This window comes from Pseudomonas sp. KCJK9016 (assembly GCF_046231795.1).
Classification (GTDB): Bacteria; Pseudomonadota; Gammaproteobacteria; order Pseudomonadales; family Pseudomonadaceae; genus Aquipseudomonas; species Aquipseudomonas bananamidigenes.
Genome location: NZ_JBJJMM010000033.1, coordinates 1 through 56768, shown reverse-complemented (window position 1 = coordinate 56768; position 56768 = coordinate 1). Strand labels below are relative to the sequence as shown.

At 57.9% G+C, this 56768-nt stretch carries 52 protein-coding genes and 1 pseudogene (1 of these 53 running past the window's edge); 31 read left to right on the top strand and 22 right to left on the bottom strand.

Translation table 11 applies throughout. The features are described 5' to 3' along the window. Positions 1 to 310, bottom strand: the 5' portion of a protein-coding gene (locus tag ACK6BI_RS24770; protein WP_065259630.1) for an aspartate-semialdehyde dehydrogenase. 32 nt of this gene lie to the left of the window's left edge; 310 of the gene's 342 nt are visible here — the first part of the coding sequence; the start codon lies at positions 308 to 310; its stop codon lies off the left edge, out of view. A gap of 240 nt (positions 311 to 550) precedes the next feature. Here ACK6BI_RS24770 and rapA point away from each other — a divergent pair, with 240 nt between their 5' ends. After that, on the top strand, positions 551 to 3397 hold the full coding sequence (gene rapA / locus ACK6BI_RS24765; protein ID WP_409319142.1) for an RNA polymerase-associated protein RapA: 2847 nt from the start codon (positions 551 to 553) through the stop codon (positions 3395 to 3397). Positions 3398 to 3583: 186 nt separating this feature from the next. On the opposite strand, the gene ACK6BI_RS24760 is transcribed toward rapA, so the two are convergent. Continuing rightward, on the bottom strand, positions 3584 to 4933 hold the full coding sequence (locus ACK6BI_RS24760; protein WP_409319141.1) for a spinster family MFS transporter: 1350 nt from the start codon (positions 4931 to 4933) through the stop codon (positions 3584 to 3586). A 301-nt stretch (positions 4934 to 5234) separates the two neighbouring features. Here ACK6BI_RS24760 and ACK6BI_RS24755 point away from each other — a divergent pair, with 301 nt between their 5' ends. Together ACK6BI_RS24755 and ACK6BI_RS24750 are read left to right on the top strand one after the other, a co-directional pair. Continuing rightward, the gene (locus ACK6BI_RS24755) at positions 5235 to 5588 is read left to right on the top strand and encodes a YkgJ family cysteine cluster protein (RefSeq protein WP_065261014.1); all 354 of its coding nucleotides are present in this window, start codon (positions 5235 to 5237) and stop codon (positions 5586 to 5588) included. Positions 5589 to 5736: 148 nt separating this feature from the next. Next, positions 5737 to 8019, top strand: coding sequence for a putative bifunctional diguanylate cyclase/phosphodiesterase (locus ACK6BI_RS24750; RefSeq protein ID WP_409319140.1), 2283 nt, complete (start codon positions 5737 to 5739; stop codon positions 8017 to 8019). Here the strand turns inward: ACK6BI_RS24750 and ACK6BI_RS24745 are convergent. Continuing rightward, a complete protein-coding gene (locus ACK6BI_RS24745) occupies positions 7910 to 8806 on the bottom strand; it encodes an NAD(P)-dependent oxidoreductase (RefSeq protein WP_409319139.1) in 897 nt (298 codons plus the stop codon). The two genes, ACK6BI_RS24750 and ACK6BI_RS24745, sit on opposite strands and share 110 nt — an antisense overlap. A gap of 197 nt (positions 8807 to 9003) precedes the next feature. Between ACK6BI_RS24745 and ACK6BI_RS24740 the strand changes: the two genes are divergently transcribed. Continuing rightward, positions 9004 to 11205: a hypothetical protein gene (locus ACK6BI_RS24740; protein ID WP_260522489.1), complete on the top strand. Its 2202-nt coding sequence runs from the start codon at positions 9004 to 9006 to the stop codon at positions 11203 to 11205. Positions 11206 to 11499: 294 nt separating this feature from the next. Here ACK6BI_RS24740 and ACK6BI_RS24735 read toward each other — a convergent pair whose 3' ends face one another. Then, on the bottom strand, positions 11500 to 11805 hold the full coding sequence (locus ACK6BI_RS24735; RefSeq protein ID WP_409319138.1) for a DUF2288 domain-containing protein: 306 nt from the start codon (positions 11803 to 11805) through the stop codon (positions 11500 to 11502). Positions 11806 to 12157: 352 nt separating this feature from the next. On the opposite strand from ACK6BI_RS24735, the gene ACK6BI_RS24730 reads away from it, so the two are divergent. The 5 genes from ACK6BI_RS24730 to ACK6BI_RS24710 all read left to right on the top strand — a co-directional run bounded on the left by ACK6BI_RS24730 (position 12158) and on the right by ACK6BI_RS24710 (position 17159). Then, the gene (locus ACK6BI_RS24730) at positions 12158 to 13285 is read left to right on the top strand and encodes a branched-chain amino acid ABC transporter substrate-binding protein (protein WP_409319137.1); all 1128 of its coding nucleotides are present in this window, start codon (positions 12158 to 12160) and stop codon (positions 13283 to 13285) included. Positions 13286 to 13516: 231 nt separating this feature from the next. After that, on the top strand, positions 13517 to 14440 hold the full coding sequence (gene livH, locus ACK6BI_RS24725; RefSeq protein ID WP_065261020.1) for a high-affinity branched-chain amino acid ABC transporter permease LivH: 924 nt from the start codon (positions 13517 to 13519) through the stop codon (positions 14438 to 14440). Continuing rightward, positions 14437 to 15693 (top strand): high-affinity branched-chain amino acid ABC transporter permease LivM, encoded by a 1257-nt coding sequence (locus ACK6BI_RS24720; RefSeq protein WP_065261021.1) that lies wholly within the window; start codon positions 14437 to 14439, stop codon positions 15691 to 15693. Before livH ends, ACK6BI_RS24720 begins: the two co-directional genes overlap by 4 nt. After that, on the top strand, positions 15690 to 16457 hold the full coding sequence (livG, locus tag ACK6BI_RS24715) for a high-affinity branched-chain amino acid ABC transporter ATP-binding protein LivG (protein WP_007969480.1): 768 nt from the start codon (positions 15690 to 15692) through the stop codon (positions 16455 to 16457). The genes ACK6BI_RS24720 and livG overlap by 4 nt, the downstream gene beginning before the upstream one ends. Next, the gene (locus tag ACK6BI_RS24710; RefSeq protein WP_065261022.1) at positions 16458 to 17159 is read left to right on the top strand and encodes an ABC transporter ATP-binding protein; all 702 of its coding nucleotides are present in this window, start codon (positions 16458 to 16460) and stop codon (positions 17157 to 17159) included. A 57-nt stretch (positions 17160 to 17216) separates the two neighbouring features. Here ACK6BI_RS24710 and acpP read toward each other — a convergent pair whose 3' ends face one another. Together acpP and ACK6BI_RS24700 are read right to left on the bottom strand one after the other, a co-directional pair. Continuing rightward, positions 17217 to 17456 (bottom strand): acyl carrier protein, encoded by a 240-nt coding sequence (gene acpP, locus ACK6BI_RS24705; RefSeq protein ID WP_409319136.1) that lies wholly within the window; start codon positions 17454 to 17456, stop codon positions 17217 to 17219. 52 nt (positions 17457 to 17508) lie between these two features. Continuing rightward, positions 17509 to 17760, bottom strand: coding sequence for a hypothetical protein (locus tag ACK6BI_RS24700; RefSeq protein WP_409319135.1), 252 nt, complete (start codon positions 17758 to 17760; stop codon positions 17509 to 17511). Positions 17761 to 17996: 236 nt separating this feature from the next. On the opposite strand from ACK6BI_RS24700, the gene ACK6BI_RS24695 reads away from it, so the two are divergent. The 4 genes from ACK6BI_RS24695 to ACK6BI_RS24680 are packed head-to-tail and all read left to right on the top strand — an operon-like array spanning position 17997 to position 20443. Next, positions 17997 to 18305, top strand: coding sequence for a DUF2282 domain-containing protein (locus ACK6BI_RS24695; RefSeq protein WP_409319134.1), 309 nt, complete (start codon positions 17997 to 17999; stop codon positions 18303 to 18305). A gap of 25 nt (positions 18306 to 18330) precedes the next feature. Continuing rightward, entirely contained in the window at positions 18331 to 19218 is an 888-nt protein-coding gene (locus ACK6BI_RS24690; protein WP_409319133.1) for a DUF692 domain-containing protein, read from the top strand. After that, on the top strand, positions 19215 to 19973 hold the full coding sequence (locus ACK6BI_RS24685) for a DUF2063 domain-containing protein (protein WP_409319132.1): 759 nt from the start codon (positions 19215 to 19217) through the stop codon (positions 19971 to 19973). The genes ACK6BI_RS24690 and ACK6BI_RS24685 overlap by 4 nt, the downstream gene beginning before the upstream one ends. Beyond that, positions 19970 to 20443: a DoxX family protein gene (locus tag ACK6BI_RS24680; RefSeq protein WP_409319131.1), complete on the top strand. Its 474-nt coding sequence runs from the start codon at positions 19970 to 19972 to the stop codon at positions 20441 to 20443. The genes ACK6BI_RS24685 and ACK6BI_RS24680 overlap by 4 nt, the downstream gene beginning before the upstream one ends. Here ACK6BI_RS24680 and ACK6BI_RS24675 read toward each other — a convergent pair. After that, positions 20434 to 21348, bottom strand: a complete 915-nt coding sequence (locus tag ACK6BI_RS24675; RefSeq protein WP_409319130.1) for a LysR family transcriptional regulator — start codon at positions 21346 to 21348, stop codon at positions 20434 to 20436. The two genes, ACK6BI_RS24680 and ACK6BI_RS24675, sit on opposite strands and share 10 nt — an antisense overlap. Before the next feature lie 103 nt (positions 21349 to 21451). On the opposite strand from ACK6BI_RS24675, the gene ACK6BI_RS24670 reads away from it, so the two are divergent. The 3 genes from ACK6BI_RS24670 to ACK6BI_RS24660 all read left to right on the top strand — a co-directional run bounded on the left by ACK6BI_RS24670 (position 21452) and on the right by ACK6BI_RS24660 (position 24473). Next, positions 21452 to 22051, top strand: a complete 600-nt coding sequence (locus ACK6BI_RS24670; RefSeq protein ID WP_409319129.1) for a short chain dehydrogenase — start codon at positions 21452 to 21454, stop codon at positions 22049 to 22051. Positions 22052 to 22110: 59 nt separating this feature from the next. After that, on the top strand, positions 22111 to 22764 hold the full coding sequence (locus ACK6BI_RS24665) for a COG3650 family protein (protein ID WP_409319128.1): 654 nt from the start codon (positions 22111 to 22113) through the stop codon (positions 22762 to 22764). Between the two features lie 95 nt (positions 22765 to 22859). After that, positions 22860 to 24473, top strand: coding sequence for an NAD(P)/FAD-dependent oxidoreductase (locus ACK6BI_RS24660; RefSeq protein ID WP_409319127.1), 1614 nt, complete (start codon positions 22860 to 22862; stop codon positions 24471 to 24473). Between the two features lie 72 nt (positions 24474 to 24545). On the opposite strand, the gene ACK6BI_RS24655 is transcribed toward ACK6BI_RS24660, so the two are convergent. After that, on the bottom strand, positions 24546 to 25640 hold the full coding sequence (locus tag ACK6BI_RS24655; RefSeq protein WP_409319126.1) for a PLP-dependent cysteine synthase family protein: 1095 nt from the start codon (positions 25638 to 25640) through the stop codon (positions 24546 to 24548). A 245-nt stretch (positions 25641 to 25885) separates the two neighbouring features. Between ACK6BI_RS24655 and nhaA the strand changes: the two genes are divergently transcribed. From nhaA to ACK6BI_RS24630, 5 genes are all read left to right on the top strand, one after another. Continuing rightward, positions 25886 to 27073, top strand: coding sequence for a Na+/H+ antiporter NhaA (gene nhaA / locus ACK6BI_RS24650; RefSeq protein ID WP_409319125.1), 1188 nt, complete (start codon positions 25886 to 25888; stop codon positions 27071 to 27073). A gap of 121 nt (positions 27074 to 27194) precedes the next feature. After that, a complete protein-coding gene (locus tag ACK6BI_RS24645; protein WP_409319124.1) occupies positions 27195 to 28382 on the top strand; it encodes a colicin E3/pyocin S6 family cytotoxin in 1188 nt (395 codons plus the stop codon). Then, on the top strand, positions 28379 to 28609 hold the full coding sequence (locus ACK6BI_RS24640; protein WP_409319123.1) for a hypothetical protein: 231 nt from the start codon (positions 28379 to 28381) through the stop codon (positions 28607 to 28609). Before ACK6BI_RS24645 ends, ACK6BI_RS24640 begins: the two co-directional genes overlap by 4 nt. Next, positions 28606 to 28860 carry a hypothetical protein gene (locus ACK6BI_RS24635; protein WP_409319122.1) on the top strand — a complete coding sequence of 85 codons (255 nt, stop codon included), beginning with the start codon at positions 28606 to 28608 and terminating at the stop codon, positions 28858 to 28860. The genes ACK6BI_RS24640 and ACK6BI_RS24635 overlap by 4 nt, the downstream gene beginning before the upstream one ends. A 129-nt stretch (positions 28861 to 28989) precedes the next feature. Beyond that, positions 28990 to 29244, top strand: coding sequence for a colicin E3-like toxin immunity protein (locus ACK6BI_RS24630; protein ID WP_409319121.1), 255 nt, complete (start codon positions 28990 to 28992; stop codon positions 29242 to 29244). A 372-nt stretch (positions 29245 to 29616) separates the two neighbouring features. Here ACK6BI_RS24630 and ACK6BI_RS24625 read toward each other — a convergent pair whose 3' ends face one another. Next, positions 29617 to 30081, bottom strand: coding sequence for a glycine zipper 2TM domain-containing protein (locus ACK6BI_RS24625; RefSeq protein ID WP_065261914.1), 465 nt, complete (start codon positions 30079 to 30081; stop codon positions 29617 to 29619). A gap of 168 nt (positions 30082 to 30249) precedes the next feature. On the opposite strand from ACK6BI_RS24625, the gene ACK6BI_RS24620 reads away from it, so the two are divergent. Continuing rightward, complete coding sequence (locus tag ACK6BI_RS24620; RefSeq protein WP_409319120.1) at positions 30250 to 30486, top strand: hypothetical protein; 237 nt, start codon at positions 30250 to 30252, stop codon at positions 30484 to 30486. 5 nt (positions 30487 to 30491) lie between these two features. Here the strand turns inward: ACK6BI_RS24620 and pdxH are convergent, their stop codons facing one another. The 5 genes from pdxH to dinG all read right to left on the bottom strand — a co-directional run bounded on the left by pdxH (position 30492) and on the right by dinG (position 38224). Beyond that, the gene (gene pdxH / locus ACK6BI_RS24615) at positions 30492 to 31139 is read right to left on the bottom strand and encodes a pyridoxamine 5'-phosphate oxidase (protein WP_409319119.1); all 648 of its coding nucleotides are present in this window, start codon (positions 31137 to 31139) and stop codon (positions 30492 to 30494) included. Between the two features lie 24 nt (positions 31140 to 31163). Further along, on the bottom strand, positions 31164 to 32273 hold the full coding sequence (locus tag ACK6BI_RS24610; protein WP_409319118.1) for an OmpA family protein: 1110 nt from the start codon (positions 32271 to 32273) through the stop codon (positions 31164 to 31166). A 113-nt stretch (positions 32274 to 32386) separates the two neighbouring features. Beyond that, entirely contained in the window at positions 32387 to 33532 is a 1146-nt protein-coding gene (locus ACK6BI_RS24605) for a serine hydrolase domain-containing protein (RefSeq protein ID WP_409319117.1), read from the bottom strand. A gap of 94 nt (positions 33533 to 33626) precedes the next feature. Beyond that, positions 33627 to 35984, bottom strand: a complete 2358-nt coding sequence (locus ACK6BI_RS24600; protein WP_409319116.1) for a beta-agarase — start codon at positions 35982 to 35984, stop codon at positions 33627 to 33629. A 95-nt stretch (positions 35985 to 36079) separates the two neighbouring features. Then, positions 36080 to 38224, bottom strand: a complete 2145-nt coding sequence (gene dinG / locus ACK6BI_RS24595) for an ATP-dependent DNA helicase DinG (RefSeq protein WP_065261920.1) — start codon at positions 38222 to 38224, stop codon at positions 36080 to 36082. A 367-nt stretch (positions 38225 to 38591) separates the two neighbouring features. Here dinG and ACK6BI_RS24590 point away from each other — a divergent pair, with 367 nt between their 5' ends. Further along, a complete protein-coding gene (locus tag ACK6BI_RS24590; protein ID WP_409319115.1) occupies positions 38592 to 39056 on the top strand; it encodes a CopD family protein in 465 nt (154 codons plus the stop codon). 49 nt (positions 39057 to 39105) lie between these two features. On the opposite strand, the gene ACK6BI_RS24585 is transcribed toward ACK6BI_RS24590, so the two are convergent. From ACK6BI_RS24585 to ACK6BI_RS24570, 4 genes are all read right to left on the bottom strand, one after another. Continuing rightward, positions 39106 to 39864, bottom strand: coding sequence for a collagen-like protein (locus ACK6BI_RS24585; protein WP_409319114.1), 759 nt, complete (start codon positions 39862 to 39864; stop codon positions 39106 to 39108). Continuing rightward, on the bottom strand, positions 39857 to 40135 hold the full coding sequence (locus ACK6BI_RS24580) for a DUF1145 domain-containing protein (RefSeq protein WP_065261923.1): 279 nt from the start codon (positions 40133 to 40135) through the stop codon (positions 39857 to 39859). The genes ACK6BI_RS24585 and ACK6BI_RS24580 overlap by 8 nt, the downstream gene beginning before the upstream one ends. 163 nt (positions 40136 to 40298) lie before the next feature. Continuing rightward, complete coding sequence (locus ACK6BI_RS24575) at positions 40299 to 41021, bottom strand: OmpA family protein (protein ID WP_409319113.1); 723 nt, start codon at positions 41019 to 41021, stop codon at positions 40299 to 40301. A gap of 89 nt (positions 41022 to 41110) precedes the next feature. Continuing rightward, positions 41111 to 41806, bottom strand: a complete 696-nt coding sequence (locus ACK6BI_RS24570) for an OmpA family protein (protein ID WP_260522466.1) — start codon at positions 41804 to 41806, stop codon at positions 41111 to 41113. A 199-nt stretch (positions 41807 to 42005) separates the two neighbouring features. Here ACK6BI_RS24570 and ACK6BI_RS24565 point away from each other — a divergent pair, with 199 nt between their 5' ends. The 8 genes and pseudogenes from ACK6BI_RS24565 to ACK6BI_RS24530 all read left to right on the top strand — a co-directional run bounded on the left by ACK6BI_RS24565 (position 42006) and on the right by ACK6BI_RS24530 (position 52676). Next, positions 42006 to 42503, top strand: coding sequence for a DUF6231 family protein (locus ACK6BI_RS24565; RefSeq protein WP_260522465.1), 498 nt, complete (start codon positions 42006 to 42008; stop codon positions 42501 to 42503). A 123-nt stretch (positions 42504 to 42626) separates the two neighbouring features. Beyond that, a complete protein-coding gene (locus ACK6BI_RS24560; protein ID WP_409319112.1) occupies positions 42627 to 43775 on the top strand; it encodes a tyrosine-type recombinase/integrase in 1149 nt (382 codons plus the stop codon). Beyond that, the gene (locus ACK6BI_RS24555) at positions 43775 to 45451 is read left to right on the top strand and encodes a hypothetical protein (protein ID WP_409319111.1); all 1677 of its coding nucleotides are present in this window, start codon (positions 43775 to 43777) and stop codon (positions 45449 to 45451) included. Before ACK6BI_RS24560 ends, ACK6BI_RS24555 begins: the two co-directional genes overlap by 1 nt. Next, positions 45448 to 47337 (top strand): integrase, encoded by a 1890-nt coding sequence (locus tag ACK6BI_RS24550; protein ID WP_409319110.1) that lies wholly within the window; start codon positions 45448 to 45450, stop codon positions 47335 to 47337. The genes ACK6BI_RS24555 and ACK6BI_RS24550 overlap by 4 nt, the downstream gene beginning before the upstream one ends. Beyond that, the gene (locus ACK6BI_RS24545; protein ID WP_409319109.1) at positions 47334 to 47762 is read left to right on the top strand and encodes a TetR family transcriptional regulator; all 429 of its coding nucleotides are present in this window, start codon (positions 47334 to 47336) and stop codon (positions 47760 to 47762) included. The genes ACK6BI_RS24550 and ACK6BI_RS24545 overlap by 4 nt, the downstream gene beginning before the upstream one ends. A gap of 219 nt (positions 47763 to 47981) precedes the next feature. Further along, positions 47982 to 49144 (top strand): annotated as a pseudogene (locus tag ACK6BI_RS24540) (IS3 family transposase). A 2003-nt stretch (positions 49145 to 51147) separates the two neighbouring features. After that, entirely contained in the window at positions 51148 to 52077 is a 930-nt protein-coding gene (locus tag ACK6BI_RS24535) for a fimbrial protein (protein WP_409319108.1), read from the top strand. Positions 52078 to 52229: 152 nt separating this feature from the next. Continuing rightward, positions 52230 to 52676, top strand: coding sequence for a hypothetical protein (locus ACK6BI_RS24530; protein WP_409319107.1), 447 nt, complete (start codon positions 52230 to 52232; stop codon positions 52674 to 52676). Between the two features lie 39 nt (positions 52677 to 52715). Here the strand turns inward: ACK6BI_RS24530 and ACK6BI_RS24525 are convergent, their stop codons facing one another. The 4 genes from ACK6BI_RS24525 to ACK6BI_RS24510 form a co-directional block, all read right to left on the bottom strand. After that, positions 52716 to 53738 (bottom strand): helix-turn-helix domain-containing protein, encoded by a 1023-nt coding sequence (locus tag ACK6BI_RS24525; protein ID WP_409319106.1) that lies wholly within the window; start codon positions 53736 to 53738, stop codon positions 52716 to 52718. Beyond that, positions 53738 to 54958, bottom strand: coding sequence for a serine hydrolase domain-containing protein (locus ACK6BI_RS24520; RefSeq protein ID WP_409319105.1), 1221 nt, complete (start codon positions 54956 to 54958; stop codon positions 53738 to 53740). Before ACK6BI_RS24520 ends, ACK6BI_RS24525 begins: the two co-directional genes overlap by 1 nt. Before the next feature lie 11 nt (positions 54959 to 54969). Then, positions 54970 to 56328 (bottom strand): DUF1329 domain-containing protein, encoded by a 1359-nt coding sequence (locus ACK6BI_RS24515; protein ID WP_409319104.1) that lies wholly within the window; start codon positions 56326 to 56328, stop codon positions 54970 to 54972. 12 nt (positions 56329 to 56340) lie between these two features. Next, positions 56341 to 56768 (bottom strand): DUF1302 family protein (locus tag ACK6BI_RS24510; RefSeq protein WP_409319103.1); only part of this gene is annotated, 428 nt, incomplete at its 5' end.

Sequence of the window (56768 nt, the reverse complement as noted above, 5' to 3'; positions counted from 1 at the left end):
GGGGTTGATCTTCCATCAGCGGCACCACCGGCACGGTGTTGTCGGCATTGAGTTCGGTGCCCGGCACCGCGAGGTGTTCCTGTGGATCTTCGTCGGCCTCGCGGCGACGACGGTCGCGCTCCTGCTGGCGGCGCTGTTCTTCGCGCAACAGCAGGCCGTCTTCTTCCGGGTCACGCTTTTGCAGGTCGATGGTGCTTTCATTGGAGCTTTCCTGCACCGGCACCACCGGAGGAATGTCCGGCCGCTGGCGGATCGGATCCTGCTGGGAGGTGATCGGCACGGCGCTCAGGGGGAGCATCGGTGGCAGCATATGAAGGGTCTCCTGTCAGCAGGCTATCGGCTGCGGCATCGGTGCCTTGAGCCATCGGTCGCAAACTTGTGACCGGGTTGGCACTCACAGGTGCCCTGGCTCTGCTTAAAACTGACAGATGACCGCATTTGCCCTCACTTGCAGCTTGCAAATGAAAGCTCGTCACTGCTCCTAATCCTTTGGCCTCAGGGCCTCATTCCGTTAAGATAGCCCGCTTTTTCAAGGTGGGAGTCAGGCAGCATGGCGCAGCAGTATCAACCGGGGCAACGCTGGATCAGTGACAGCGAAGCAGAGCTTGGTTTAGGCACCGTTCTGGCACAGGATGGCCGCTTGTTGACCGTGCTTTACCCGGCCACTGGCGAAACCCGCCAGTACGCGCTAAGGAATGCGCCCCTGACCCGCGTGCGATTCTCGCCGGGTGACTCCATTACCCACTTCGAAGGCTGGAAAATGACCGTGCGTGAAGTCGAGGATGCCAATGGCCTGCTTGTCTATCACGGCCTGAACGCCGGGAACGAAGCCGTTACCCTGCCGGAAACCCAGCTGTCGAACTTCATTCAGTTCCGTCTGGCCAGCGACCGCCTGTTCGCCGGCCAGATCGACCCGCTGTCGTGGTTTTCCCTGCGTTATCACACCCTGGAACACACCAGCCGCCAGCTGCAGTCCTCGCTGTGGGGTCTGGGTGGCGCGCGTGCACAACCGATCGCGCACCAGTTGCACATCGCCCGTGAAGTGGCCGACCGCATCGCGCCACGGGTATTGCTGGCGGACGAAGTGGGTCTGGGCAAGACCATCGAAGCGGGTCTGGTGATCCATCGTCAGCTCCTTTCGGGCCGCGCCAGCCGCGTACTGATCCTGGTGCCGGAAAACCTCCAGCACCAATGGCTGGTGGAAATGCGTCGCCGTTTCAACCTGCAGGTCGCACTGTTCGACGAAGAGCGCTTCATCGAAAGCGATGCGTCCAACCCGTTCGAAGACACCCAGCTGGCTCTGGTGGCGCTGGAGTGGCTGGTCGATGACGAGAAGGCCCAGGACGCGCTGTTCGCCGCCGGCTGGGACCTGATGGTCGTCGACGAAGCACACCACCTGGTCTGGCACGAAGATAAAGTCAGCCCGGAATATTCGCTGGTCGAGCAACTGGCCGAAACCATCCCCGGTGTACTGCTGCTCACCGCCACCCCGGAACAACTCGGTCAGGACAGCCACTTCGCCCGTTTGCGCCTGCTCGACCCGAACCGCTTCCATGACCTGGCCGCCTTCCGTGCCGAAAGCGAGAACTATCGCCCGGTGGCCGAAGCCGTTCAGGAATTGCTGGACAAGGGCCGCCTCTCGGCTGAAGCGCACAAGACCATCCACGGTTTCCTCGGCAACGAAGGTGAAGCCCTGCTCACCGCCGTCAACGATGGCGACACCGAAGCCAGCGCCCGCCTCGTGCGTGAGCTGCTCGACCGCCACGGCACCGGCCGCGTGCTGTTTCGCAACACCCGTGCCGCCGTACAGGGTTTCCCGGAGCGCAAGCTGCATCCATACCCGCTGCCGTGCCCGGACGAATACCTCGAACTGCCGCTGGGCGATCACGCCGAGCTGTACCCGGAGGTCAGCTTCCAGGCCCAGCCGGACGCCGGCGAAGAAGAACGCTGGTGGAAATTCGACCCGCGCGTCGAGTGGCTGATCGATCAGTTGAAAATGCTCAAGCGCACCAAAGTGCTGGTGATCTGCGCCCACGCCGAAACCGCGATGGATCTGGAAGACGCCCTGCGCGTACGCTCCGGCATCCCGGCGACGGTGTTCCATGAAGGCATGAGCATCCTCGAACGTGACCGCGCCGCCGCCTACTTCGCCGACGAGGAGTTCGGCGCGCAGGTACTGATCTGTTCGGAGATCGGCAGCGAAGGCCGCAACTTCCAGTTCGCACATCATCTGGTGCTGTTCGATCTGCCGTCGCACCCGGACCTGCTGGAACAGCGGATCGGCCGTCTGGACCGGATCGGCCAGAAGCACACCATCGAACTGCATGTGCCCTACCTGGAAACCAGCCCGCAAGAACGCCTGTTCCAGTGGTACCACGAAGCGCTGAACGCGTTCCTCAATACCTGCCCGACCGGCAACGCCTTGCAGCATCAGTTCGGCCCGCGCCTGCTGCCGCTGCTTGAAGCGGCGGATGACGGCGAGTGGCAAGCCCTGATCGATGAGGCACGCCGCGAGCGCGAGCGTCTGGAAGCCGAGCTGCACACAGGCCGTGACCGCCTGCTGGAACTCAACTCCGGCGGCGCCGGTGAAGGTGAAGCACTGGTCGAGGCGATTCTGGAACAGGACGACCAGTTCGCCCTGCCGATCTACATGGAAACCCTGTTCGACGCATTCGGCATCGACAGCGAAGACCATTCGGAAAACGCCCTGATCCTCAAGCCGAGCGAAAAAATGCTCGACGCCAGTTTCCCGCTGGGCGATGACGAAGGCGTGACCATCACCTACGACCGCAACCAGGCGCTGTCGCGCGAAGACATGCAATTCATCACCTGGGAACACCCGATGGTGCAGGGCGGCATGGACCTGGTGCTGTCCGGCTCGATGGGCAACACCGCTGTCGCACTGATCAAGAACAAGGCGCTCAAACCAGGCACCGTGCTGCTGGAACTGCTGTACGTCAGCGAAGTGGTGGCTCCCCGTTCGCTGCAACTGGGCCGTTACCTGCCACCGGCCGCCCTGCGCTGCCTGCTTGATGCCAACGGCAACGACCTGTCGGCCCGGGTGGCGTTCGAAACCCTGAACGATCAACTGGAAAGCGTGCCACGCGCCAGCGCCAACAAGTTCATCCAGGCTCAGCGCGATCAGTTGACACCACGGATCAACGCCGGTGAACAAAAGGTCACCCCGCGCCATGCCGAGCGCGTGGCCGAGGCCCGCCGCCGTCTGGCGGCGGACACCGACGAAGAACTGGCGCGCCTGACCGCCCTGCAGGCGGTCAACCCGACCGTACGCGACAGCGAACTGGTTGCCCTGCGCGAACAGCGCGAGCAAGGCCTGGCCATGCTCGACAAGGCTGCGCTGCGACTGGAAGCGATCCGGGTGCTGGTGGCGGGTTAAGCCGTCCTGCTCCACCGCCACACATGAAAAGGCCCGCAGCGATGCGGGCCTTTTTGTTTGCCTGAAATGCATTGATTGATGCAGATGGCCCTTCGCGAGCAGGCTCGCTCCCACAGTGATCCGAGTCGTTCACAAATTATGTGGTCGCCGTAAAGCCTGTGGGAGCGAGCCTGCTCGCGAAGGCGATTATGCAGTCACCGCTGCGCGATCCGGCTCCACCACTGCCGACATCCCCGCCTTCATCCGCTTGGCATCCCGCACAAAACACCGCGACGCCAGAAACAGAAATAGCATCGTGAACAACAGCGCCACCGGGATCAGGTACATCGCGTCATGCAGGCCGATCGCCTTGAAGGCCTCGGTCATCTGTTCGGCGCCCGCCGCCGCCATGGCCGATTTCGCGAAATGATCGGACAGGCCGCCCACCACAACAGGCCCCAGGCCACCGCCCAGCAGGTACAGCCCGGCAAAGAACAACGCCATCGCCGTAGCCCGCAGGCGCGGTTCGACCACGTCCTGAATCGCCGTGTAAACGCAGGTGTAGAAGTTGTAGGCAAACAGCCAGCCAACACTGAACAGCGCCACAAAGACACCGATCTCGATCCGGCCGGCATGCAGTGCCCAGGCGGTGCAGACGGTGGAAATGATCAGGCTGAACGCCGCAAACAACAGGCGCCCGTTAGCCACACGCTGGTGGATCTTGTCAGCGATCCAGCCGCCGAGCGTCAAACCGATCAGCCCGGTCACTCCGACGATCAGCCCGGTGGCCACCGCCGCTTCCTGCAACGGCATCAGGAAATAACGTTGCAGCATCGGCACCAGGAACGAGTTGCAGGCATAGGTTGCAAAGTTGAAGCACAACCCCGCCAGCACCAGCCACAGGAACGTCGGGACCGCCAGCACCCGGCGGATCGGCTTGTCGACCTTCTCTTGCGATACCGGCACGGTTTCCGCCGCGCCACGTCTGGGTTCCTTGATGAAGAACATAAACACCGCGAGCAGCAACCCCGGCACCGCGGCGATAAAGAAGGGCGCACGCCAGCTGTCGAACGCCTTGACCATCGCGCCAATGGTGAAGAACGCCAGCAGCAGCCCCAACGGCAGGCCCAGCATGAAGATGCCCATGGCCCGCGCGCGGCGGTGGGCCGGGAACAGATCACCGATCAATGAGTTGGCCGCAGGCGCGTAACTGGCCTCACCGATACCGATGCCCATGCGCACCAGCAGGAAACTCCAGAAACTGCCGACCAGGCCGTTGACTGCCGTCAGCGCGCTCCAGGTCGCCAGCCCCCAGCCCATCAGTTTGCTGCGCGAGCCGGTGTCGGCCAGACGCCCCAGCGGCAGGCCGGCAATGGCATAGACGATGGTGAACGCGGTACCGACGATGCCCAGCTGAAAGTCGCTGAGGTGCCATTCCATGCGGATCGGCTCGATGATGATCGCCGGGATGGTGCGATCGAAGAAATTGAACAGGTTGGCAAGGAACAACAGGAACAGAATGCGCCAGGCATTCGCCGCTTGGGTCGAGTTCTGCATGGGTCCGTCTCTTTTATTGTCATGGGGCTTCACTGCCGACGCATCCGAGCCCGGAACCTGCAATCTAGTCATCGCAATCGGGGCTGTCTGTGATCATTCGCCAGCCTGATATCCGCCCATGGCACTGTAACGAAACGTAAGCCCTTGATAAGCCTCGAATCCCCCGAAAACCGGGGCTTTTGCGAAAAATCCGGCAATGAAAAAATACTTTCTCGCCCCCCTTCCCAACGCCGTTGCAAAGCCTAGAATGGCCGCCGGATCCGTCCGGATCCTCCCGATCAATCCCTTTGATGCCCCTCACATGTCCGATGTCAGTCCGTGTCTGAATTGCGGTGCCTGCTGTTCTCATTTTCGTGTGTCATTTTTCTGGGGGGAATGCGCATCCTCCGGCGGGACCGTCCCCGATGAGCTGGTCACCCAGATCACGCCGAGCCGGGTTGCCATGATCGGTACCGACCGCAAGGCCCCGCGCTGCACTGCGCTGGAGGGCGAAGTCGGCAAGGCGGTGAGTTGCACGATCTACGACAAGCGTTCGAGCCCCTGCCGGGAATTCGAGGCGTCGTGGGAAAACGGCGTGCAGAACATCGACTGCGACAAGGCCCGCGCCCGCTTCGGCCTGCCCCCGCTGCAACCGCACTGGAACGAGGTCGCCTGAGCCTTAGCGCCAATCGCTATGGCGCTCATGCCAAAATCATTAGAACCAATGTGCCACCATCGCTTGCACCGCGAAATCGACCTCTATACTCCTCTCATTCGCCTGCGTTCATGACGCAGTCAGGAAGCACTCAGAGACGGGGCATGCTATGGAGTGGCTTGGTTTGCAGTTTGTTACCGAGCTGCCGCACAGCGGGCAGATCATTCTCAATTGCACACACAATCCCTTGCTGGTGCTGGTCGCCTATCTGGTGGCCTGCGCCGCAAGTTTCGCCACCCTCGACATGGCCGAACGCGTCGGCCACGCCGAAGACCCCGGATCGCGCAGAATCTGGCGCTGGATCGGCGCCACTTGCCTGGCCGGTGGCAGCTGGGCGATGCATTTCATCAGCATGCTGGCGTTCCAGACCCCCATCGACATCCAGTACGACCTGTCCATCACCCTGTTTTCCCTGCTGATCGCAGTGCTGGCCTCCTGGCTGGCGATGCACACCCTGAGTGAACCGCAACCCAGTCTGCTGCCATACCTGAAGACGGCCATCGTCATTGGCGCAGGCATTGCCGGCATGCACTATGTCGGCATGGCCGCCATGCAATCGCTGGCGACACCTTATTACGATCCGACCCTGTTCGGCCTCTCGATCCTGATTGCCATCGTCGCCAGTTTCGCCGCGCTGTGGGTCGCCGGGAATCTGCGCGAAGGCAGCGGCCTGCACAACCAGATGCTCAAATACGTGGCCACACTGATTCTCGGGGCCGGCATCATCAGCATGCACTTTACCGGCATGACCGCGTTGCAACTGGTCCTGCCGGAGGGGAGCATTCCTGCACTGAAAACCGATTCCAGCCATTTGCAACTGGGGCTCACCGTCGCCTTCATCACCCTGCTGATCCTCGGCAGCGCCATCAGCGCCGCACTGGCCGACAAGAAACTGCAGAACAAGGAGCAGGACCTGCGCCGGGTCAACATGCTGCTCAGCCAGCTCGATCAGGCGCGCATGTCGCTGCAACAGGCAGCCAATTACGACGCCCTGACCAACCTGATCAACCGTCGCGGGTTCAACCAGCTCTTCGCTGAGAAGCTCAGCCAGAAAGCCACCGAAGGCGGCATGCTCGCAGTGATGTTTCTCGACATCGATCATTTCAAACGCATCAACGACAGCCTCGGCCATGATGCCGGTGACGAACTGCTCAAAGTCATCGCCCGGCACATCAAAGGCTCGGTACGCGGGCACGAAGACGTAGTGGCACGTTTCGGCGGCGACGAATTCTGCATCCTGATCGGCCTGCGCGACCGCGAAGAGGCTCGCAACCTGGCCCAGCGCATCATGCTAAAGATGAAAGAGCCGATCGAACTGGCCGGGCGGCGCATGGTGATGACCACCAGCATCGGCATCAGCCTGTTTCCCGAGGACGGCACCACCTGCGAGGAGTTACTCAAGCACGCGGATCTGGCGCTGTATCAATCCAAGGGTGCCGGACGCAACGGTTTACATTTTTTCGATTCCAACCTGAAAAACCGCGCCAGCCAGGAACTGCAACTGGAGGAAGAACTGCGCCATGCCCTGCGCGAGGAGAACGGGCTGATGCTGTATTACCAGCCGATCTTCGAACTGAAGACCGGCAAGGTGACCAAGCTGGAGGCGCTGATTCGCTGGCAGCACCCGGTGCACGGCCTGCTGACGCCGGACCGCTTTATCACCATCGCGGAAAACAATGGGCTGATCGCCGAACTGGACAACTGGGTACTGCGCAAGGCCTGCGAGGACCTTGGTGAATTGTCGCGTCATGGCTGTGATGAGTTGAAGATCGCCTGGAACTGCTCTCCGCTGAACCTGGCGCGGGAGGAACTGGCCAATGAAATCGAACGGGCCTTGCACAGTGCCGGCGTCGCCCCCGAGCGACTGGAACTGGAAGTGACCGAAAACGCACTGATGGGCAACATCGCCAATACGCTGGTGCTGCTGCGGCAGATCCGTGCCTTGGGCGTATCCCTGTCGATCGATGATTTCGGCACCGGCTATTCCTCGCTCGCCTACCTCAAGCGTCTGCCGCTCAACACCCTGAAAGTCGACCGCTCGTTCATCCTCGATATTCCCAAGGCCACCGCCGACATGGAGATCGTCCAGGCGATCATCGTCATGGCGCACACCCTGCACCTGCAAGTGGTCACCGAAGGCGTCGAAAGCCTGGAGCAATACGAATTCCTCGAGCGTTCCGGCTGTGACTTCATACAGGGCTACCTGCTCAGCCGTCCGGTGCCGCTGGAGGAACTGCGGCCGGTCCTCGAGGAAATCAATCAGCGCAAACACGCCCACACGTTCAATCCGCTGAGTCTGGCCCGCGGTACATTTGCACCAGCGTCGATGGATCCTTCGCCAAAAAGCCCTGCGCCCCATGCAGGCGCATCAGTTGTGCGGCCAATCCGCTGACCGGCGTGGCCGAGCCTGCTTCGCGGGAAAACTTCACCGCCGTGTCGAGGTCCTTGAGCAACGTGCGTACATGCCATTTCACCGGCTCGAAACGGCTCTCGGCCATTTGCGGCGCGAGGATCTGCAACGGCTTCGAATCGGCAAAACCACCGGCCAGTGCTTCGGCGATCAGGCGGGCGTCGACCCCGGCCTGCTCGGCCAGCGCGACCACCTCGGCAATCACCAGCGCATTGCAGGCGACGATCATCTGGTTGCAAGCCTTGGTCACCTGACCTGCGCCGATGCCGCCCATATGCGTGACGCGCTGACCGAGGGTGAGCAATACCGGGCGCACCCGCTCCAGATCCGCCGCATCCCCACCAACCATGATTGCGAGACTGCCGGCCTCGGCACCGATCACACCACCGGAGACCGGTGAATCGAGCCAGGCCATGCCGGTCTTTTGCGCCAGTTCTGCTGCCATTTCGCGAGTCGCGGTCGGTTCCAGGCTGGAAAAATCCACCAGCAACTGACCATTTTCTGCGCCTTCGACCACACCCGCCGGGCCGAACACCACCTCGCGCACCACTGCCGTGTCAGCCAGGCACAGCATCACCACATCGGCGTGCCGGCAGAGCTCAGCGGGGCTCGCCACCTGCCGGGCGCCGGCCTCGACCAGCGGCGCGCATTTGTCCGGGTTGCGGTTCCACACGGTCAGCGGATAACCCGCCGCCAGCAGGCGGCGGCACATCGGCAGTCCCATCAGGCCGACTCCGGCAAACCCCAACGAAGGTAGCGTTGACATCATTTAGCCTCCTTTTGATTAAAGATCGCCGAATCATGGCCGATCCATCATCAATCAGGAAAGGATTCCCCCGTGCGGCACACAGGCCAAACCCCTGACGCACGGGCCAAATACGCGCAGTAAAAAGACGCGAGATCCCCATTCCGTGAGGCTCGACGACAGCGGTCGCCGAACCAACCAGTCCAGGTACATGGCGCACAATGACTTCCAAAAACAATCCGGCCACTGCGGTATCCGATCTGACCCTGAGCCCTGCAGCGAACAGCCCTGCCCCCATGAAGCCATTGCCGCCTTCCCGCCCTCTGGGCACCCAGCAATACCTGTATTTCACCGAAACCAACACCGACCGCATCCTCGACAACCTCGACGGCCTGCGTGACCTGGTGTTCCCGCGCCCGCCGCACCTGGAAGGCGACAACGAGCAACACAACGACCAGGAATTCCCGTCGGTGTGCCTGATCGGCCTCGGTCGCTGCGGCTCCAACATCGCCCTCGACGTGGCGGAGCTGGTGTACAACGCGCGCAAGTTCTACCTCAACGAATTCAACAACGAAGACCGCGCGGCTGACCGTCGCCTGGCCTCCGACAAAGGCTACAGCCCGGCTCAGTGGATCAAGCAGAACCTGCGGATCGGCCCGAACAAATCGACCAAACCGGTATTCCTGGTGGAACCGCTGGTGATGCTCGGCGACCTCGACAAGGACATCGCCGGGCGCATCCGTTTCTCGCGCAAGGGCGAGAAAAGCGGCTTCCTGCGCGACTACAGCAAAATGAAGATCATGGACTTGTCCGAAGTCCACGCCGGCGGCGCCGGTAACGCGCCGATCCTCGGCCAGTACCTGGCGAAGATCATCCTCAACAAGGACACCCAGCGTTTCTCCAGCCCTGACTGGAAAATGATCCACTCGTACCTGATCGACAGCTGCGGCATCAAGGCCAACCAGTCGCGTCTGTATTTCTCGATCTTCAGTGCCGGCGGCGGTACCGGTTCGGGCATGGCCTCGGAATTCGGCCTGGCCCAGCAGCACTCGTACATGAACAAGACGTTCGACACCAAGCCGATGGACGAGCATGACGGCAAGAGCGGTCATTCGTTCGTGTTCGAGCCGATCTTCACCAGCGGAATCTGCGTGCTGCCGAACATTTCCGACCACCGCAGCGAAATGTCCGAGGCGCTGCACATCAACGCCGGTCGGCTGTTGTGCAAATACTTGTCGGAAGAATGGGATTTCTCGTACAACTTCGCCAACGAAGACAGCAGCGAAGCCAGCGTCATGGGCCGTATCCGGCCATGGAACGCCATGATGCTGATCTCCAACGACATCATGCGTTACGCCGAAGAAAGCGATGACGGCAACATCCAGAACATTGACGTCAATGCGATGGAGAAGCACGCCAACCAGTACATCTCGCAGCAGATCTTCAACATTCTGACGGCGCAGGCGGTCACCACCGACTACGACCAGAACTACTTCCGGCGTGCCGGCATCGACATCGGCGAAACCATCCGCCTGGACGCCAACGACCTGTTCATGAGTCTGGCCGGCCCGGTCGCCATTGCCTACGCGGAATCGGTGGTGCCGGAAACACCGCCGCCGAGCAGCGACAAATTCAAGGTGTTCGACAAAGAGCCGCAGCGCCTGAACATCGACGACCTGTTCTTCCGCTCCATCGATCTGCCGCACTTCAACAAGGTGACCCAGGCCATCGAAGGCATCAGCCTGCTGCCGATCGAATCCAAGCGCTATCGTGCGTCGCTGGAGCAATACAAGAATTCCGGCTACGACGCCGCCGCGCTGCACGACCTGCACTTCTTCAAGAACTGCTCGTCGGTGGTCTCGATCGTCTCGCTGCCGAAAGACTACAAGCTGTCGTACATGGACCTGAACCGGCTGAAGACCCACCTCAACAGCCTGTTCCCCAACACCACACTCAAGCGTTACGCACTGGTCATCGGCGCCTCGGCCAACCTGTCGCTGACTACCCTGATCGCCAAGAGCCCGTGCCTGTCGGACGACTTCCTGACCCTGATCGTGGCCTTCATCAAGCGTTGCTTCGCGAAGAACCCGTACCGTTTCGACGAAACCCTCGACAACTCGATCCTCGACTTCATCATCAATGAAGAATTCGACGAGGAGCGCATCGACGACCTGCTCAACGAATTCGAAAATCCGGCGAAGATCCTCGATACCAACTGGTACGCGATCAAGCCGATGTACGAGAAGAAATACCGCGAGCTGATCAACGACAAGGAGAAGTTCGTCTCGATCAACGACATTCGCCTGTCGCGCGATTGCGTGAAGAAGTCGATCAAGTACCTGCGCGAGATCTACCGTCACCGGATCGGCAAGACCAAGGTCATTTCGCTCAACAACCACACCGGCAAGACTTACTCGGTCTGACACCGGACCGAGGCGACCCCGTCGCGAGCAGGCTCGCTCCCACATTGGAATTCATTTCCCTGTGGGAGCGAGCCTGCTCGCGAAGGGGGCCGCGAATTCCCTGAAGATTTCAGCCTTTCCAACATCCCGAAACAATTAAGCAGCCGTTAGGCTGCTTACTAAACTGTGCCCGTTACGTTTACGTCACCGTTATGCCACCCCTGCCTGTGGCATTTCTCTACGGCAACGTGCCATCACGCTACTCGGCTACACACTTTTCCTCGACCATCATGCGCACCAACAAGGTGCAACCCCTCAGGTCAACGCTCTTTCCTGGACCAGAATCCACGGACGGACCACCACCGCCCACATCTCGGGATCGCGCTCGAATATATCCAGCGCCCGCGTTTCAGACAGCTTGGCGACCTTGTCTTCGGCCAGCCAGGCAGCGACTTTCTCGCCCTGGTCCGATGCCACGGCCTCGGCCACGGCGATCAAATCCAGGTCGCCGTCGACCCACAATAGGGCACCCTGGGCGTAGAAGCGCTCCAGCTCTTTCCAGGTAATGGATGCGGTTTCACCAAGCAGCTTGGCATAGAGGGTGCTAGGTTCTTGATTCATGGGACTGTCCGGAAAAGAAATCGGCGCGAATGATAACGTCGGTGGTCCGGCAGAAAAACCCGGTAGCAAAAGGCTGTACCGAACGAAAAGCGCAGGAAAGCCAGGGAATGCTGACAAATGGGACATAAGCCCTCTGAAAGCCCCGCCGCAATTCTGTCTTTTTCTTTCATTAAAGCGACACCCTCAGGATTTGCCCCTTGGCGCCAGCTTCCCAGGCCAACAACCGGCGCTCTACACTGTACCGGTACAGTTGCCGGGGGCATTTCCGGAAGGTATCGCGAAGATACCCAGCCCGGTTCTGCTGCTACGGCGTCAGGACTCTAAAAAAATACAACAGCAAGAGTGGAGCACTATGACAAAGGCTACTAAGCAGATTTCCAAACTGTTTGCCGCAATGGTACTGGCCGGGGTGGCCAGCCATTCGTTCGCAGCCGACACCATCAAGATCGGCATCGCCGGCCCTAAAACCGGCCCGGTAGCCCAGTACGGCGACATGCAGTTCAGCGGCGCCAAAATGGCCATCGAGCAGATCAACGCCAAGGGCGGCGTCGACGGCAAGAAACTCGAAGCCGTTGAATACGATGACGCCTGCGATCCGAAACAAGCGGTAGCCGTAGCGAACAAGGTCGTCAACGACGGCGTCAAGTTCGTGGTCGGTCACCTGTGCTCCAGCTCCACTCAGCCTGCTTCCGACATTTACGAAGACGAAGGCGTGATCATGATCACCCCGGCTGCCACCAGCCCGGACATCACCAACCGTGGTTACAAAATGGTGTTCCGCACCATCGGTCTGGACAGCGCCCAGGGCCCTGCCGCCGGTAACTACATTGCCGATCACGTGAAGCCGAAAATCGTTGCCGTGCTGCACGACAAACAGCAATACGGCGAAGGCATCGCCACCGCCGTCAAGGCGACCCTGGAGAAGAAAGGCGTGAAAGTCGCCGTGTTCGAAGGCGTCAACGCCGGCGACAAGGACTTCTCCTCGATGATCTCCAAGCTCAAGCAAGCCAACGTCGACTTCGTCTACTACGGCGGCTACCACCCGGAGCTGGGTCTGATCCTGCGTCAAGCCCAGGAAAAAGGCCTGAAAGCCAAGTTCATGGGCCCGGAAGGCGTGGGCAACGACTCCATCTCGCAGATCGCCAAGGACGCTTCCGAAGGCCTGCTGGTGACCCTGCCGAAGTCCTTCGACCAGGATCCGGCCAACCAGAAACTGGCTGAAGACTTCAAGGCGAAGAAAGAAGACCCGAGCGGCCCGTTCGTGTTCCCGTCCTACTCGGCGGTCGAAGTGATTGCCGGCGGTATCACCGCTGCCAAATCCGAAGACCCTGCCAAAGTGGCCGCCGCCATTCACGCCGGTACCTTCAAGACCCCGACCGGCGACCTGAGCTTCGACGCCAAGGGCGACCTGAAGGACTTCAAGTTCGTGGTTTACGAGTGGCACTTCGGCAAACCTAAAACCGAAGTTTCGCCTCAGTAAGGCGCTGCCTGACTGACTGCCAATAAAGCCCACGGCGTGCCGTGGGCTTTGTTTTACGAATGTATTGGGCCGCGCTGGCGTGATCCGCCAGTCTCCCCACCTGAAAATCTCAAAACCGTCATCAGCGGTTCGCTGGCAAAACCCGGATTCGAAGTGGATGAAGATCCACGGGACCGGGTGGGAAAATGACTCCACCAGTGAAATGCGTATCAGGTTTTTAGGAGCGCTGTAATGCCTGACATCTATCACTTCTTCCAGCAGCTGGTTAATGGTCTGACCATTGGCAGCACGTATGCCCTGATCGCCATCGGCTATACGATGGTTTACGGCATCATTGGAATGATCAACTTCGCCCACGGCGAGGTGTACATGATCGGCTCCTACGTGGCGTTCATCGCCATTGCCGGGCTGGCCATGATGGGACTCGACAACGTCCCGCTGTTGATGACCGCGGCGTTCATCGCCAGCATCGTCGTCACCAGTTCCTACGGTTACAGCATCGAACGGATCGCCTACCGCCCCCTGCGCGGCAGCAACCGTCTGATCCCGCTGATTTCCGCCATCGGCATGTCGATCTTCCTGCAGAACACCGTTCTGCTGGCGCAAGACTCCAAGGACAAATCCATCCCCAACCTGATTCCCGGAAACTTTTCCATCGGGCCAGGTGGCGCACATGAAGTGCTGATTTCCTACATGCAGATCGTGGTGTTCGTGGTGACCCTGGTCGCCATGCTCGGCCTGACCCTGTTCATCTCCCGCTCTCGCCTCGGTCGCGCCTGCCGCGCCTGTGCCGAAGACATCAAGATGGCCAACCTGCTGGGCATCAACACCAACAACATCATCGCCCTGACCTTCGTCATCGGCGCCGCGCTGGCGGCTGTCGCTGCCGTATTGCTGAGCATGCAGTACGGCGTGATCAACCCGAACGCCGGTTTCCTCGTCGGCCTCAAGGCCTTCACCGCCGCGGTACTGGGCGGGATCGGCAGCATCCCCGGCGCCATGCTCGGCGGGTTGGTGCTCGGGGTGGCCGAAGCCTTTGGCGCCGATATCTTCGGCGACCAGTACAAGGACGTCGTGGCTTTCGGCTTGTTGGTTCTGGTGCTGTTGTTCCGTCCGACCGGCATTCTGGGCCGTCCGGAGGTTGAGAAAGTATGAACAGGAATCTTAAACAGGCACTCTTCAGTGCCTTGCTGGTGTGGGCCGTGGCCTACCCGGTACTGGGTCTGAAACTGACCATCGTCGGCATCAACCTCGAAGTGCATGGCACCAGCCCGGCCATCCTGGCGACCATCGCCGTGTGTTCGGTGCTGATGTTCCTGCGGGTGCTGTTCAACCAGCAGATCAGCAAGGCATGGAAATCCTCGCCGGGCCTGCCGCTGATCCCGGCCAAAGCCAGCAACTTCCTGACCCTGCCGACCACCCAGCGCTATATCATCATTGCGCTGATCCTCGGTGCACTGGTGTGGCCGTTCTTCGGCTCCCGTGGCGCGGTGGACATCGCGACGCTGATCCTGATCTACGTGATGCTCGGTCTCGGCCTGAACATCGTGGTCGGTCTGGCCGGTCTGCTCGACCTGGGTTACGTCGGTTTCTACGCCGTCGGTGCCTACAGTTACGCGCTGCTGTCGCACTACTACGGCCTGAGTTTCTGGATCTGCCTGCCGATCGCCGGCCTGATGTCGGCAACGTTCGGCTTCCTGCTGGGCTTCCCGGTCCTGCGTCTGCGCGGTGACTACCTGGCGATCGTGACCCTCGGTTTCGGGGAAATCATCCGTCTGTTCCTGCGCAACCTGACCGACATCACCGGTGGCCCGAACGGCATCAGCAACATCGAGAAGCCGACGTTCTTCGGTCTGACCTTCGAACGCAAGGCCGCGGAAGGCATGCAGACCTTCCACGAGTATTTCGGTCTGGAATACAACTCGATCAACAAGGTGATTTTCCTCTACCTGGTTGCCCTGCTGCTGGCGCTGGCCGCGCTGTTCATCATCAACCGCCTGCTGCGCATGCCGATCGGTCGTGCGTGGGAAGCGCTGCGTGAAGATGAGATCGCCTGCCGTGCGCTGGGTCTCAACCCCACCGTGATCAAGCTCTCGGCGTTCACCCTGGGTGCGAGCTTCGCCGGTTTCGCCGGCAGCTTCTTCGCCGCCCGTCAGGGACTGGTGACCCCGGAATCGTTCACCTTCATCGAGTCGGCGATCATCCTCGCCATCGTGGTGCTCGGTGGCATGGGCTCGCAGCTGGGCGTGATTCTCGCGGCCGTGGTGATGATCCTGTTGCCGGAAATGATGCGTGAATTCAGCGAATACCGAATGCTGATGTTCGGTGCCCTGATGGTGTTGATGATGATCTGGCGTCCACAAGGTCTGCTGCCGATGCAACGCCCACACATGGAGTTGCGAAAATGAGCCGCGAGATCCTTAAAGTCGAAAACCTGAGCATGCGCTTCGGCGGCCTGCTGGCAGTCAATGGCGTGGCCCTGACCGTCAAGGAAAAACAAGTGGTGGCACTGATCGGGCCGAACGGCGCGGGCAAGACCACCGTGTTCAACTGCCTGACCGGTTTCTATCAGCCGTCGGGCGGCAGCATCCTGCTGGATGGTGAGCCGATCCAGGGCCTGCCAGGGCACAAGATCGCCCTCAAGGGCGTGGTGCGCACCTTCCAGAACGTGCGGTTGTTCAAGGACATGACGGCGGTAGAGAACCTGCTGATCGCCCAGCATCGTCACCTGAACACCAACTTCCTGTCCGGCCTGTTCAAGACCCCGGCGTTCCGCAAGAGCGAGCGCGAGGCCATGGAATACGCCGAATACTGGCTGGAAAAGGTCAATCTGAAAGAGTTCGCCAACCGTACCGCCGGCACCCTGGCGTATGGTCAGCAGCGCCGTCTGGAAATCGCCCGCTGCATGATGACCCGTCCGCGAATTCTCATGCTCGACGAACCGGCCGCCGGTCTGAACCCGAAGGAAACCGAAGACCTCAAGGCGCTGATCAGCGTGCTGCGTGAGGAGCACAACGTCACGGTGCTGCTGATCGAACACGACATGAAACTGGTCATGAGCATTTCCGACCACATCGTCGTGATCAACCAGGGGACGCCTCTGGCCGACGGCACGCCGGAACAGATCCGCGACAATCCTGAAGTGATCAAAGCCTACCTGGGGGAAGCGTAAATGCTGCAGTTCGAAAACGTTTCCACCTTCTACGGCAAGATCCAGGCCCTGCACAGCGTCAACGTCGAAGTCCGCCAGGGCGAGATCGTGACGCTGATCGGCGCCAACGGTGCCGGCAAGTCCACGCTGCTGATGACGCTTTGCGGATCGCCCCAGGCCCACAGCGGCAGCATCCGCTACATGGGTGAGGAACTGGTCGGCCAGGACTCGTCGCAGATCATGCGCAAGAGCATCGCCGTGGTGCCGGAAGGCCGTCGGGTGTTTGCCCGTCTGACCGTCGAAGAAAACCTGTCCATGGGCGGATTCTTCACCAACAAGGGCGACTATCAGGAACAGATGGACAAGGTTCTCGGACTTTTCCCACGCCTGAAAGAGCGTTTCAACCAGCGCGGCGGCACCATGTCCGGCGGCGAACAGCAAATGCTCGCCATCGGCCGTGCGCTGATGAGCAAGCCCAAACTGCTGCTGCTCGACGAGCCGTCGCTGGGCCTGGCGCCGATCATCATCCAGCAGATCTTCGACATCATCGAACAGCTGCGCAAGGACGGTGTAACGGTGTTCCTGGTCGAGCAGAACGCCAACCAGGCGCTGAAAATCGCCGACCGCGCCTACGTTCTGGAGAACGGCCGGGTGGTGATGCAAGGCACCGGTGAAGCACTGCTGACCGACCCGAAAGTGCGCGAGGCGTACCTCGGCGGTTGATGGATCGCTTCAAACAAAAAACGGCCTTCGGGCCGTTTTTTTTGTCCTGCGCTCACCTCAAGTTTTCAAATGTTTCTCTGCGTAGTCGATCGCCTGCTGAACCGTGGTGATTTTCTCGGCCTCTTCGTCCGGGATTTCCATCTCGAACTCTTCTTCCAGTGCCATGACCAGTTCAACGGTGTCCAGCGAGTCGGCCCCAAGATCATCGACAAAGCTGTTTTCAACAGCGATGTCTATCTCCTTCACGCCTAGATTCTCTGCAACAATCCTTTTTACTCTTTCCTCGATGCTTGCCATCTGCAAACCCTCACCCGATATGATTCAAAACGTCATCACAGCCGAAAGACATTCAGCGCTTGAGTTTCGCGCCCAGCGTCTCATTGGGAGAGATAACGCCCAGCGCCTGCATCAGATCGCTGACGGCATGCAGCATGCCCATATCCTCGAGCGTCGCCTTGTTGTTCAGGATGCGCCGAAGGCCGGAATAAATCTTCAGCGCTCCAAGCGCCGCATCGTCATACCTCACCCTTTCATCAAGAATGATGTTTGCTTTTTCATCGATTTTTGCCTGAACGAATTTGTTCAACTCAGCCCTGGTCATGATGTGTTTCCTCGCAAGCAGTCAGCCCTGAGTTGAATCTATTCATTCGAAAGACCGCCGCCCACTGTCAGAAATAACAGGTCCGGATAACCATTCGCGATCAGCACGAGATAGTTATTCCAATTATTTTCGGATTTTTTTTCTGCCGGCTGTAACGCATCGCCAAGTCGTTTCTCTAGTGGGGCAAGCAAGCGCACATCGCTTGTTCCAACCCAAGCAAAAACCGGAGAAACATCATGACTGCTACCACCCGCACCCTGTCCGCCACCGCCCTGGTTCTGGCCCTGGGCTCCGCCCTGAGCATGGCCGGCGTTTCGACCGCTCAGGCCGCCGACAACAGCAACATGGAAAAATGCTTCGGCGTGGCCATGAAAGGCCATAACGACTGCGCCGCCGGCGCCGGCACCACCTGCGCAGGCACGGCGAAAATGGACTACCAGGCCAACTCCTGGAAGTTCGTTCCGAAAGGCACCTGCACCACCACCGAAAGCAAGACCTCGCCGACCGGTTTCGGTCAGCTGGAAGCGTTCAAGGCCAAGTCCTGATCCACGGCCTGCCCGAGTGACGATCATGATCACATCCTGCGACCATGCCTCCCCCCGCACTCGGGCAGCCCTCTGCGGGCTCCCGCCCCGTGCCGGGCTGGGGCTCAAGACCGGGCACTTTCGTGAAGTGCTCGGTTCTCTACCGGACATCGGTTTCTTCGAAGTCCACGCCGAAAACTACATGGTGGCCGGCGGCCCGTTTCATCACTTTCTGGGTCTGATCCGCGAGGCGTATCCGCTGTCGCTGCACGGCGTCGGCTTGTCCATCGGTGCCGAAGGCCCGCTGGATGTTCAACACCTCAAACGCCTGAGTACGCTGATCGAGCGTTATCAACCCCAGTCCTTTTCCGAACACCTGGCCTGGTCGAGCCATGGCCCGGTGTTTCTCAATGATCTATTGCCCCTGGCTTACGACACACCGACGCTCAACCGCGTCTGCGAACATATCGACCAGGTGCAGAGCACCCTCAAGCGCCCGATGCTGCTGGAAAACCCGGCGACCTATCTGGCATTCGAGCGTTCGACAATCGACGAAGCGGAGTTCATCCGTGAAGTCATCCGACGCAGCGGCTGCGGTCTGTTGCTGGACGTGAACAACATCTACGTCTCGTGCATCAACCATCAGCGCGATCCGCTGGCTTACCTCGACGCACTGCCGTTGCACGCGGTGGGCGAGATTCATCTGGCGGGGTTTGCCGAAGATGCCGACAGCCTCGGTGATCGCTTGCTGATCGACGATCACGGCGCACCGGTCGATCAGGCCGTCTGGTCGTTGTACCGACAGGCGCTGGAGCGCATCGGCCCGGTGGCGACGCTGATCGAACGGGACAATCAGGTGCCGGCCTTCAACGTGCTGATGGCCGAGGCGCAACAGGCCGACGCGCTTCTGCTTTGCGCAGGAGGTCGGTCATGAGTACCCAAGGCGTATTCAGTGCAGCACTTCTCGATACCGGCCTGCCCTGCCCCGATGGTTTGTGCAGCGTCAACGGTGCCGATCCCGCCAGTCGTTTCGCGGTGTACCGCAACAACGTGCAATGCTCATTAAGCAATGCACTGGCCGACAGTTATCCCGTGGTATTGCAGTTGGTGGGAGAGGAATTCTTCCGTGCCATGGCCGGAGTCTTCATTCAAAACCATCCACCTCGAAGCCCGTTGATGAGCGACTACGGCAGTGATCTGGCGGACTTCATCAGCGGATTCGAACCGGCGTCGAGCGTCCCTTATCTGGCCGATGTCGCGCGACTGGAACGCCTGCGTACGCTGGCCTATCACGCCGCCGATATCGAGCCGCTCAGCCAGGACCGGATCGCTGCGGCCTTCGCGGATCAGGAAGGCCTGAGTCGCTTGCAAATCGGTCTGCATCCTTCGCTGCACGTGCTCGATTCAGCCTTTGCCGTGGTGGATATCTGGGCCGCGCATCAGCAAGACGCCACGTTGGCCGGCATCGTTCTGAATCAGGCCCAGCACGCACTGATCCTGCGCAATGGCCTGGAGGTAGAAGTATTCGCCCTGGATCACGGCGCCAGCCAGTTCATCGGTCAGCTCAAGGCCGGCCTGTCACTGACACAGGCGCTGGAGTCCGCCGAGGCTTTCGACCTGAGCCAGACCCTGGCCCTGCTGATCAGTCGCCACGCCATCACCCATTTACATCACAAGGTTTCGCCATGAACAGCCTCATTGCCCGCGCCATCGCGCTGCTGGAAAAAATCCCGCACAGCCTGATCGCCTTCATCGCCCGGTTTTCCATCGCGGCGGTGTTCTGGAAATCCGGGCAGACCAAGGTCGAGGGCCTGGCCATCGACCTCATCGACGGCACCTTTCAGATCGGCTGGCCGCACTTGGCGGATTCGACGATTCCGCTGTTCCAGAGCGAATACCACGTGCCGCTGCTGTCGCCGGAAATCGCCGCGCATATGGCGGCGTTTGCCGAACACTTTTTCCCGATCCTGATTCTCGTCGGCTTCGCCACACGGTTTTCCGCATTGGCATTGCTGGGCATGACAATGGTCATCGAACTGTTCGTGTACCCCGACGCCTACCCGACCCATGGCACCTGGGCGGCAGTGTTGCTGTACCTGATGACCACGGGACCGGGCAAATTGTCGATCGATCATCTGATCGCCCGACGTTACCGCTGAAGCCGATCGAGTGCCTCTCCGCTGCGCTTGAACCATTCGATCAGATAGTCCGCCAGCACCTGTGTGCGCTTTGGCAGCCCGCCCTGATACGGGTGCACCAGGTACATCGGCATGCGCCGGGTCTGAAAATCCCGCAGGAGCCAGCGCAATCGCCCGTCAGCCAATTCCGTCTGCAGCAGGTAAGACGGCAGACGGGCGATGCCGGCGCCAGCGAGCGCGGCCTTTTTCAGCAGGCTGTAGTGATTGCTGGCGAACGGTCCCGACACCCGCACCCGCAATAACTCGTGCTGCTGGTGATACAGCCACTCTTCACGACCGCCGTAATGACTGTTGAGCAGACAGCGATGCTCGGCAAGCGCCTGTGGTGTCAGCGGTTCGCCGAAACGCTCAAGGTAATCAGGGCTGGCGCAGGTCATTTCCTGCCAGGCCAGCAAAGGCTTGGCAACCAGTCGCTCGTCATTGGCGACATCCGTGCGGATCGCCAGATCAAAGCCATCGCGGGAGAGATCGCGATAGCTGTTGTTCAGCTCCAGTTCGATCTGTACTTCGGGGTATTTCTGTGAAAACTCCAGCACCAGACCATCGAAAAAGGTTTCCCCCAACGATACCGGGACCGTCATACGCACCGGGCCGGCCATATCGTCCTTCAAACGCGCCAATGCCTGACGCGCTCTTTCCACCTGAACGACCAGCGCCTGAGCCTGAGGCAACAGCGCCGCACCGGCGGCGGTCAGACTCAGCCGACGCGTGGTGCGTTGCAGCAGCACCACGGAAAACTGCGCTTCCAGCTGACTGATGCGCTTGGACAACTGCCCCTTGCTGCACCCCAGTTGCTGCGCCGCCAACGTAAAACTGCCCGCTTCGATCAACACCGCGAACGCCGCCAGATCATCCATCTCGCTCATGGATTGTTTCCATTTGAAAACCAAAGGTTGCCCATTAGCGCGCTTATCCGCCGAAAAAACCACTCTAGACTGAAAGCTCGTTCAATCACTCGAGGCAAGCACGATGAAAATTCTGTTGATCGGCGCAGGCGGCACCATCGGTTCGGCCGTGGACAAAGAACTGTCACAGCGTCATGAAGTCATTCGCATCGGCCGCAGCAGCGGCGATTTCCAGGTGGATATCAGCGACAGCGCATCGATCCGCAAACTGTTCGAGAAGACCGGCAATTTCGATGCCCTGGTCTGCGCGGCCGGCAACGTGACCTTCGCCCCGCTGGGTGACATGAACGAAGACAGCTTCGCCCTCGGCCTGAAAGACAAACTGATGGGCCAGGTCAATCTGCTGCTGATCGGCCGTGAATTCGCCAACGACGGTGCGTCGTTCACCTTCACCAGCGGCGTGCTCAGCCACGATCCGATCCGCAGCGGTGCTTCGGCGGCACTGGTCAACGGCGCGCTGGACAGCTTCGTCCGTGCCGCCGCCATCGAACTGCCTCGCGGCCTGCGCGTGAACTCGATCAGCCCGACCGTGCTGGTGGAAGCCATGGGCAGCTACGCCCCGTACTTCCGCGGCTACAAGCCGGTGCCGGCAGCGGATGTGGCATTGGCCTACGCCAAAAGTGTCGAAGGCCTGCAGACAGGTCAGACCTTTCACGTGGGCTAAACCCTTGTGATGAACGGTCAGCCTGCGTAACGTGACGGCACTTGTCTGGAGAGCCGAAGATGCGTGTTGCCCGTTCCTTGATCGTTGTTGCCCTGCTCCCTCTGTTTGCCGCGTGCCAGTTGTTCGACGGCGCACGAACCAGCGCTTCCCACGTCGGCCAGACGCGGATGCAGGGACAACTGACCGCCGCCGACGGCAAACTGATGTTCCAGTCGTGCGGCGAACAGCGTCAGTACGTCGTCAATGACATTGGCGGCACCAGCATCCTGCAGGAGGCTGCCACCCTGGCCGATCAGCAAGGCAAGCTGTTCGCCGACGTGCGCGGCAAGATCGCCGGTGACCGGCTCGACCTCACCCAGCTGTATCGCGTCGAACGCTCCGGTACCGCTTGCGATGATCCGAACTTCAAACAACTGATCCTGCGTGCCGCCGGCCATGGCCCGGAGTGGAACGTCAAGGTCAGTGGCAAAGGCATGGTCATCGACCGCGAAGGCCAGCCACCGCTCGCCGTGCCCTACGTCGAGGAGCAACTGGGCGACGGCCGTTTCAACCTCAGCAGCGAAGCCGACAACCAGCGCATCGAGCTGTGGGTGGCGCCGCAGCGCTGCGTCGACAGCCGCACCGGCAGCGTGCAGCACATGAGCGCCGAGCTGCGCATCGACGGCAAGGTACAGCGCGGTTGCGGGTATTTCGGCGGCTCGCGCAACGACTGATCGTTTTACCCTCACGGGATCCGGCCGTTGCGGCTTATAATCGCCGCCTTCAAACGCCCTGGCGCAGTTGTGCGTCCCGCGAACCGGATCCTGTCATGTTACGAATCACTGAACTCAAGCTGCCGCTCGACCATCCCGACGAAGACCTGCGCACCGCCATCGTGCAGCGCCTGGGCATCGCCAGCGATGACCTGCTCGACTTCACCTTGTTCAAGCGCAGCTACGATGCGCGCAAAAAGTCCACCGAACTGTGCTTCATTTACACCATTGACCTGGAAGTGCGCGATGAGGCCAAAGTGCTGGCCAGGTTCGCCGATGACCGCAACGTCAACGTGGCGCCGGATGTCAGCTACAAGTTCGTCGGCCAGGCGCCGAGCGATCTGAGCCAGCGGCCGATCGTGGTCGGTTTCGGCCCCTGCGGCATCTTCGCCGGCCTGCTGCTGGCGCAGATGGGCTTCAAGCCGATCATCCTCGAACGTGGCACCGAAGTGCGCCAGCGCACCAAGGATACCTGGGGCCTGTGGCGCAAAAGCGTGCTCAACCCCGAGTCCAACGTGCAATTCGGCGAAGGCGGTGCGGGCACGTTCTCCGACGGCAAGCTGTACAGCCAGATCAAGGATCCGAAATTCCTCGGCCGTAAAGTCCTGCACGAGTTCGTCAAGGCCGGCGCGCCGGAAGAGATTCTCTACGTCAGCAAGCCGCACATCGGTACGTTCCGTCTGACCGGCATGGTCGAAACCATGCGTGAGGAGATTCGTGCTCTGGGCGGTGAAGTTCGCTTCCAGGAACGTGTCACCGACGTGCTGATCGAAGACGGCCAACTGGTCGGGGTCGAACTGGCCAGCGGCGAAGTCCTGCACTCGAAGCACGTGATCCTTGCCCTCGGCCACAGCGCCCGCGATACGTTCCGCATGCTCCACAGCCGTGGCGTGTTCATGGAGGCCAAGCCGTTCTCGGTGGGTTTCCGCATCGAGCATCCGCAGTCGCTGATCGACCGCGCGCGTCTGGGCAAGTACGCCGGTCACCCCAAGTTGGGCGCCGCCGACTACAAACTGGTGCACCACGCCAAAAACGGCCGTTCGGTCTACAGCTTCTGCATGTGCCCGGGCGGTACCGTGGTCGCCGCGACCTCCGAGCCGAACCGCGTGGTCACCAACGGCATGAGCCAGTACTCGCGTAACGAACGCAACGCCAACTCCGGCATCGTCGTCGGCATCACCCCGGAAGTCGATTATCCGGGCGGCCCGCTGGCCGGCATCGAGTTGCAGGAACGTCTGGAGTCCCATGCCTTCATCCTCGGCGGCAGCGATTACAAGGCGCCGGCGCAACTGGTCGGCGACTTCATCAATGGCACGCCATCCACCGAGCTGGGCGAAGTCGAGCCGTCGTACAAACCGGGAGTAGCGCTGGGCGATCTGGCCCTGGCGCTGCCGGACTTTGTCATCGAGGCGATACGAGAGGCGTTGCCGGCGTTCGAGAAGCAGATCCGCGGTTATTCGCTGCACGATGCGGTGCTGACCGGGATCGAGACGCGGACTTCATCACCGCTGCGGATCACACGCAACGAATCGCTGCAGAGCCTTAACGTCAAAGGGCTGTTCCCGGCCGGTGAGGGCGCGGGTTATGCGGGCGGGATTCTGTCGGCGGGTGTTGACGGGATTCGCATCGCGGAAGCTGTGGCGCGTGACATCCTGGGTCTGAAAGACTGATCTGCACGACCTGAAACACTGCAAAACCCTGTGGGAGCTGGCTTGCCGGCTCCCACATTGGTTATCAGTGACTCAGATATTTGCGCGTAACACTGAAGCCGGTAACGCCTCACCCCGTTCGGCACTCGCCGCCACGGCCGCCATCAACCCTTCCAGCTCGTAGCCCTGTGCCTTGAGCCACGCCTGATCGTAATACGTATCCGCATAGCGCTCGCCGCCATCGCACAGGATCGCGACGATCGACCCCGATTCCCCCGCCGCTTTCATCTGCTGCGCCGCCATCAGCGCGCCAATCAGGTTGGTGCCGCTCGACCCACCCACATGCCGCCCCAGACGCTGCGCCAGGTAATGCATGGCCGCCAGCGACAAGGCATCCGGCACCTTGACCATCGCATCGATCACCTTGGGCAGGAACGACGCTTCCACCCGTGGCCGACCGATGCCTTCGATCCGCGAGCCGTGGTCCAGGCGCAAACTCGCGTCACCGGTCTGGTAAAAGTCGAAGAACACCGAACGCTCGGCATCGGCGCACAGCACACGGGTGCAGTGCTGGCGATAACGCACATAGCGGCCGAGCGTCGCGGTGGTGCCGCCGGTGCCGGGGCTGGAAATCAGCCACGCCGGGCACGGGTGCTGCTCGTAGCGCATCTGCTGGAAGATCGACTCGGCGATGTTGTTGTTCGCCCGCCAGTCGGTGGCGCGCTCGGCGTAGGTGAACTGGTCGATGAAGTGCCCGTCGTGTTCGCGGGCCAGACGTTCGGATTCGGCATAGATCTGCGTCGGATCGTCCACCAGATGGCTCTTGCCGCCGTAGAAAGCGATCTGCGCGATCTTTTCCCTGGAGGTGGTCGCCGGCATCACCGCGATGAACGGCAATCCGAGCATCCGCGCAAAGTAAGCTTCGGAAATCGCCGTCGAACCGCTGGATGCTTCGATCACCGGCGCGCCGGGTTTGAGCCAGCCGTTACACAAGGCGTAGAGAAACAGTGAACGGGCCAGACGATGCTTGAGGCTGCCGGTGGGGTGGCTGGACTCGTCCTTGAAGTACAACTCGATGCCCGGAAATCCCGGCAGCGGCAAGGGGATCAGGTGGGTGTCGGCGCTGCGCTGGAAGTCCGCTTCGATGATCCGGATGGCTTCGCGGGCCCACTGTCGATTGTCGCTCATGGCTGTCGTTCTCGTTGAATCGGGCAGAAGTGCCTTCACAGGCTCAGCCTCCAAGCTTAGGAAAAATCCCACCGCACTGACAGATACAGCTGAACTTCAATCCCTGGGGCAACTGCTAGGCTCTGCCAATGTCTGGCTCGCGCCTTGTAACCATATATAACAAAAAAGAATATAACTTTTGTTTTAACAACTAACAGTACGGGTTAGGGTGTCCCACCTTTTGACTTTATCGATGGAGAGCGACCTTGCCTCTGCGTAGCACTTTCACGCGTTTCTTTCAGTTGGAAGCTGCCAGCGGTCTGTTACTGATCGCCGCGGCCATCCTGGCTTTAATCATCAACAACTCGCCGCTGTCGTGGTTGTACAGCGGCCTGCTCGACACCCCGGTGGTGGCGCAGATCGGCGCGTTGAAAATCGCCAAGCCCCTGCTGCTGTGGATCAACGACGGGCTGATGGCGCTGTTCTTCCTGCTGATCGGCCTGGAAGTGAAGCGCGAAGTACTCGACGGCCAGCTGTCGAAACCGTCGCAGATCGTCCTGCCCGGTGCAGCGGCGATTGGCGGCATGCTGGTGCCGGCGCTGATCTACTGGTTCCTCAACCGCGACAACCCGGCGGCCCTCGATGGCTGGGCGATCCCCACCGCCACCGACATCGCCTTCGCCCTCGGCGTGCTGGCGTTGCTGGGCAAACGGGTGCCGGTGTCACTGAAGCTGTTCCTGATGACCCTGGCGATCATCGATGACCTTGGCGCCATCGTGATCATCGCGATCTTCTATTCCGGCGAACTCTCGACCCTGTCGCTGGGCCTGGCGGCGGCGTGCATCGCGGCGCTGGTGGCGATGAACCGGCTCGGGGTGGTCAAGCTCGGGCCGTACATGATCATCGGCTTGATCCTGTGGGTCTGCGTGCTCAAGAGCGGCGTCCACGCAACGCTGGCTGGCGTGACTCTGGCGTTCTGCATTCCGCTGCGCACGAAAAACGCCGAGCCTTCGCCGCTGCTGAGCCTCGAACATGCACTGCACCCGTGGGTGGCCTACGGCATCCTGCCGCTGTTCGCCTTCGCCAACGCCGGCCTGTCGCTGACCGGCGTAACCGCCGAAAGCTTCACCCACCACGTACCGATGGGCATCGCCGTCGGCCTGCTGCTGGGCAAGACCATCGGCGTGTTCGGCCTGACCTGGCTCACCGTGAAAACCGGCATCGCCGCCCTGCCCCAGAACGCCAATTGGGGTCAGGTGCTGGGCGTGGCGATCCTCTGCGGGATCGGCTTCACCATGAGCCTGTTTGTCGGGTCCCTCGCCTTCGTGCCGGGTGCCAGTGAATACGCCGGAATGGACCGGATGGGCATTCTCACCGGCTCGGTGTTCGCAGCATTGATCGGTTACGCGGTGACCCTGGCGGCGAGCAGAAAGAACACCGCTCTGTCTTCCTGATGCCGTAGCGAACAATCCCCACGTCTTTGGAGACGCGTCCTACAGCCACGATTTTCCTGCTTCGTTAACGTCGTGCAGCCCCTTTCGAGGGGCTGCCGATGCATGAACGAAAGGACAATCAGTGGCTGGTCAAAAGGACATTCCCCGGGTTCCCAACCCACCGGCAGGCGACGGGCATCACGTCACCTACCGCTACCTGACGGCCACCGAGCTGGCCGATCAGCAAACGCGACAAGACAAGTACGACGCCATGCTGGCACGACAAGAGGCCTTCGAGCGCAGCCGCGAGGTGGCGGCGAACAAGCCTCAACCGGTGCGTGCCGGCTGCACGTTCGCCAAGTCCTGCAAGTTGCCGGATGCGATCATCGATTACGCGAATCCCTCGGGGATGGTGCCGACGGACAGCCTGAAAGACTACGGCGATCTGATTCTGCTCGGCGGACGCGAAGCCGATGACAGCGGCGGCGTTGCACTCAAGAAAATCAGCGGCAATGCGATCCCGGTGGGTTTCGGCACCTTCGCCCTTGCCGGTGAAGCATTCAAGGCATTGCCTGCGATGGCCTCCGCCGCCGTCGTAACCCCGCTGGTCGGGTTGGTGGCGATGTTCATGCCATCGAACCTGAGCGACAGCGCCCTCTACACCGAAGACCAGTTGCTCGCCCTCAAACAGGCTCGAACCCGCGTGCGCTTGCACGTCGAACAACAGGCCGACGGCAGCCTCAAGGGTTACGGTTTCTACAACGGCAAGAACCGCGACTGGGAAATGGTCGATGTCGCGCAGTTCGCTGCTCGCGGTAACCGGTTTGTCGCAGACCTCGGCGAAGGCATCGAACTGATCTGGACGCCCGCCGTGGACGGCTCCGACATCCTCGGCATCCCCGCGCTGGAAGCCGCTCCGCAGGCACCGCATATCTGGGTGTACCCACCGACGAAAGCGGCGGACGGGATTCTGGTGAATCCGGTTTATCCGCCGGAGTATCGGGATTTTATATTGGTGTTTCCGGCAGGCTCGGGAGTAAAACCGTTATACATCGTCCTCAATGCTCGTGGAGACATCAAATATCATCCCGCCCCAACATCACTGTCAGCATTTCCTGATGTCAAATCTGCACCAATGAAAACGTCGGTTCGAGGTGGAGGGAAAAAGCGCAGACGATGGAAAGATGCTTCTGGAAAAATTTATGAGTGGGACTCTCAGCATGGCAAGGTCGAGCTGTATACCAAGCAAGGAAAGCACATAGGAGAGTACGACCCTGAAACAGGCGAACAGACAAAACCTGCCGATCCCACAAGGAGCGTAGAGAAATGATTCATGTAGTTGAAGTCTTTGATCAGAAAACCGAAGACCTGCTCTTCAGCGTCAAGATTGCTGCATGCCATACAGAAGCGTTGAAGGTACTGATGAACTGGCAACATCCGGAAGACGAATTCGATGGTTATGACCTGTCTGAAGACCAGATCAAAATTCTGGAAGAATGGACCGGGGAAAAACTCTCAGGAGCAAGTCGTATAATTCAACTGGTATGTACCGAATGACTTTACGCCATGCGCAACTGAAATACATCATCGAAGCCTTTGATAAAAAAACAGAGTTGTTCGTGTTTGAGGAGCAATTGCCTGAAGGATGCGATGAGAAGATTGCTGCCATCATGGGATGGACAGCAGAACAGCAAGGTTGGGAAGGCTACGACCTGACAAGTGATCAGCTCGCAGCCTTGGAGAAACTATTGGGAAAGAAGGTTTCTGATCCCGCCTATCTCATTCAGTTGAGCTGCAATACCTATTAAGCAGTACTGTGTCAACGCAGTCTTTAAAAACAAAACCCCGATCAGTCACCTGATCGGGGTTTTCCTTTACCGAACAGATAGATCCACCCAAGAAGAACCGAAATATTAAAAAGTATTTGTGAGGCTGCAATGGGGCTGAAGTTAAGACTGAATTGGTACGAAAAAATATCCGAGCAATCTGTGGGGAAGGAGTATTCAGCCGATCTCGGTGATGACGGATCAATCATTGAGGCTTTGGGCTTGATGGCGAAAAGCGAAATCTATGATGGGGGTTTTGATGTCAGGACTGATTGGGTATCCCGCCTTCAACCCTTTTTCACTCACAAATTTGACGAAAGCATTTACGACTATCAAATATCGTTTCGGTATAGAAAGAACTGGTGATATTTGATGGGACTCTCAGAGCATATTGTTCAACTGGTGTGCACCGAATGACTTGCCGATACTCAAAACTAAATCACACGATCGAAGCCTACGACAAGAAAACTGAGCTTCTTGTTTTTGAAGTAAACATTCCAGACGGAAACATTGAGCAGTTAAGAAAGATAATGAACTGGACTAAACCAGAAGATGAAATTTATGGCTACGACCTCGATAGTCAGAAAATAACCGAACTGGAAAATCTAATAGGAACCGAGTTTTTCGACCCAAAATTCGACTTTCAATTAGGTTATTATGGAAGTAATTAAATAAATTTTCAATAAAAAACCCCGACCAGTCACCTGATCGGGGTTTTCCTTTACCGCTCGTTCCCGCTTAGTGCGAAACGCGGCTGGTCCCGCCGACAGTCGAAATCCGTACGCGCTCGCCGACGCGGAACACTTCGTTCTCCTGCACTTGCTGCACGTAGGCGCGCATGCTGCCGTCGTCTTCGCGCACGGTGATTTCAACACCCTGGGTACGGGTCAGGCCTTCTTCGGTGGCCGAACCGATCAGGCCGCCGGCCACGGCACCGATAACGGCTGCAACGATGCTGCCTTTACCGCCGCCGATGGCGCTGCCGCCGACGCCACCGACCACTGCACCGGCGGCGCCGCCGATCGGGGTCTTGGTGCCTTCGATTTTCACCGGACGCAGGGATTCGATGGTGCCCATGCGAATCGTCTGCACACGACGCGCTTCGTCACGGGAGTAGGAGTCACCGGTCAGGCTCGATTGGCAGCCGGCAAGCAACATCGCCATCGTGGAAAAGGAAGCAACCAGCAGAACAGACTTACGCATAGGATCAACTCCAAAGGACAGGTATTCATTAAACTCCGCAGCTTGACGCCTGTCACGGCATCGCCCGGATAAATTTGGTTTCATTCAGGCCCGGTACAGGGCCTCCACGAACTCACCCAACAGTAGCGCCAAAATACAAAGCTTGCGCCGCCGACCCCAAGGATTTTCATGGATTACTTCATCATTGTCGTCACGACCGTCGCCGGTTTGTACTTCCATTGGTGGTTGTACGTGCGGATCAGACGCTGGATGGACCGCGATCTGGCATTGTCGCTGGCCGGCAAGGATGAAGGCAAACGCGCCTTCATGCTCGAACGGCTGGCGCAGGCCCGGGCACAGAAGATCAGGCGCCGGGACCTGCCGAAGTGGCTTGAGGCCGCTGCGGCAGGCTATCCCGCTCGGTAGACTGCTTAAGGTGCCAGACGTTCAAGAATCCAGTCGGCGCCCTGCAAACGGTAGCTGAGGCGATCGTGCAAACGGCTGGCGCGCCCCTGCCAGAACTCGATGCGTTCGGGGAGCAAGCGGTAGCCGCCCCAGTGTTCCGGGCAGTCGGGCTGGGTGTCGCTGAAGCGCTGCTCGGTGGCCTTGAGCAAATATTCCAGTTCACCCCTTCCCTTGATCACCCGGCTCTGAGGCGAAGCCCACGCGCCGAGACGGCTGCCCAGCGGACGTACCTGGTAATAGGCGTTGGACTCCTCGGGCGTGACCTTGGCGACCCGTCCTTCGATGCGCACCTGACGCTCCAGGGTCGGCCAGAAGAAGGTCATGGCCGCGAACGGATTCACGGCCAGATGCTGCCCCTTGGCGCTTTCGTAGTTGGTGAAAAAGGTAAAGCCCCGCTCGTCCAGGCCCTTGAGCAGCAGAATGCGGCAGTGCGGACGCCCGTCCGCATCGACCGTGGCCAGGGTCATGGCGTTGGCCTCCACCGGCGCCTGTTCGGTTTTCACCGCATCGGCAAACCACTGGTGGAACAGCGCGAAAGGCTCGGCCGGGGCTTGCGCCTCGGTCAGGCCGTCCCGGGTGTAATCACGACGCATATCTGCCAGAGCCTGGGTCATGGCGCATTCCTTTTCGTTAGCGGATCACTGTTTTGCCGCATCGGTCGCAGCGACTTTCTTGTCGGTGGCGGCGGCTTTGGCTGGAGCGGTTTTCTTGGCCGGCGTCTTCGCCGGTGCCTTCTTGGCTGGCGCTTTGGCGGCGGCTTTCTTGGCCGGAGCCTTTTTGCTGGCCGGAACAGCGGCTTTCTTCGCGGCCGGCGCCGGGGTTACAGGCTTGGCGACTGGCTTGACGTCCTGGGCGGCGACCATCGTTACCGGCTTCGGTGCCGGCATGTTGTACTTGCTCAGCAGCGCAACCATGGTGTTCTGCGGGGTCACCAGCAGTTCGACGCGACGGTTCAAGGCGCGCCCCTCGACGCTGTCGTTGGCCGCACGCGGTGCCTCGGACCCCATGCCGCGCAGCATCAGGCGATCACGCTGCAAACCGCTCATACGGAAGATGGCCGCCACGGATTGGGCACGTTCCTGACTGAGTTTGGTGTTGTCCGCTGCGACACCGGCGTTGTCGCTGTGGCCCAGTACAAGGACCGCGGTTTTCGGGTCGGCTTCGAGGATCTTGGCGATATTGGTGAACGGGCTCAGGGTCACCGGCAACAGCATGGCCGGGCGTTTCGGATTGAATGAACCTTCAACCGGCGCGGTGACCACGAGAACGTTTTCACGACGCTCGAATTGCAGGTTGCTGCCCTTGATTGCCTCGCGCAGGCGCGGCTCGTAGTCATCGAGCCAGGCCTGGGTCACTTTCGGGTCAGGCATCGGTACAGCCTTGGCGGTGTCCTGGGACTTGCCGCCGAACGGCCACCACCATTTGCTGCCGGTGTCGGCATCCGCCTTGGCGACAACGGCAGGCCTGGCCTCGGGTTTGACTTCGGGCTTCACGTCAGCCTTGGCCTTGTCCGCCGAATCATCGGAACCGAACGGCCAGTACCAGTGGCTGCTGCTCTCGGTCTTCGCCACAGGGGCGGCTGCCGCCGGCTTCAACGGTGCAGGTGGCTGGGCCGGCTCCTTGGCCGCGACCTTGTCGGACGAACCGAACGGCCACCAGCTGCCGCCATCGGCATCATTTTTCGGAGTTTGAGCGCAACCGGTGATCGCGAAACACAGGGCCAGAGCGAGAGTTTGTTTGGACGACATTGGAAACCCACAAAAATTAGTGATGGACAATCAGAGGACTTTCGCCCGGATAAACAGACGCTTTGAATCGAAAAGCCGAATGAGGTTCCGGCCCTGGAACCTCCAGTCACGTTTTACAGACAAGTGGCAAGCACCCGCGCCAGCTTCTGCGCACGCGGATCCATCAAGACGTACGGCCCCAGGGTATTTGTCACAAATCCGAAGGCCACATCGTGCTCCGGATCAGCAAAACCGATGGAACCGCCCGCACCCGGATGACCGAACGCCCGTGGGCCGAGGCCGTAAGTGGCGTTTGGCACATCAGGCTGATCGAGCATGCAACCGAGACCGAAACGGGTACGGGTCAGCAAGGTCTTGTCCTCGCCGAGGCTGTGTTCCCGGGTCAATTCGTCGAGCATTTCGCTTTCCAGCAGGCTGCCGTCGAGCAGACCGGCATAGAAACCGGCCAGGCTGCGCGCATTGCCGTGGCCGTTGGCCGCCGGTTGCTGCATGCGCCGCCACTCCGGTTTGTTGGTGCTGGTAAGCACCGACGGCGGATTGGTGAAGGCACGGGTGGTCATGGCGGTCGGTTCACGCATGGTCACCTGCAACAGGCGCTGGGCGGCAGCGTCGCCGACATTGCCCTTGCCACGGGCGATATGCGCGACGCGGTGAAACTCCTCGTCGGCCAGACCGACGTGAAAATCCAGCCCCAACGGTTTGGCGACCCGCGCCACAATGGATTCCCCCGGCCCGCGTCCGTCGACCCGCCGCAGCAACTCGCCGACCAGCCAACCGTAAGTGATCGCGGCATAACCGTGCCCGGTACCCGGTGTCCACCACGGCGCTTCCGCCGCCAGGGCGTCGACCATGGTCTGCCACTCATACAGGGCCTGGGGGGCCAACAACTCACGCAGGGCGGGCAAGCCGGCCTGATGGCAAAGCAGTTGACGCAACGTCACGGACTCCTTGCCGGCGGCGGCGAATTCCGGCCAGTAGCGAGCGACCGGGGCATCGAGTTGCAACTTGCCTTCGGCTACCAGTTGCAGCGCGGTGACGGCGGTGAAGGTCTTGGTGCAGGAGAACAGGTTGGCGATGCTGTCGCTGTGCCAGGCTTCGCTGCCGTCCTTGTCGGCGGTGCCAGCCCAGAGGTCAAGAACGGTTTCCCCGCCGACCCGGATACACAACGCGGCGCCGCGTTCCTGGGGATCGTCGAACAGTGCGGCAAAAGCTTCGCGCACCGCTTCGAATTGAAGCTCGTAATGTCCCTGAATCTGCACCCGCAACTCCCCCGCGAAAACGCTCTACAAAGTGGCCCGCATTGTTCCAGCCCTTGAGGGATTTGGAAACAGCGGCGGGCCGGGCGGTCCTGCCTTAATGGCCGTTGCCGGAGTGCCCGCCGGTATGGCCGGCGCCCTGCCCCGGGCCTTTGCCGGCCTCGCCCTTGCGCCCGCCTTCGGTCTCGTGACCGGCCTTGTCCGCCGCCGCAGCGGCCTTCGCGGCTTCTTTGCCGAGCTGATCGAGGGTCGCCAGATTGCTCTTGCGCACGGTGTCGACGAACCCCTGATACGGCAAGTCAGTCACGCCCACCAGACCGAAGTGGCCGTTTTCGCCATCGAGCAGACGCCCGGTCACCGGTTGATCGAGATACTGGAACCAGTGCACGCCGACAATCGATGGCTCGCTCAGGGCCTGCTTGAGGAAGTTGGCATATGCCGGGCCACGGTCTTCTTCTTTGCTCAACGGCGTCACACCGCCCCAGAACGGGCCGCGATCGGTCGAGCCGAAATTGAACTCAGTAATCAACACCGGTTTGTCGAGGCTGCGCAGCGCAGCGAAGTCATAGCCATCCTGGGGTTTCAGGGTGTACATGTTGAAGCTCAGCACGTCGCAGTATTGCGCGCACGAGGCCACGGCTTCCGGCGTGCTGATGGCGAAACGACCGCCCAGCAGCAACTGGTTCGGCGCATGCCATTTCAGCGAATCGGAAATGGTCTTGAAGTAAGTGTCGGCGAAGACTTTCTGGAAGTATTTGTAGTCAGCCTCGATTTCCGGGTGCTCCGGATTCGGCAACGGTGCCTCGAAACCCGGGTCTTCCATCAACTCCCACGCTGGCAGATCGATACCCCATGCCTTCGACAGCCCCGCCTGATTGCGGTATTTGTCGCGCAATTGCTTGAGGAACGCCCGCTTGGCCGGAACGTCGGTGGTCATTTTCAAAGTGCCGTAAGCCAGCGCGTAACGCGACTTCGGATCATCACCGGGACCGGCCCAGGCCAGTTCGTTGTCAGCGAAGTAGCCGATCAGCCACGGATCGTCGCGGTGATCGCGGGCAGCAATCGCTACCGCACGTTCGGTAGCCATGGCGAAGCGTGGGTCGAACGGGTCAGGCATGCCGCCCCACCAGTCGTTGCCGGTACTGATGCTGGTGTAATCGCCGACGATCGACAGCGGCAAGGTGTACGGCATGCGCTCGGCGTCGCCCAGCTGCGGTGCGCTCCAGTTGCCGACAGTGTTGAAACCCCATGCCTGCAAGCGGTCGAGGGTATGGCGGGTCCACTGCTGCTCGTCGATGGTGGCCTTGCACGGCGTAGCCGGCGCTTTCTCGGTCGCCGCGGTAGCTGCACAAGGTTCGCCGTAAAGTCGTTGCAGGTTGGCGCCATAGAAGTCGTACCAGCGTCCGTTGCCGTAGCCACGCCCCTGATCGACGCCGTTGCCGCCCCGGTTGTCGCCTTCGCCGAAGTGAATGGCCAGCGGCTCATCGGGTTTTGGCAGGGTTTCGAACATGTACTCGCGACCGGCCACATAGGTCTGGTTGACCTCGGGACTGACCGTGTTCACGCCCAGTGAATAGAAAGGATGGCCCTCCGGCGTCACCAGATACCAGCGACCGTCGAGTTTTTCGGTGCGGAAAAAGCCGCTGGCCTTGAACGCCGGCCCCTTGTTCAACCCACCGAACTTGTCGAGCGAAGACTTTTCGCGCTCGGCCAGCCAGGTTTTCAGCTGTTGCTGTTCTTTGGCGGCGGCGGATTTCAGTTGTTCGTCATTGGCAACTTTCTCCGGCCATTTGCCGCGGGTCGACTGACCGTAGGCATCCACCAGATTGCCGTAGGCGGCTTTGATCACCTCGCCCTCGTCTTGCACGCCAAAGCGCTCCAGCAGCAAGCTTTGCGCGGCTTTCGGCTGGTCCATCGACAGGCTGACGGAAACGACCTGGCTGCGATCCAGTTCACCGGAACTGCTGGCCAGCAGGATGCGCTGGCCGTCGATCGTCATCGGCATCAACGGCCCGGCCTTCATGCCCTGGCTCAGTGGCGAGGTCGCGGTCAACGGTACGAGCAGGGTCTGCGCCGGTCCGGCCGGCAGATCGACTCGGCTGACCAGGGTCTTGCCGTCATTGCTCTGGATCTGTACGTAAACGGTCACCGCCCAGTTCATCGCGCTCTGGATGCGCAGGCTCATCATGCCGGACTGCGACCAGTCCCACGCACCGGTCTGCGGGGTCAGGCGCAGGGTCGGACGCGCCACCGGATTGAACGTCACCCGGCGCAGCACTTCGCCCTCGGGGGTCTGCTCGGCGTTGGCTTGCGGCAGGTCGGCGTTTTCGGTCGCCACTTTCACCACATCGGCGGGGCGGACAAAATTGAACAGGGTCTGCTGCCCGGCAGGCGCCGCCAGCAAGGGCGCAGCGAAAACCAGGGCAAAAAAGGCAGGCAACGTACGACGAATCATGAGAACGGATTTCTCCCTAGCGACCAGCAATGGCCAATGGAAAAGCGATGGCGTAGAGATAGACAACGCGGCGGGCAAATCTGCCCACCGATGTCTCAGGATATTTCACGACGGAAAGGAGGCAACGCATTGAGGATCGCCTTGCCGTAGCGCTGGGTGACCAGCCGCCGGTCCAGCAAGGTGATGGTGCCGCGATCCTCTTCGGTACGCAGCAGACGACCGCAGGCCTGAACCAGCTTCAGCGAGGCATCGGGCACCGAGATTTCCATGAACGGATTGCCGCCCCGGGCTTCGATCCATTCTGACAATGCGGCCTCGACCGGATCGTCCGGCACCGAGAACGGAATCTTGGCGATCACCACATGCTCGCAATAGGCCCCAGGCAAGTCCACCCCTTCGGCGAAACTGGCGAGGCCGAACAGTACGCTGGAGTCACCGCCATCGACCCGCGCCTTGTGTTTGTTCAGGGTTTCCTGTTTCGACAGGTTGCCTTGAATGAACACTTGCTTGCGCCAGTCGCGGTCAAGACCGTCGAACACGTCCTGCATCTGCTTGCGCGACGAGAACAGCACCAGACTGCCTCGCGAGCCTTCGACCAGTTCCGGCAGATCGCGGATGATTGCCGCCGTGTGAGCGGCGACGTCCCGTGGATCGGCCTTCAGGTCCGGCACCCGCAACACACCGGCATCGGCGTGATGGAACGGACTCGGCACCACGGCGGTGACGGCTTTTTTCGGCAGGCCGGCACGCATGCGGAAGCGATCGAAGGTGCCGAGCGCGGTCAGGGTGGCCGACGTCACCAGACAGCCGTAAGCCACGTTCCACAGACTGCGGCGCAGGGTTTCGGCGGCGAGGATCGGACTGGCGTTGACCTCGATGTCGAACAGCGAACCGCTTTCCGCCAGTGTCAGCCAGCGGGCCATCGGCGGGCTCTCTTCCGGGTCTTCGGCGGTGAACGCGGTCCACAGCTCCCAGTTGCCAGAGGCACGGGACAACAGGCTGCCAAACAACGGATACCACTCTTCGGCCTGATTGCTGGCGATGCCGATGTTGACCTCGCCGTCCATGCCCTCCTTGAGCAGGTCGGTCAGACGGGTAAACAGATCGTTGAGACGGGCATAGCCTTTTTTCAGCTCGATGCCCAACTCGCGCAGGTGTTCCGGAATCACTCCGCCAACGAAGCGATGTCGTGGCCGTTCGCGACCCTCGACGTCTTCGCCGGGCTTGAAGTCGGCGATCTGCTCGCAGGCGGTGAACATGAACTGCTGTTGGGTCTTGATCTCCCGCGCCAGTTCCGGCACCTGTTCGATCAGCTTGCCGAGATCCCCCGGCAGCGGATGCTGGGCCAACAGCTTGGTGAGGTTCTTGGCGGTGGTTTCCAGCCAGTCGGCGGTGGAGCGCAGCCGCGTGTAATGGGCGAAGTGGCCGATGGCCTTGTCCGGCAGGTGGTGGCCTTCGTCGAACACATAAATGGTGTCGCGCGGGTCAGGCAAGACCGCCCCGCCGCCCAGCGCCAGATCCGCCAGCACCATGTCGTGGTTGGTGACGATCACATCGACCTTGCCCATGCCTTCGCGGGCCTTGTAGAAGGCGCACTGGCCGAAGTTCGGGCAATGACGGTTGGTGCACTGGCTGTGGTCGGTGGTCAGCCGCGCCCAGTCGGCGTCTTCCAGCGCAGTGGGCCAGCTGTCGCGGTCACCGTCCCATTTATTGCCGGCGAGCTTTTCGATCATGCTGGTGAACAGCTTCTGGCTGGCCTCGTCGACCTCGATCTTGAAGCCTTCTTCCTCGAACAGCTGGGCCGTGGCGGTCTGTGCGTGGCCTTCCTGCAGCAGCATGTCGAGTTTGGAGAGGCACATGTAGCGGCCACGGCCCTTGGCCAGGGCGAAGCTGAAGTTCAGCCCGCTGTTGCGCATCAGGTCGGGCAAGTCCTTGTGAACGATCTGCTCCTGCAGGGCGACGGTCGCGGTGGCGATCACCAGGCGCTTGCCGGCCAGTTTCGCCGTAGGAATGGCGGCCAGGCTGTAGGCCACGGTCTTGCCGGTACCGGTGCCGGCTTCCACCGCGACAATTGCGGGATCGCCGCTGCGCCGGCCCTCGTCGTCGGTGTCGATATCCCCGAGGACCTTGGCGACTTCAGCGATCATCAGACGCTGGCCGTAACGCGGCTTGAGGCTCTTGGCCTCCAGAAAACGCGAGTAGGCGCCCTGGATCGTGGTTTTGAGTTCAGTGCTGATCATTGAATGTCGGGCGCAAAAAACGCTGGATAAATTTTCAGTGGTTTGGGGGGCGTTCTCGATTAGTTTCCACGCCGCGTTGTCGCCTTAAAGCGGGCCAGGCAAGGCGCAGGCCGCTGGAAATGGTTGTTCCCTTTCCAAGGCCTGCAACGCAGGCTGGCCCGCTTTAAGGCACAACCCGAAGGGCCGGGCCTGCTGTTGTGCAGGGCTGCGTTGCTCGAAGCTTATTTGGAATGACCAAACCACGCTTCTCGCGCCTTGCCCTGCACAACAGCAGACCCGGCGCGGCGCGGAAACTAATCGAGAGCGCCCCCTGAATCGGGGGCTATCATACCCCGCGAATCGATCCCGCGCAGAACGGAGTGCCCCAATGACACCTTTTAGCCTTGTTTACCCCCTGCACGTTCTCGCCGCCCTGGTGTGGGTCGGCGGCATGTTTTTCGCCTGGATGGTGCTGCGTCCCGCGGCCGTGAAGGCGCTGGACGGACCCGGACGGCTGACCCTGTGGGTGGAAGTGTTTCAAGGTTTTTTCCGCTGGGTGTGGGGCGCGGTGATTCTGCTGCCGGTGACTGGCGTGGGCATGTTGCATCTGCAGCACATCGGTTTCGAAACGGCGCCGAAATACGTGCAGGTAATGATGGGGTTGTACGTGGTGATGACGGCCCTGTTCATCCGGGTTCAGGGGCTGATGCTGCCGGAACTGCGCACGGCGGTTGACGCGAAGGACTGGCCGACTGGTGCAGCGGTGCTGGGACGGATTCGTCGGGTGGTGGGGATCAATTTGCTGGTCGGTGTGCTGCTGGTGGCGATTGCGGCGGCACGACCTTCGTTCTGAAGGGGACGGATCGTTCCCGCAACGCGGGAACGATCAGACAAGGATTCGCTTACAGGCGCTGAACCGTAACCGAACCCGCCGCCCCGGCCGGCCCCGGCTGCCCGTCAGCCCCCGGCTTGCCGTTCTTGCCGCCATCGGCGCGATACACCAGGCAGCCCTTGGACTTGCCGCCCGCCCCCGCTTTACCGCCAGGCCCGGCCGCACCGCCGGCGCCACCGGCCACGTCGACCTTGATCAGCTCCGCCGGAAACTCCCGTGGCACTTCCAGCCGTACCAGCGCGCCCGGCGCACCGGGCTGGCCGTTGCTGCCGTCACTGCCGTCGAAACCATGCCCGGCCTGGCCCCAGGTGCAGCCCGGTTCCTGACCGTTGGCCCCGTCGAGTCCGACGAAGCCCGGCGCACCGGTGCCGCCACGGGCATCGACGATCAGCCGTGGAGCCTCCAGCGCCTTGAATTGCAGATTCAGGTTACGCCCGGCACGGGCCGCCTTTTCATAGGTCCCCGGCGCACCGCGAGCGGTGATGCGGCTGCCTTCGGCGAGTTCGGCACGGATCACTTTCAGATCCAGCGCCTGTTCGCCCGGCACGATGGCGATGCGCGCTTCGCGCCCCAGTTGCAGTTCGCCGACACTCAGCTCGGTCACGTTCGAGGGCACCAGCAAGGTGCCGTAATCGGCGACCACCAGTTTTTCCAGTTGCAGGGTACTGGCAGTGTTGGGCAGACGCATCAGGGAATTGGGTTCGACATTCATGACCTGGGCACAGGCCAGAGGACTGATGAATGCAGCGAGCAGGCAGAGTTTACGCATGGGAAGCCTCCGGAGCGGCCGGGGCCGGGATGGTTTGCAGGTGGAAAACGCCGAAAAGCAGGACACGGCCACGATCACGCCATGGGTGCGGCCGGCCTTTGAGGCTGGCGTTGCACAGCAGCACTTCAAGAAGATGAATGGCCAGCAGCAGAACACCCGCCAGATTGACCAGCAGGTGCATCGGATGAACAAACGGCACCAACTGATTGGCCAGTACCACACAGCAGAACACCAGGGTCAACAATCGCCCCAGCCCACAGAACACCTTCATACGCTCCCCCGTGTTGCGAATTATTCTTTGGGCGCACAGTAACGGCTTCTGTACGGGATAAGCCAGAGGGGCAAATAAAAAAGTTCCGGGCACTCGTCGGATCGCTGCCGGATCGACGATGATCGTCGACCGACAGCTCTAGCCTGCGGACTACAGACAATTCCTAACGATTGATATGCAACTCCACGCGACGGTTTTGCGCCCGTCCTTCTTCGGTCTCGTTGTCGGCAACCGGTTCGCGCTCGCCGCGCCCTTCACTGGTGAGTTTTTCCGGCGCCAGCCCCTGACTCAACAGATAGGCGGCCACACTGCTCGCACGGCGTTCCGACAGGGCCTGGTTGTAGGCATCTGTGCCCTTGCTGTCGGTGTGACCGATCACCTTGATGCTCACGACGTCGGCATTGCGCAGTTTGTCCATCAGCGCATCCAGCTGACTTTTCGCCGCAGGCTTGAGGTCGGATTTGTCAAAGTCGAACAGCACGTTGCCGGCATCGTTGAGGGTGATGACTTCGCTCTGCGGTGCCGGTTCGGCGGGTTTCTCGGTGACCGGGTATTGCGGCAGCGGACAACCGCGGTGATCGACCGGAGTATTGGGCGGCGTATCAGGGCAACGGTCGCGGCGGTCAAACACGCCATCGCCGTCCTCGTCGCCATCCTGGGCATAACAGATCAGCCCGCCGGTGAGGATCCCCAGCGCTGCACCACCCGCGGCCCAGCCGCCGTTTTCGATGGCGCCGAGACCGCCTCCGACCAGTCCGCCAATGACACTGCAGATCGGCCAGGTACGTTGATTGAGGGGGGCAGTGCCATCGCTGTGGGTAGCGCAGCCGGTCAACAGGCTGCCTGCCAGCAGCACCGGTAAGACGGACCGTGAGAGAACACTCATATGAAAGCTCCTGTGTCACCGGCCCATACCGGTTACACAGGAGTAAAGACCCGCATCCGCGACTGCACAAGCCGCGGATGCGAGGGGCTTCAACGCTCGATTTTGATTTCGGTACGACGGTTCAATGCACGACCTTCGGCGGTCTTGTTGTCCGCCACTGGCTGGCTTTCACCGGCACCGGTCACCGAAACGAAGCTCGCACGCGGTACACCGTCATGGATCAGGTATTCCACCACCGAGTGCGCGCGACGATCCGACAGTTTTTTGTTGTAGGCATCGCTGCCGACGCTGTCGGTGTGGCCGGTCACGGTCAGACGCGCCGTGCTCGATTCCTGTTTCAGGCGCGTGGCGACCTTGTCGAGCACTTGCTTGTCGGAAGGCGTCAGCGTGGCCTTGTCGAACTGGAAGTGCACATCGCGGATGACGATGGTTTCTTCCTTGACCACGACCGCTTCTTCAACCACGGGCGCAGGGGCCGGGAACGGGCAACCGTCTGCGTCGACCTTGGTACCGCGAGGCGTGTGCGGGCACTTGTCGCGGCTGTCCGGCACACCATCGCCGTCTTCATCGCCATCGCCGTGCACCCAGCAATAGGCCGCCGCCGTACCACCGACCAGCAACGCGCCATAGCCGGCCCACGACGAGCTTTCCGTCGCCCCGAGACCCGCGCCGACGACACCTCCGACAGCCGCACAGGTCGGCCAGTCGGTTTTCTGCAAACCTGCGCAACCAGTCAACACACTGGTTAGCAGAACCAAGGGTAATGCTGTCCGAACTATGCTCATCTAGTTTTCTCCTGAGGGATCGGCTTGTAACCGATTCAGGGAGTAAAGACCGGAGTTTTAATCTCCGCCAGCAATAGGCCACCGCTGTTTGCGAGCCTGTTCACAGGACTTCGACGCCGCTGCCGCAAACCCGCGGAACAGAGGTCTAGGCCTCGACGCTCGGGCAGGCTAGTCTTGGCGATCTGATTGAGGAGCTTCGATGAACGTCGCGATTTCTTCCCGCACGCCACAGCAGGCGTTGGCCGCTCTGCTCGACCGCTACGCCCCGGCACGCCTGCTGCTGATCGGCGCCAGCGAATTTCCGGCGCTGGCCGCTTTCAAGGACGCGCATCCGGACACCTGCGTCGCCCATGCGGCGCCCGGCGCCTTGCCGGCAGAGCTGGCCGCACAGCGTTTCGACCTGGCACTGGTGGTCGATTGCCTGGAGCATTTGCCCAAGCGCGATGGCCTGAATCTGCTGGGCGGTATCCGCAACCTCAACGCCAGCCGCATCGCGGTGCTGGCAGACCTGCCGGCCAGCGGCTGGCAGGAAACCGATTTCTATTCACTCGCCCTCCAGGCCAGCGAGCGATTCGCCCGGGATGAGCAGGTGCTGACTCTGTTCACCTATGATCTGCTTGACTACAAACAAGTCCCCGACTGGCTCAACTCTCGGTTCTGGGCCAATCCGGAAAACTTCGGGAAATACTGGTGGTAATGCGATGTTCTGACTCCTTGCAAACGCTAGATTCCCATTGTAATTAGTAGGCAGCCCCTCACGAACTCATAGCCTGAGTTGGGATTCAGGGGATGGGATGTCTGGCCAAACAGGGGATTGTAGATGGAGCTTGTGTGGGCGACTGAGAGTTTTGTGATAGCTGGGCAACCCTATCCGGGGTTCCCCATTCTTCTGTGCGATTCGATGGAGAGTTGCATCCCGGTCAATCAGTTCTTTCGCTATTACCTGCTTCGCGGGGAGATCGGGTCAAATCGCTCTTGGCCCAGTATTGGGCGCGCTCTTTACGATTTCTTTAGCTTTCTCCAAGCCCATGAGTTGGATTGGCACGACGTTGATCATGGCGAGGCGAAGAGTCTGGTAGCAGCCTATCGGGACTATTGCTTGAGGACTTGCGAGCTGACACGAAACACCACTCGTCAGCGCTTGACTTACATCTGTAAGTTCTACGAGTACGCCCTGAAGGAGGGGTGGGTGAAGCGCGTGCCCTTCACCTATGAAGAACGTAGGGTAAAGCGTGAAGCGAGCTTCCTTGCGCATGCCGATGCCAGTGGCGGCAAGACCATGGCAAAGGATGTAATGCCCCGTACCTACAAGACCCTGCCCAAGTTTCTGAGCATGGCCGAGGTCAAATCGCTTCTGACCGCAGCGGAGAACCCCCATCACCGGATGATGATGCGCTTAGCGCTGTATACGGGCCTGCGCCGCGAGGAAATCGCCGCCTTCCCGCTGGCCTATGTTTTCGACCCGGACAAGTCTGAACGAACCGATCGCAACCTCAGCATTCGGCTCGATCCGTTTGACGGCAGCGGCATGGTGACCAAAAGAAGCGTGCCGCGAGAAATTTACATCAATCGCCAATTCATGGCTGAACTCTATCGCTATGTTACGAAGCTGCGCGGCGAGCGCGCCTCGCTGAGCAAAATCCCGCAAAAGGCGTTGCTGCTCAACCAGTCCGGGGAACCCTATGGGGACAACGGCAAGAATCTCAACCGGATCATCAGCGAGACCGGCAAGCAGGCTGGAATCAAGGTCCATACGCACATGTTGCGGCATACCTACGCCACCCAAACCCTGGTCAACCTTCAGCGTAACCCTACGAGCGGACTGGACCCACTGGTGTTTGTTCAGCGGCAACTCGGTCACAGTTCGATTCAGACAACCATGGTGTACCTGCACTTGGTTAACGAAATGGCCGACGAAGCCGTGCTGGCCTATGACGATGAGTTGAACGCATTGGCGGAGGCAGTCTGATGGGAAAGCGTAAGGTATTTACAAAGACCGACCTCAGCGCCCCACAAATCGAGTACAGCCGCGATATGACTGGCAATGTGGTCATCCTGCCCGAGGCCATCCCGCCGAGTAACACCATCGTCGAGTTCGGGCGAAACGCCACCAGCGCCCGTAGCTTCGATTTTGCCCGCTGGTACGGCGCGGGCATCGACCCCATCACCTATGCCTGCCAGCGCCAGATCGAGCGTTTCCTCTCAGATGGGGATGCCGTCATTGCAACCAGCACGGTGACTAGCTACTGCAGGGGACTGCACAATTTTCTCGACTATTGCGTGCTGCGGGCAACGGCAGTTGGCCGAGAATTGGCTTTGGCCGATATAACCCGAGATCTAATCGACGGTTATCTAGGTCATCTCGCTGGGTTAGACGTGAAGACTCTCAGTCAGAAGGCCACCTATTCGCAGACCAAGTCCGTACTGCTCGCCTTGGGGCGGCGTGGGCTGATCCACCTGGTCACCTCCGGCGATGCGGCAACCTTCCCGAATAATCCCTTTCCGAACAGCCACCGCAAGGCTAATGGCGAGACTGCACTGTCCAAGCGCGAGCATCAAGCGTTAACGGTGGCGCTGCGGCAGGCCATCAAGCCTATCTGGGACGAAGATATACTTGTGACCGGTGAACTCCTAAGCCTTATCCTGCTGGTCGTAGCACTGCACACTGGGCGAAATACCACGCCACTGCTGGAAATGGGCCGCGACTGCCTTCGTCCGCACCCTAAGGACGACACGGTGTTCCTGGTGTTATGGAAAAGGCGTGGTTACAGCTCCAGCAAAGTAGCCCTCCGCGCCGCTTCAGACGCCGAACGCCTTTTAGAGTCCACACCGAGCGTGAGAACCACTGTGGAACGACTGATCCGTCGAGTGATGACTCTAACCGAACCTCTGTATACAGAGGCTCCGGTCGAGCTCAAGGGCCGCGTGTGGCTGTATCGCACCCGCTCCAGGAGAAATGCCGGCAAAGTCATCGCGTTGACTGATGCAACATTGTTGAAGGCAGTAACTCGCCTTGTAGCTCGCTATAACCTGACAGACAGCGACGGAAATCCATCGCGTATTAACATCTCGCGCCTGCGCAAGACCTTCGCCAACCGCATCTTCGAGCTGACCGATGGCGATTTGGCGACCACTGCCGCAACCCTCGGCAATACCCTGCGGGTAGCCGACCAAAATTACTTGGCGCCAAGCGAAGTTGCCCATCGCAACTGGCAGTTCATGGGTGAGGTATTGGTGCAGGAGTTGCTAACCCAGACCATTGGAGCGACCTATAAGAACACCCCGATGGGACGCTGCTCCGATCCAGTGAACGGACATTACGCTCCGAAGCGCGAGGGCGCGACCTGCATGAACTTTATAAACTGTCTGCGGTGCCGTCACTATGCAGTGACCGCCGAGGATCTGTACAAACTATTCAGTTTCTACTTCCGCGTGCTGGCCGAGCGCTCACGCATGAACAAGCGACGCTGGGCACGAGAGTACGCCCATATCCCTCGTTTAATTGACCACTATATCGTTGCCGAAGGTCTTCGTCGTGGCACATTTAAGGCCGCCGTCGTGGATGCCGCCTATGAGCGTGCCCGCACCCTGCCGCATCCGTTCTGGTCAGTTGATCTGATTGACAGTCTGGAGGTCTTTGCATGAACGGTAACACTTTGGCGGCAACAACCCGCGCCTCCATTGCAGCCCAACCAATCGATGTGCGTGGGCTCTGCGAGTCCGAACGCAATGCCCTAATTGTCAGCAGCACTCAGGTTGATGGAAAGTGGGTCACCCTCAGCCGCTACGGCGATACTATTTGGCAACTCGTCGGTTTCGCCAGCAACGTGGGGATGAGCAGTAAACAGCTGGACTTCAGCACCGTACCGCCAGCGTTTCGATTGGTGATGAAGGCGATATTGTATCGCTACCTACGACGTGGGCGCAAAAACGGCGTGCGACCTAGAGGCGGCTCGATAAGAAACTTATTCGTATATGCACTGCCATTTTTTCGCCATCTGGAGGCTCTTAAGCTCGATCACATTGGCGCGGTGACGCCCATGGTCTGCGGGACCTATATAAACACCTGCAAGGCATATCGGCAAACCATGCAGTTTAAGGGTAAGCCACTTTCGCAAAGTGCAATGGAAAATCGTTTACGAGTTGTTGAAGCGCTCTATGAGCTCAGTCAATACACAGACGACCCGATGCCGACGCATCCATGGCCAGAGACTTCCGCGATGGCATTGGCTGGGCGCAGCGGCAGTGGATACAAAGACCGCAGCAGAACACAACTGATTCCCGATGATGTGTTCTGTATTCTGTTCGAGCGAGCCTACCAGCAAGTTGAAAGCGGTCAGCAACTGCTTGACCTCCGCGATGCAATGGATGCTCTAACGACGCAGCGAAAAGGGCAACCTACCACCACCGTCAATGTTGCCAAGAACCTTCAACTTGGCGCTCTTGGTTGGGAGGACGGTCTCAGGTCACTCAATGAGGCACTAATCGATCTGCGGACTTCTTGTTACATCGTCGTAGCCAGCACCTCCGGCTGTCGCAATCATGAGTTGACCAATCTAAAGTCAGGTGCTCACCACCGCACCGAGGACGAGGAAGGCATCATCTACCACTGGATGCGCTCTCGGTCGGAGAAAACCGATGTTGGTGTGCATGACTGGATGATCCCCGAAGCCGCTGTGCGCGCCCTGCGTCTGATGGAGCGCTGGAGCGCACCCCATCAGACCATGCTCACCGCCGAAATCATGAAGAGGCGCCGCTCAAATCCATTTGATCCGCAGATCAAGGAGGCTCAGAAGCACCGTCATTCGCTCTTTATCGGTGTAGATCCAAGAACTAGTCAGACACGCACGCTTGGCAACAAAACTTGGAATGACCACCTTAAGGCATTCACGAAGGATTGCGGTCTGAGTTGGAATCTCACTACCCATCAGTTCCGCCGCAAGTTCGCCAACTACGCCGCGCACAGCCGCTTCGGCGACCTGCGCTACCTCAAGGAGCATTACGCTCACTGGTCGTTGGACATGAACTTGGGCTATGCCATGGACGATAGCTGGGGGCAGCATCTGGACCTTGAACTGTACGCCGATATTCAGGGTGAGTTGGAAGACATAAAACTCGACGTCGTGGACAACTGGCTAGGTGACGAATTCTTGGCCGGGGGCTATGGCAAAGCGCTCAAGCAGTGGCAGCGGGAGCCGCAGAACCTACTGATCTTCAAGGATCACACCTCGATGCTGAAGTCCATTAGTGAGAGTACCGCAATCCGTAGCAATGGCCACGCCTGGTGCACGGCGGACAATAACGGTTGCGTCGGAAACACCCTTGAGCGTACACGCTGCGGCAACTGCAACCATGCCGTGATCGGACGCGGCCACGCGCCCATCTACCAGCAGCTCTACGATGATTTGAAGGGGCTGCTGAATTGCCCGGACATTGGCGAGAGCGGCCACCAACGCGTTGAGCGTAACCTGAATCGCTGCCGTGATGTACTGGTGCAGTTGGGAATGGACCCGGAGACTTTAATCGCATGAAACCCAAGGACAAAACGGCCAACTACAAGCCTGCTGAGGATCGCGAGAAGGATCTGAAACTCGCCCTCCTCCGCATCCAGAAGGGGCGCGCCCGAACTGGGGAATCCAAGGTTACCATCGCGGCAGTCGCCCGTGAGGCGGGCGTATCAACGGCACTGATTCACAACCACTATCCACGAATTGCCGAAGCGATCCGGGAGGTTCAAGGTCGTTCCAGTCGTGCCATGCGTGATGTGAAACAACAAGACTTGATTGCGGAACGCAAGAAGTCCGTTGCGTACCGACAGGAGATCGAAGAATTGCGGGCCAAGGTCGCCAATCTCGCGTCCATCAACGAGGTGCTGATGGACGATAACCGTTTGCTCAAAGCTAAGATGAAAGACCCTAAGGTGGTTGAACTGACTTCAAGGCAGCCGCATGGATAGGTCAATTTTGCATAGCATGCATTCGCACCCTATTGCGTCGAGAGAAAGATCAGTACAGAAATATTCTCAGTAACCGAGGCTTATATTGCTCCGTGTAAACCACTTTTTTTCCTTGTTAACCACAGTGGTTTACAGCGCAAAAATTAGGGTTACAGTGTAGTGGTCTAATGAAACCGGACACCCATTTAGGCGAGAATGCTCGCCAGATAGAGGTGTCTGATGACCAAGCAACGTCGTTCCTTTTCAGCTGAATTCAAACGCGAGGCCGCAGGCCTCGTGCTCGATCAAGGCTATAGCCATATCGAAGCCAGCCGCTCGCTCGGGGTGGTCGAGTCCGCATTACGTCGCTGGGTTAACCAACACCAGCAGGAGCGCAACGGCGTGACTCCGCAGAGCAAAGCGCTGACGCCCGAGTAGCAGAAAATCCAGGAACTGGAGGCTCGAATCGCCCGACTTGAGCGGGAGAAATCCATTTTAAAAAAGGCTACCGCGCTCTTGATGTCGGAAGAGCACGAGCGCACACGCTGATTGATCAGTTAAGTGCCCGAGAGCCGGTCGATTGGCTTTGCGCGGTCTTTGACGTCACTCGCTCGTGTTACTAAGCCCACCGCCTCAGGCGCCGAACTCCGGACGTTGAGCGGCTTCGGTTGCGCAGTCGGGTCAACGAACTGTTTACGCAAAGTCGAAGCGCCGCCGGTAGCCGCAGCATCGTGTCGATGATGCAGGAAGACGGTGAGCAAATCGGGCGGTTCAAGGTGCGCAGCCTGATGCGGGAACTGGAGTTGGTTAGCAAACAACCTGGATCACATGCCTACAAACAAGCGACGGTGGAGCGGCCTGACATTCCGAACATCTTGAATCGAGAGTTTGATGTTCCGGCACCGAATCAAGTCTGGTGTGGCGACATCACCTACATCTGGGCCCAAGGGAAATGGCATTACCTGGCTGTCGTTCTGGATCTCTACGCACGCCGAATTGTGGGTTGGGCGCTGTCAAACAAGCCGGATGCGGATCTGGTCATCAAGGCGTTGGACATGGCTTACGAACAGCGTGGCAGGCCTCAAGGGCTGCTGTTCCACTCGGACCAGGGGTCGCAATATGGTAGCCGGCAGTTTCGCCAACGGCTCTGGCGTTATCGCATGCGCCAGAGCATGAGTCGTCGTGGAAACTGCTGGGATAATGCGCCGATGGAGCGCGTGTTTCGCAGCTTGAAAACGGAATGGATACCGACCGTGGGCTACATGACGGCCCGAGAAGCGCACCGAGACATCAGCCATTATCTGATGCATCGGTACAACTGGATTCAGCCACATCAATTCAACGCTGGGCTGGCGCCAGCTCAGGCCGAGAAAAAACTTAACGTCGTGTCCGGGATCAGTTGACCACTACACAGAGTTTGGCCTACCCCGGACCCCGTAGGTGTCCTGTGTTTGATCGCCAATTGGAAACCATCCCTGCGTCGATACAATGCACCGATCCGACGAAGTGATATAAAGCTTTAAAGTCATTACTCGAGTGTTTCCAAGTCTCTCGTATTTATTCGGTTTTGGGGTAACGCTTGCGTAGCTTCGATACGCCCTCGGCAACCTCAAGACGCTCAATCTCTCAATGACATCTTCAAGGACCTTCTTAACAGATCGATTGTCCTTTAGGGCGTACCTACCGACCATCAACGTTATAGGGTGCGTACCGAGCACAGCAGCAATATCGTCGAGCTTCTAGAAAGTCGGAGCGTACAGGCCTCGCTCCAATGTGCTGATGTAAGTCCGAATGCTAAGGGTGGAAAAGTCCTCCTGCGTCCGGCCTTGTTTCACACGAAGCCACCGAAGAAATCTCCTAAAAACACTTTTCAACTCCAAATTGCATGCCCTGCAAAAGGAACGATGAGGCGCTTTCGAACAGTATATGACTACAATGTATACTGTTGATGCTGAGGGTTCGCCGTGTTCATAACCACTAAACAGGCAGAAGTGAAAGGCTCTCAAGCAATGCTAGAGCCTGGCCACCAAGGTTGGCATTTTGTCCAAAAAAACCTGATGTCGCCTTGGTTTCATACAACGATAGTCAGATGCGAGGACGGCCTAGAGTTCCACGACGTGGTGTTCGTGGATAGTTTACAAGCGCTAACGCCCCTTCTGGAGCTAACGGAAGTGGGAGTCCAAGTGAGGTCGGTACAGTTGGTGTCACCTGGGTGGCTCAACGGCACCAGTGACTGGCACATGGATACACTGCTGGAAATAGCTCGAAGTCAGGATGGAACCTCACTACGGTATACCCTCCATGATGGCCGCCATTTCTATTTCCCTGAGGCACAGGCAGATACTTCAAGGATATACAGTGTGCTGGTGTTTCCAACACAAAAGGACGATGGATCGTAACCTTCAGATTTTTGATGCTTGGTAATGGCGCATGAAGAATTTAAGTAAGACCTTCTCAATTCAGTGCTGCAAACCGAAGCTTTGTGTGAAGAAAGGTAACTGTGACACAGTTAGGCGTTAACTACAGGGTGGTTACAGGAATCTTCGAATCGCACCCCGCTTCTGATGAAAATCAGATAGCCCAGTGCCAGGTATCAGCGTCCTGCCCCGTCGAATGCATACAATCGCCGGCTGAGAATCCCGCCTAGAGCGGGATTCTCCGTTTCTAGCCATTCACTTTTTCGGCGTCGACCGATTCCGTACTTCCTTGAAGCCATTGGGATCTCTTTGCGTATCAGCCGGCCAAAAGCGGACACCAAGAGCGTCTATGAAAACTGGGTTGGTTCATTTGGTCGTTTTATGCCATTCCGGAAAATTTTCAACCCGACCAATTCAAGCGAAGAAGCATTCTCTATCAAAACTTGTTTTTCTAATATCAAGAAAATTTGAAAAGTCCGGACTTAGTACTTGCACCACAAGGTTCGTCAACCCCTCATAGACTAAAAATAAGTGCAACCCACCTTGCGAGAAGCCAATCATCCAAAAACATCTCCCACAAGAAAACTTGATCACCGAGAACGGTATATACGTTCTTAAAAAATAAAAAAAGAACACACTCCGCCAGACATCACCAACATCTTATATCACCGCGACTAGCAGCCAGAATGCATAGGATGATTCCTATGAAAAAATAGGACGAGAGGGGATATATTTTTAAATGTCACCACTGCGAAAATTGCCAGGGCGAGTGACCAAGTGCACATTACTCCACACAACAGCAATTCACATTCAAAGCCATTCAGCAGGCACCAATTATAAACAGCGTCAAAATAAATCCATCAACGTCAAACCACCACTAGCAAACACCCCAAACCGACAAATACCATCAACAAAACAAAGATTAGACCACCAATATAATGACACTTAAAATCCCGCTTGTACGCAAGAAAAAATCACTGACTATGTACATGGGCGCACTGATGTTAAGCGCGCACCAATACCCTCAAACAGTTTACGCGACCTGTAAATACAGCGATAATGCACTTTTCGTACAAAATACTCAAACCATCAACTTCGATATCCCGAACCTCAGCATTGTGCGCGATGCGCCTATTGGAACGCTTGTATATTCCGCCTCAAAATATTCTCCTCAAACTGCTGAATTTCTTTGTGACTCCACTGATACCATCGGAGTGAAAAACAATTACCCAGGAGGAACAGTAGACTCTAACAATATATATACCTTAGGTGATTCAGGATTAGGGTACAAACTTAGACACCCTATGTTTTCAGATTACTTTGTACCGTATCCATCTCCGGCCTCGTACGGCTGGAAATCTGTAGGGGGAAAATATCCAATCAAACTCGAAATTTATAAAATTGGAAACATGAAAAATAAAACATCGATCAAAGGCGGGACATTTTCAGAATACAGCGCTACTCCTCTTACTCCTCTTATATTGACCATGTCAGGCTTCGAGATTATCAGCCCTACATGTGAGTTAAATAACGCAATACCTGTTTCAATGGGCAAACAAAATACCGGCGGCTTTAAAGGCCCAAACAGCCGCCTGCCTGCTATCGCGTTTAATATACCACTGAGAAACTGTCCAACATCAGAAAATGGAATCTCAATTCAACTTGACCCGACGACTAAAACCCTAAACAACGACACTGTCGCAGCATTGGATGAAACTTCCACTGCAAAGGGTATCGGAATCCAAATACTTATGAACAACGTTCCGGTAAAATTCGGAACACAATTCCCAATATCCAGCACAACAACCTCTGGCGGCAGTTTCAACATTGGACTTGCGGCAGCCTATATCCAAACCAACAACAAAGTCACTGCTGGAAGCGCGAATACGTCCGTGACATTTACACTAAATTACAAGTAGTACAAGCATTGATCTGAAAACCAAGACTTAATCTCTTCAGCGCAGATACCACTCTTCAAGCAGGAGTACACACTTTGCACAGCCGATTAATAACATCACCTTCAGCTATTAATCAATCGAACTCCAGGAATAAGTATTTACAGGAAAATCCCGTGAACAAGAATAAATATCGTATCCTTATTGCTCATCCACAACTAGCACAGCAGATTTTTATTGAAAAGAATCTAAACAAACTCGGTTATTACCGAATAACCACAGCAGATACACACGAAGAAGCTTTCAAGCTGACCAAGGTAGATCTTTGCCAGATCGATGTGCTAGTCGTTGCAGAAGAGCTATTGATGCCTAATAAAAGCCTTGATTCCTATGATAGCGATGGCGCCAAGTTAATCGCCAAGTATATATTTCATTATCCCAGTACAGGAACAGAGACGACATTCACTCATCACTCCTCAAAAACAACATGGCCAAACAACGAAACACTAAGCCATCTATCACTTTGTTTGTTCATGCAAGCTATTGAACAAATGGAGGTTACCACTCAAGAAAGCCGCCCTTCAGTTGACGCATATCTATCTCAGATCATCCTTGATAATTGAATATTAACTTATAAACCGATCCTATACAAACACGCGGCCCTAGATACGTCTCCGACCAGAAGAGCACATTGCGAGACTGCTGCGAAAGTCAGTCACGTTTTTTCCCGCCCATCGTTTAAAAGCATACCTGAAGCTTGAAACATCTGAATATCCAAGCTCCTCACTGATTTTACTTATCGGTTGCTGCGTCTGCAAAAGCTGCTTAGCCCTGGCATAACGGACCTCGTCCAGAATCTGGCGAAAACTACAATTCTCAATTGCTAGCCTACGGCGTAATGTTCGTTCAGTGATCTTTAATTGATGAGCGACGGTCTGAATATCAGGATAAGCCCCATGAAGCGACTCGAGCAATTTAATGACCTGCTCTTTGATTCCTCTAGACCCATCTCTCAGGTGTTTATTAAGCTCTTCGCGCATCAGCGCCAGAGTACTCTGTAACACTGCGGGATTCGCGGTAGGTATTGAACATTCGAGTTGTCTTTTTGAAAAATGAAACACAACATCACTACCACGCAACCTAACTGGAAAACCAAAAAAGCTTGAATAATCGAAACCATTTGAAAAAATTCTTGGTATTGTAAGTCCGGACAGTTTGAAAAAGCCACCAAACAACTCATGCAAAATTTTATGAGATGCAGAAGCCACAACATTGACATGAAACTGCTGCTGCGCAGCAGTCCAACCGGAACACAACTTCAACGCAACAGCAAATCTCATTTGATTCTGCGCATCACAACTCATACGTAAATCGACAATATCCGAGTTGAACAGCTTAATATTTTCGCTAATCACGTTATAGGCTTCGACAGCATTCTCAGAACTATAAAGCATTAACCCTGCCACACCATAATCAGATATATTATAATATCGTCCTAGCTGTAGGCCTGCCTCTGGCGCCACAGCATTTGAAACTATCCAACTGTAAAGAATTTCGCTGGGCAATCGTGGTTCATTATTCACAGTGAACAGAGATAGTTCAGGAAGCTCAACACCACGATCCGTCAAGTAGTTTTGTAATGGACGCCACTCGAAATCAATACACGACTTAATCTGCGACACCATTAATTTTGCACCATTTGTCTGGCTATAGCACGAAAGGCTTCAAGCGTTTTATATTCCATGAGAACACCGTCTTCATTATAGTTGGCATATGCTGAGGTTTTTGCTATAACAACCTGCCGCTGTTGATTGACATAAATGAACTGACCATAGACTCCAATTGCCATAAACTCACCTTCGTCGCCCTTTGGAATCCACCACTGATAGCCGTAACCAAGATTCGGCTGTCCTTCTTCTTCGAAGCGTCCTGGCAAAAGATAATTTTTTGTCGTCTGCGTAGAGTTTAATATCCAACGTTCATCTACAATTGCATCACCCGCCTGATTGCGCCCTTTGTGTAAATAAAGCAGCCCCAAACGAGCAAAATCCCGCAAGCACAAATTGAGCCCACCAAATACGAGCTCAGTGCCGTAATCATCAGTAAGCCATTTTCCGTCACACTCTGCCCCAAGACGAGACCAGAGCTTTTCTTGCATATACTCAGCAGCCCCCTTTCCTGTTGCCCCTTTAAGTACCATACCCAGCACCTGAGTGTCAGCACTGATATAATTATGTTTATACGCGGGTTTACCCGCATCTTTTAAGCTGGACAACCAGTTATCGATAGAGCCACCCACACCAATAACTAAACCTAAGCGATTGATATCAGACTGGCGATCAGAGTAATCCTCATTGAATTTCACTCCCGAAGACATCTCTAAAACATTCTCTATCGTTGCTTTTTTATAAGCACTATCCTTGAGGCTCGGGACATAGCGAGATACAGGGTCCTGTATACTGCTGATAGCCCCTTCATTGAGAGCAATACCAATTAACAAAGACAAGAATGACTTAGTTACAGACCAAGCAATCACCGTGGTTTTAGCAGTATTACCCTGATAATACCGCTCGAACACAACTTGATCACCGACCAATACTAAAAGCCCAGTAGTATCACTGTCTTTAATCCACTCATTAATTCCATTTTTCGCCTGTTTGAAATCAAAATTGACCGGTAAAGATTTTGGATGATAAGAAAACAACTGATCTTTTCCTGAATGCCTTATCGTACGCGCATTCAAAATTTCTGGCATGGATCGAAAATTCTCAACAATATTTTGCTTATCAAAAATTGTACTAAGCTGCCAGATACGTATTGTTTTTTTTGTCACCAATAGCATGAGTACGCACAATACTAATAATACAACGATCAATAACGTACGTTTTGAGCGTAGTGGCCACATAAGCATTAACCTCAGTTAGTTCCTATTCGCCGAAGGCTCGCTGGTTGCCAATAGCTATCTGCCGGCGGACTCGAAGGAAACTGGCGGGGGCTTTTTTCCTGACTACGCAACCCAAGAGCAGTGTAATCACGACTGATCAAATCGTGATAAACAATCATGTCAGTGGTCATAGTTGGCACTTCATAGGCCTGTTGGGTGAACGCTAGGTTTACGCGCCACAATTGCCCGCGACTATCGTAGTTCTCGGCAATTAGAATATTCCAGCTATCTTCATCGAGATAAAAACGGCGCTTTTGATATACGTGTCGATCGCCGGGTTTTAGCGTTGCCTCTACCACCCAGACGCGATGCATTTCCCAACGAGTCAGGTCAGGATTAATATGACCCTTTTTCAAAATATCGCCGAAATCCAATCCCCGCTGATTCAAACGATAGTTATTATATGGGACGTAAAATGGTTTTAAACCTATCAGTTTCCACTCGTAACGATTGGGTGCGCCGTTATACATATCTGCATCATCACTAACATAGCCGTCAACTGGATTATCATACGCTACTGTAGGAGCTCTTCGAACTCGACGCTGCCCTGGAAAATAGTTCCATGCCATACGTGGAGCCTGAACCTGATTGATAGTTTCATGGACAAGCAGAGTCTCTCCAGCATTACGCGAAGGCGGTAACACCTGATTCATATAGCGATGTAAAATATTCTCAAGGCTGGATGCACTTTGATTCGTTGCGTAATAATTTGACAGAAGTTGATTCCGCTCGCGATAACTTGAAAAATCTCCATTCGGAAGCACTTGCGCCGTCGAAGATACTTCATCAAAGTACCGGCCTTGCCAACGAGCAATATGATTCCAGATCACCTCCAAGCCATTTCCCGGAATTGGAAAGGGGATGCCCCCATAGGCATTAATAAATCCGTCGCCGCCATGATCAAGTTCAGCATTAATTGCATTAACTCGAGTATTTTTATAAATATCTGCCGGAGCAGCAAAACTGCGTTCAGTTTTAAATACAGGAATACGAAAGCTGCCCGGATAAGCCGCCAATAATGCTTGCACGCCATCACTGAGATATTGAGAGTAGTTATTTTTATTATTTATATCTATTGTAATCAATGGACGCTGTTCGGAATAAGGATCTACTTCAAAGTTTCCTGATCCCGCAAATCCCGCTGGCGCCTTACTGAGTCCTCCGGTCCAACCAGGAATACCTAATGAAGAATCTCCACCTCTAATAGCGCCAAAAGGAGTTAACTCATTATCAAGACGCGCAGCCTGCTCGGGTGACACTTTTGCATAGGTTGGTAGTGATAGCATTCCAAAAAACAGTGTTCCGAGCGCTGGATAAAATAGACGATTCATATCAACACCTGTTTAAAATGAATAGGAAAGGTTGAGTGCAATATTATCGCGATCGATAAGTGCATTATCCTTCGCCGCCCCCCAAAATGAAGTATAACTAAGCTTTCCGCTAAGATTCTCTCCATAGCGTGCCCCTAGCTCAAGCGTTGCGGATTTTCGGCCTTGAATAAAATTCTCATTCAATGCAGGCGATGTCCCTGATACATCTTGACGGAACGTAATCCCTGGCACCAAGTCGATGCCTTTAACAACATTCTCCCAAGTACCACTTACATTCACAGTATAGCCCCAAGAAAATTTTGACAAATATTCATAGCTGGATTTTTCGGTAAGGCTACCCGGAACGTAATTTGAAGCTACCTCGGCCACCAGTAACAGACCGTCCAACGTTAACGCAGGGCCGAATGTATGAATGGCTGAGACTGAGCTTGTGTATAGTT

Bases quoted from the DNA above. Each gene is read 5' to 3' on its own strand.
- ACK6BI_RS24620 (WP_409319120.1), top strand. From the start codon at position 30,250: ATGGATTACTTCATCATTGTCGTCACGACCGTCGCCGGTTTGTACTTC.
- ACK6BI_RS24640 (WP_409319123.1), top strand. From the start codon at position 28,379: ATGATTCATGTAGTTGAAGTCTTTGATCAGAAAACCGAAGACCTGCTC.
- ACK6BI_RS24550 (WP_409319110.1), top strand. From the start codon at position 45,448: ATGAACGGTAACACTTTGGCGGCAACAACCCGCGCCTCCATTGCAGCC.
- ACK6BI_RS24700 (WP_409319135.1), bottom strand. From the start codon at position 17,760: ATGACCAGGGCTGAGTTGAACAAATTCGTTCAGGCAAAAATCGATGAA.
- ACK6BI_RS24560 (WP_409319112.1), top strand. From the start codon at position 42,627: ATGGAGCTTGTGTGGGCGACTGAGAGTTTTGTGATAGCTGGGCAACCC.
- ACK6BI_RS24750 (WP_409319140.1), top strand. From the start codon at position 5,737: ATGGAGTGGCTTGGTTTGCAGTTTGTTACCGAGCTGCCGCACAGCGGG.
- livG (WP_007969480.1), top strand. From the start codon at position 15,690: ATGAGCCGCGAGATCCTTAAAGTCGAAAACCTGAGCATGCGCTTCGGC.
- ACK6BI_RS24730 (WP_409319137.1), top strand. From the start codon at position 12,158: ATGACAAAGGCTACTAAGCAGATTTCCAAACTGTTTGCCGCAATGGTA.
- ACK6BI_RS24525 (WP_409319106.1), bottom strand. From the start codon at position 53,738: ATGGTGTCGCAGATTAAGTCGTGTATTGATTTCGAGTGGCGTCCATTA.
- ACK6BI_RS24745 (WP_409319139.1), bottom strand. From the start codon at position 8,806: ATGATGTCAACGCTACCTTCGTTGGGGTTTGCCGGAGTCGGCCTGATG.
- ACK6BI_RS24570 (WP_260522466.1), bottom strand. From the start codon at position 41,806: ATGAGCATAGTTCGGACAGCATTACCCTTGGTTCTGCTAACCAGTGTG.
- ACK6BI_RS24520 (WP_409319105.1), bottom strand. From the start codon at position 54,958: ATGTGGCCACTACGCTCAAAACGTACGTTATTGATCGTTGTATTATTA.
- ACK6BI_RS24660 (WP_409319127.1), top strand. From the start codon at position 22,860: ATGTTACGAATCACTGAACTCAAGCTGCCGCTCGACCATCCCGACGAA.
- acpP (WP_409319136.1), bottom strand. From the start codon at position 17,456: ATGGCAAGCATCGAGGAAAGAGTAAAAAGGATTGTTGCAGAGAATCTA.
- ACK6BI_RS24610 (WP_409319118.1), bottom strand. From the start codon at position 32,273: ATGTCGTCCAAACAAACTCTCGCTCTGGCCCTGTGTTTCGCGATCACC.
- ACK6BI_RS24565 (WP_260522465.1), top strand. From the start codon at position 42,006: ATGAACGTCGCGATTTCTTCCCGCACGCCACAGCAGGCGTTGGCCGCT.
- ACK6BI_RS24710 (WP_065261022.1), top strand. From the start codon at position 16,458: ATGCTGCAGTTCGAAAACGTTTCCACCTTCTACGGCAAGATCCAGGCC.
- livH (WP_065261020.1), top strand. From the start codon at position 13,517: ATGCCTGACATCTATCACTTCTTCCAGCAGCTGGTTAATGGTCTGACC.
- ACK6BI_RS24575 (WP_409319113.1), bottom strand. From the start codon at position 41,021: ATGAGTGTTCTCTCACGGTCCGTCTTACCGGTGCTGCTGGCAGGCAGC.
- ACK6BI_RS24515 (WP_409319104.1), bottom strand. From the start codon at position 56,328: ATGAATCGTCTATTTTATCCAGCGCTCGGAACACTGTTTTTTGGAATG.
- ACK6BI_RS24720 (WP_065261021.1), top strand. From the start codon at position 14,437: ATGAACAGGAATCTTAAACAGGCACTCTTCAGTGCCTTGCTGGTGTGG.
- ACK6BI_RS24625 (WP_065261914.1), bottom strand. From the start codon at position 30,081: ATGCGTAAGTCTGTTCTGCTGGTTGCTTCCTTTTCCACGATGGCGATG.
- ACK6BI_RS24585 (WP_409319114.1), bottom strand. From the start codon at position 39,864: ATGCGTAAACTCTGCCTGCTCGCTGCATTCATCAGTCCTCTGGCCTGT.
- dinG (WP_065261920.1), bottom strand. From the start codon at position 38,224: ATGATCAGCACTGAACTCAAAACCACGATCCAGGGCGCCTACTCGCGT.
- ACK6BI_RS24755 (WP_065261014.1), top strand. From the start codon at position 5,235: ATGTCCGATGTCAGTCCGTGTCTGAATTGCGGTGCCTGCTGTTCTCAT.
- ACK6BI_RS24690 (WP_409319133.1), top strand. From the start codon at position 18,331: ATGATCACATCCTGCGACCATGCCTCCCCCCGCACTCGGGCAGCCCTC.
- ACK6BI_RS24600 (WP_409319116.1), bottom strand. From the start codon at position 35,984: ATGATTCGTCGTACGTTGCCTGCCTTTTTTGCCCTGGTTTTCGCTGCG.
- rapA (WP_409319142.1), top strand. From the start codon at position 551: ATGGCGCAGCAGTATCAACCGGGGCAACGCTGGATCAGTGACAGCGAA.
- ACK6BI_RS24590 (WP_409319115.1), top strand. From the start codon at position 38,592: ATGACACCTTTTAGCCTTGTTTACCCCCTGCACGTTCTCGCCGCCCTG.
- ACK6BI_RS24675 (WP_409319130.1), bottom strand. From the start codon at position 21,348: ATGAGCGAGATGGATGATCTGGCGGCGTTCGCGGTGTTGATCGAAGCG.
- ACK6BI_RS24630 (WP_409319121.1), top strand. From the start codon at position 28,990: ATGGGGCTGAAGTTAAGACTGAATTGGTACGAAAAAATATCCGAGCAA.
- ACK6BI_RS24670 (WP_409319129.1), top strand. From the start codon at position 21,452: ATGAAAATTCTGTTGATCGGCGCAGGCGGCACCATCGGTTCGGCCGTG.
- ACK6BI_RS24665 (WP_409319128.1), top strand. From the start codon at position 22,111: ATGCGTGTTGCCCGTTCCTTGATCGTTGTTGCCCTGCTCCCTCTGTTT.
- ACK6BI_RS24735 (WP_409319138.1), bottom strand. From the start codon at position 11,805: ATGAATCAAGAACCTAGCACCCTCTATGCCAAGCTGCTTGGTGAAACC.
- ACK6BI_RS24695 (WP_409319134.1), top strand. From the start codon at position 17,997: ATGACTGCTACCACCCGCACCCTGTCCGCCACCGCCCTGGTTCTGGCC.
- ACK6BI_RS24635 (WP_409319122.1), top strand. From the start codon at position 28,606: ATGACTTTACGCCATGCGCAACTGAAATACATCATCGAAGCCTTTGAT.
- ACK6BI_RS24545 (WP_409319109.1), top strand. From the start codon at position 47,334: ATGAAACCCAAGGACAAAACGGCCAACTACAAGCCTGCTGAGGATCGC.
- ACK6BI_RS24680 (WP_409319131.1), top strand. From the start codon at position 19,970: ATGAACAGCCTCATTGCCCGCGCCATCGCGCTGCTGGAAAAAATCCCG.
- ACK6BI_RS24555 (WP_409319111.1), top strand. From the start codon at position 43,775: ATGGGAAAGCGTAAGGTATTTACAAAGACCGACCTCAGCGCCCCACAA.
- ACK6BI_RS24580 (WP_065261923.1), bottom strand. From the start codon at position 40,135: ATGAAGGTGTTCTGTGGGCTGGGGCGATTGTTGACCCTGGTGTTCTGC.
- ACK6BI_RS24740 (WP_260522489.1), top strand. From the start codon at position 9,004: ATGACTTCCAAAAACAATCCGGCCACTGCGGTATCCGATCTGACCCTG.
- ACK6BI_RS24685 (WP_409319132.1), top strand. From the start codon at position 19,215: ATGAGTACCCAAGGCGTATTCAGTGCAGCACTTCTCGATACCGGCCTG.
- ACK6BI_RS24535 (WP_409319108.1), top strand. From the start codon at position 51,148: ATGGGCGCACTGATGTTAAGCGCGCACCAATACCCTCAAACAGTTTAC.
- ACK6BI_RS24655 (WP_409319126.1), bottom strand. From the start codon at position 25,640: ATGAGCGACAATCGACAGTGGGCCCGCGAAGCCATCCGGATCATCGAA.
- ACK6BI_RS24760 (WP_409319141.1), bottom strand. From the start codon at position 4,933: ATGCAGAACTCGACCCAAGCGGCGAATGCCTGGCGCATTCTGTTCCTG.
- pdxH (WP_409319119.1), bottom strand. From the start codon at position 31,139: ATGACCCAGGCTCTGGCAGATATGCGTCGTGATTACACCCGGGACGGC.